Source organism: Cryobacterium sp. MP_3.1 (assembly GCF_035984795.1).
Lineage (GTDB): Bacteria > Actinomycetota > Actinomycetes > Actinomycetales > Microbacteriaceae > Cryobacterium > Cryobacterium zongtaii.
On sequence record NZ_JAXCHV010000027.1, the window covers coordinates 1 to 44,972 of the forward strand.

The following is a 44,972-nucleotide window of genomic DNA, read 5'->3' on the forward strand; positions in this document are numbered from 1 at the left end:
TGTTACTGTGGTAAGTACAATTTTCCCTGATAAGACGGGCATTCTCTGTTTAACGCGCCGCTAGATTCCGATCCCGATCGGTGGATTTAGGCTAATAGAGCGAAATATCCCGGAACATGCTGCGAATGGCCGTTGGCGTTCATCGGAGTCACTTCGATGTGTGCCGGCCCGTCGGCGATCAAGTGCCAGTCCGAGTCCGGGAAGGTGTTGTGCCGTTCCTGCGTGCCAAAATGTCCGGGGCGGGGCAGGTTTTCCAGTGCCCTTTGCAACTGCCGTGGCATGCTTCGCCGGGTGGCGCCCAGCTCTTGCAGGTAGGCGAGACTGCTTCCGGGAAAGTTGGTTTCGGCTAGGAATACCCGGCCGTTGTTCCCGACAACGGTGCGTAGGTTGGTAGCCAGGCTGGCTTGCTGGTCTGGTTTTAGCACATGAAAAACTCCGCGAACAAAAACGTTGGCAGGCCCCACTGACTCCAGCAGGTGCTTTCCAGCACCAGGTTCCGTTGCATCCATAGCCAGGAACTCAACGTTGTGGAGGCCTGCGGCTTCCCGCCTCGCTAGCGCGATGGCTCCGACCGATACATCAATGCCGAAAGCCCTCGGGAAAAGACCAGCAAGCCAGCGGGTATTGGTTCCGTTGCCACATCCAATGTCGATGACGGGAAGAGCCGGATTGAAATGTCCCAGGACGGCGTCGGTGTACTGCTCGAGCTCAGTCTGGGATCCGGAGTCCCACAGTACGTCTCCCGAACGGCCGGTGGTGCGGATTCCGCGCCAGTACCCGTCCCACGCCGCTGACGGGTCCTTCGGTGCCCGGGAGGTGAGGCGCACTACCGATGGAACAAGTAGCATTTGCTCCCAAAGCTTTGACATGCTCTCACTCTACTGACGCTGCGCGAGACTCCTGAGCCTCCCCAGAACCATCTCGGGCGGTAGCGGGCGGTCATAGAAATAGCCTTGTCCGTATAGGCAACCCATCGTCTGCAGCAGAATCGCCTGTTCGGCGGTCTCAATGCCTTCGACGATCGCTTTCAGGCCCGCCGAGTAAATCAGTTGGAGAATGGCAGCAACGAATTTCTGCTGCTGTGGGTCCGATGCCATGTCCTGAATCAGGGAACGGTCGACTTTGACCGTGTCTGCTGGAAGCGTTCGGAGATAGCTGATGGACGAATAGCCGGTGCCGAAGTCATCAATTTGCAGCCCCACACCGAGATCTCGCAGCTCGCCCAAGACCTGTTCTTCCGCCGTTCCCTTCGACATCAAGACGGTCTCGGTGATCTCCAGAACCAATCGCGGCGGAGCCACATGATTCCTAGCGAGCGTCTCCCTGACATCTTCCAGCAGGTCACCGCGCAGCAGTTCGGCGGCGGAAAGATTGATGTGTAGGCAGAAGTCTGTGAGCTCAGGCTCGGTTTCGCTCCAGCGTCGCAACTGGGCGACTCCTTCGTGAAGCACCCAACGTCCTAATTCCAGGATCAGGCCGGTTTCTTCCGCGATGGGAATGAAGCTATCCGGCATGATGAGTCCGCGCACCGGATGGTGCCACCGAAGGAGGGCTTCGAAACCTATGACTGTTCCTGAGGCCAATTCAACCACCGGCTGGTAACGCAGCGCCAGCTCGCCGCCGGCGACGGCGTTACGAAGCTCGGCTGTGATGCGTGAGCGTTCACGGACAGAGTCGAGCATGTCGGGGTGGAACAGCTGGATGTTGTTGCGGCCATGCGCCTTCGCCTGGTACATGGCGATGTCAGCATCCCGAATCAGCGACTCAGCTGGATGGCCCGGCGTGCCGATACGCACCCCGATGCTGGCCATCGCCCAGACGGTTTCGGTTCCAACCTGCACGCTGTCCTGAAGCTGCGCCGACGCCCGGTGCGCAATATTCAGGACTTCCTCTTCCGTCGCTTCGATGATGAGGATGGCGAACTCATCCCCACCCAGACGTGCCACGGTATCTACGGCCCGTACGGCGCACTTGAGGCGCCGGGCAACCTCGATCAGTACTGCGTCACCGGCCCCATGGCCCAGAGCGTCATTGACGGCTTTGAAGGAATCCACGTCCAGCACCAGCACAGCCGGGAGTTTTCCACTGTCCGTGCTGGCCAGGATTGCCTCGTTGATTCGCTCGTTGAGCAGGGTCCTATTCGCAAGGCCCGTCAAGTCGTCAGTCTTTGCCATCTGTTCCAGCTCGGCCTGAGTTTGCCGCAGCATGGCGGTACGGTCAGAAACCTGCTGTTCCAGATTCGAGTAGATGTAACTGAGTTCCTCGGCGAGGAGGTTGACGCCGGTGATCACAGCGTCGATGTCATCCCTCAAGTCAGACGGCTCTATCCGCGCGTCCAGGTCGCCGGCAGCCAACCGGACAACACCCTCCACCAACTGCTGCAAACGAGGGTCATCGGCGTCGTCTCCCGAGCTCATATCACCCCAAGACGCACTCTGCGCAGCGCTTCTGCACGCTTAGACACCGGCAGTAAGCCATTGCATGGCTTCGCTGCGCGAGGTAAAGAATTTGGTCGGACACGGCGGAATGTGCACACCGAGAAAGAAATTCGCCAAGACTCGGTCAACAGGTGATTTGCCCAGAAGAGCAATGCGCGAGGCGCTGCAGGGAATAGACCACACGGACCTGGCCTCTCGGCTCACCGACCCGACCGCTGCCATATCGACGAGCATGCCCCGACGTTCGTTCCCGCACGCGTCGTTAACTTTCGCCATCGCGAGGTGGGCATCTTCGATCTGAATGTGAGCCCCGGGCTGCCAGCGCAGATGGAGAATTCCATCGACCGTTTCGAGAGTCTCTTTTGCGCCGTCTGCAGCGACCGGACCCATTGCAACGTCCTCCCCCGGGCACGCAGCCGAACCGTTCAGCCACTCCTCAAAGCTACTCGTGTTCAGGTGCTTATCAAATCAATCCCCGACCAATATTCACGGCAGTGTCATCGACGGCGACGACAGCTTCGCATCGGGCACCAGCCGAGCCTGGGTCGCGTGCCGCTGAAAGGTATCAGCCACGGGGTTGCGTCGCCGGGCCAGGCTCCCCGACGGCGGCTTCGGTACCTGCCCGGCCGCAGCGGGCCGGCCCCCGCCCAGCTCCATTCAGCAGGTCTAAGGTGCAAGCCATAGCCGGCAGAGAGCGTCCGCCGATCGTGGCCCCACGAACCCCCGAAGAGGCAACCTATGGCAGAGAGCGCCCGCCCGGGGCCATGCGCCCAGGAGCGTTGGCAGCCCTAACCTGCAGGGAGGAGCGTCGGCAGTATCGTCGCGTAACGGAGCAGGAACGCGCGCTCGTCGAGATGCTTGCGCCGGAGCCACCCGGTGACTTCGTTGTTGTGTTTGCTCGCGTTGCAGGACGGGCAGGCGGGAACCACGTTCTCGAGGGTGTACCGGCCGCCCCGAGAAATCGGCATGATGCAGTCACGCTGCAGGGCCGGGCTCTCTGCTTGGCAATATGCACACCCTCCCCAAGCGGCGAGGAGGTCAGCCCACTGTGACGCGGTGAGGTCGTTGTCGACGCGGGCGAGCCGTCGTTGCCGGCGCTTCGCGTAGCGCGCACGCGCTGCGGGGGAAACGGCTGAGAACTTGCGGCGAGGGGGCACGACTAAACGGTACTCCGGCCGCGCGCGGTCATCCGTTCGCTCGTTCGCTTCGGAAGGGTGCGCGACGAACCAGCCAAGCCTTCTTCGGCGCCCCGTACGGTTTCGGAGCCAGCCTTACAACCACTTCCGCCGCTTGAAGATCCCCCACAGCCCCAGCCCCATCACCCCCATCGCCGCCACGGCCACCGGGTACCCGAACTGCCAGTGCAGCTCCGGCATGTTGTCGAAGTTCATCCCGTAGATCGTGCCTACCAGCGTCGGCGCGAACAGGATCGCCGCCCACGAGGAGATCTTCTTCACTTCCTCGTTCTGTGCCAGGCCCACCTCCGACAACCGCCGGGTCTCCTCATTCTGCGCCAGGCCGGCCTCCGAGAGGCGGCGCATCTCGTCGTTCTGCTGCTGCGTCACCAGGGTGGCGTGCACGGTGAGCGCGTTCTCCAGCAGCGCCCGGAATGAGGCGGCGTGCTCGGTGACCCGCAGCACGTGGTCGAGCACGTCCCGGAACGAGCGCTGCAGCTCCACGTCCACCTGGTACTTCTCCGAGCCGCGAAGCAGCGCCTCGAGCATGCCGCGCAGCGGCCCGGTGGCGCGCTGGAAGTCGATGACCTCGCTGAGCAGTTCGTAGATGCGCCGGGACACCGACGGGTCGCCGCCGAAGAGCTGGTTCTCGATCTCGTCGATGTCGTTCTCCAGCCCGGCGACGACGGGGGAGTAGGCGTCGACGACCTCGTCGAGCACGGCGTGCAGTACCGCTTCGGGCCCGAGCGCGAGCAGGGCCGGGTTCTGCTCCATCCGCCGGCGCACGTTGGCCAGGTCGGGGTTTTCGGCGTGCCGCACCGTCACCACGAAGCCCGGCCCGATGAACACGTTCACCTCGCCGAACTCCACTCGCTCCTCGGCGTCGAGGTACCAGGCGGGCCGCAGCACCACGAAGAGGGTGTCGCCGAACCGCTCCAGCTTGGCCCGCTGGTGGCCCTTGAGCGCGTCTTCCACGGCCAGCGGATGCAGCGAGAACTCGTCGGCAACGCTGCGGATCTCGTCCGCATCGGGCCGGTACAAGCCGATCCAGGCCATTCCCTCGCACTCGCGCAACTGGCGGTACGTCTCGTCGAGGCTGTGGGGGCTTGAGGTGCGCTGCCCGGTCACGTAGATGCCGTTGTCGATGAGTGCCATGGTCCTACTCCGTCGTTCGGTCGACGAGAGCACGTGAGCAAGCCGGAGGTGACTAGGCAGACGTCGGGATTCGACGGTGTACCAGAGGTCACCTCGCAATGGAGGTTCAGTTGCGCGCCACTCCCAGCGCGACGCCCGGCCTAGAAGGTCAGAGCGAAAACGACGATCGCCGAGGGAGTGGAGCGCGGACTATCACCAGCCATGGCCGCTCACCTGCCTTCGATCGAAGATTGTCGTGGCCCTGCGTGGGCCTCGGATACCGTAGCACCCCAGGGCATCGAGATTGGAAATCTGACTTGTGAGGAGCGCTTATGGGTAGCGCTGACTCAGCCCCATCAGGGATGCGTTACCCGCCCAGGTAGCGCGGGGCTCGCGTCGGCGACCCGACGCCCCAGGCCTTCCAGCAGCAGCTCCAACCCATAGTCAAACTCGTCCGCGAACGCATAACCGCCCCCGCCGAACAGCTCGGCGCGCGAGCGCGCAATGTGCGGATACAGCTCCGCCGGCGCCGCGACCTTGACAGCGAACGCCTCCTCGGCGCCGTCCCCCGGTTCGAAGGGCAGGCTCGTCTCGGTCAGCGCGAACCCATACACGTAGGCGTCGATCGCGGAGAACGCATGTGTCGCGAGCGCGGCGCTGAAGCCCTCGGTCATGAGCACGCCGAGTAGCCGGTCGTGGTGCTGCAGCAGCGCCGGGCCGGGATTGGGGCGCGATTCCATCATCCCCAGCGCCCACGGATGAGCGGTGAGCACCGACCGTGCCGATCGTGCCCGGGCGGTGATCGCCTCCCGCCAGCTATCGCCGACCTCGGGCAGTTCGATCCTCGCGAACACCCAGTCGGCCAGGTCGTCGAGCAGCGCCTCCTTGCTCGGCACGTGATGGTAAAGCGACATCGCCTCAACGCCGAGAACCTTCGCGACACTGCGCATACTCACGGCGGCGACCCCCGCGCCATCAGCGACGGTGGCGGCGGCGGTGATGATCCGATCCCTGCTGAGCGGTGTGCGCGATGCCATAGATCCATTCTTGTGCACTTACGGACGTAAGGCTAGCATGGCTCTCATCCTTACAACCGTAAGGACAGAAAGTGCCCGCGGTCGTTGTCAGCGATCGTGGACCAACCCATCCTCACCACAACAACGGAGTACCTGATGAAAACACGTCAACAAACCACCACCACGCTGGAAGACCAGCGGATCCCAGTGCAGGCCAAGCTCGCAGCAGCCTGGACCAGCTTCATGTTCCTCGTCATATACATCGACTACTTCCACCTCTACCAGCCCGGCGAAATCGACGAAATCCGGGGCGGCGACATCTTTGCGTTCGAGATCAGCGGGACATTGATTTCAATTTTCTTCGCGCTCATAGCGATCCCGACCCTGATGGTGCTGCTCTCCATGACGCTGCCCGCCCGGGTGAACCGTGCCACGAACCTCGTCGTTGCCGTGCTTTTCATCCCCATCTGCGTGTTCAACGCGGCCGGGGCGTCCTGGGACTGGGCCTTCTACTACGGCTTCACCATCGGAGTCGAGGTGCTGATCCTGGCCTTCATCCTGCGCTCCGCCTGGACCTGGCCCCGCACCGCACCGCCGGCAGACATGGCGATGAGCCCCGAGCTTGGGGTCATTCGCATCAAGCAGCACGATTGAACGGGGTAGGTAGTGCCCGTGCCGCTTGGAACCATCTGCCGCGGTGCCGCGGTGGGGGCTCCGTGGGGTGGCACACCGACTGCTACCGGGCGGTAGGGGCTTCCATGGCCCCTACCGCCCACTCTCCAACTGACTGGTGTCTGGCAACGATCTCTACCAGGGCGCCATCCGCTCTGGCCGAGAGGCAGGCGCGGATTGCGCCGTGAGGCCGGTGCCCGGGACCGGTGCGGGTGTGGGTCTCGATGATGTCGTAGTGAGCGGCGCGGAGTTCGTCGCTCAGGGCGGCTACGGGCCATCGATACGCCGTCGTGATCGCGTGCTCGAACGGTTCGACCACCGGGCCCTCGAAGAAGCCGAGCAGAAGCTCGCCGCCCGGGCGCAGCACACGCGCGAACTCGGAAAGCGCATCCCGGAGTGATTTCGGCTCGTGGTGAATGAGGGAGTACCAGGCGAGGACGCCCGCAACCGTGCCGGGTGGTTCCGGCAGCGCACCGATGTCGCCGATCGCGAAAGACACCTCCGGATAGGCCTGTCGGGCGTGGTCGATGAAGCCCGGCACCAGGTCGACACCTCGAATCCTCACCCCACGCTCGGCGAGATGCCCGGTCCACTGCCCGGGGCCGCAGCCGGCATCGATCAGTGAGCCGTCGAGCCGCTCGGCCCACCCGGTGACAAGCTGCAGGTCCGATGGATGCACCGACGTGATTGAGCCCAGGTGCTCCGCATACTCCGCCGCACGGCGGGCATACGCGGCTCTGATCTCGGGTGGCATACCTCCGAGCCTAGGATGCTCCGCGCCCTCTTCACTCAGCACAGGGCGTGCGCCCGGGGCTCGACCAAGCCGAAGCATCCCGGCTCTTACAGGATTAGAAGCCGATCCAGTCGCCGTTCGAGTCCAGCTCGTAGTCGGCAACGCTCGCCTCGATGATGGTGAGGGTGCCGCTCTTCATGACGGTCATCTCCACAGAGGCGAATGCGTCGATTGTGCCGTCGGTCTCGATGGGGAAGTCGAACTGATCTGAGCTGCCGTCGTCGAGCGGATCGGAGGCGCAAGACTGCACGAACGTCAGGGTCTTGGAATCCTCAGAGACGTACGTGCCCGGCTCGGGGTCGGCGGCGTCGAGATCATCGATGGGAGTCGCGTCCAGCGCCGACCACGCCGGCTTAGCGGAATACGGCGCCTGCTCCAGGTTGGCAACGATCTCTTCCACCTCCGCGGCGCCGCCTGGGGCGCTCGCCTCGGCTTCCTCCACGGTCTCGACGCCGAACTGCCGCATCAACACACTTTCGAGTTCGGCTTCGCCCTCGGCGGCGTATTCCTCTTTCGTCATCGACGGTCGGCTCAGCGCGTCGAGGCCATCTCCGCGATAGTCGATTGCCAGGTCGACAGCGCACGACTTGGACGAGTCCAGTTCGCGGGCTTTCGCCGTCACCTCGCCCACCAGCAGCCCGTCGGCATCGGATCCCGCGGCCTCGACGAGGGACTCAGGAATGCGGATGACCAGCTCGCCTTCGGAGCCGTAGGCGGGGGTCTGAAACTCGAACACCCCGGCCTTGGGGGCTCCGTCAGAACTTGCATTGTTGTCGACGCCATCGCCGGTCGATGCGGTGGAGCACCCCGCAAGCAGCAGAGCTGTCGCTGCCGCCAACGTGGTGGCGGCCAGCATGGATGTCTTGTTCAATGTCTGCATGTATACCCGCGCCCGGATGCCGGACGCGTTCCCCCTTGTATCCCCCGTGGCGATCCGCCGCTCCACCCGGAACGGCCGCCAGAGTCGATCCTATCGAGAGAGAGTGCCCAGCTTGTGGCTGGGCGAACGGCCTCGACTGACCGCCCAGCAGGCCGAGATCAGCGAGACGTCGGTCAGTGTCGGCCGCCGGCAGTGCGGCGGCTCGGCGTGATTCAGCTCTCGCGCTTGGGGAGGCCGTCGAGTCGCAGCGTTGAGGACTCGTCCCGGTGGCTGCCGTCCGAGCCCACATGCTTGTCGGGGACCGCGCCGTCTGCGCCGTTCTTCAGGACGCCGTAGAGCGCCATGGCGTGCCCGCGTCCTACGCCGTAGTCATCACGGAGCCAGGCGACCACCTCGCCGGCCTTCGTTGTCGAATCGAAGCCGCGGGCGCTGGCTTCGTCGAGCAACTCCTGGGGCGTCCTGCCCGTCTTCGTTTCGATCGCGTCGAGGTAGGCCTGGTATGACATTGCTCTTCCCTTCCGAGCCGTCGGTGCCGTTTTGCTAGAACTCTAGCCGCCGATCCGCCGCCGCTCGAGGAGCCGAGCGGCGGTCGAGTCAGCTGTGACCGGGATGCATCAAGTGGAGCGACTGCACCTACCAATCGTTGCCACCAGCACTGGGGAGTGGACAGTGCACGTGGGTAGGGTGTGTCGCCGCAAGCCAGTCTCATCTCGGACACGTCCAATGTGACTCCGGCGACCGCGAACCCCACACCGAAGCCTAAACGCACCGCAACTCCGACCCCCACCCCCACGGCTATCGCCACTGAGGCTGAGGTCCAGGAAGCGACAGCAATACCCTTTGCTGCCGTCACCGTGGACGACGACACCATCGATGTGGGCACCTCCGCCGTAACCGTCGGCGGCGGCAACGGCGAGAAGGTGACCACCTACCTCGTCAAGTACATCGACGGTGTGGAGGTCTCGCGATCAATCGCACGCGAAGAGACCACCGTTCAGCCGGTCGACGGAGTTACCTCAGTCGGCACCCGAGTGCCCGAGCCGGTGGTCGCAGCGGAGCCGGTGCCGGAAAGTAACGGCTGCGACTCCAACTACGCCGACGTCTGCGTGCCGATCGCGTCAGATGTGGACTGCGCCGGCGGCAGCGGTAACGGTCCGGCGTACGTCGACGGTCCTCTCCGCATCGTTGGATCGGATGTCTACGACCTCGACCGTGACGGCGACGGAATCGCCTGCGACGCATAAACGCCGCGAGCGGGGCTCGACTGATCCAGCACGAGTGTGGAGGGTGAGATCGAGCCTCGCCTAGACCAGCGTCGAGATCCGCCACAGAAACCACGCCGTGGACGCGATGCTCACCACGAGTCCGGCGATAGCCGTTCCTCGGCCGGTCAGCTGCCGCCCGGCGCCTTCGAGTTCAGCGGACTTCGCGATGCCAATCGCCGAAAAGACGATTCCCAGCACGCTCGGGATCGCCACCGGATTGATGAGGCACGAGACGAGGGCCAAGACCAGCCCGGTGTACGCCATCGAGTTGTTCCGACGAATCTCTCGGTCCTTCTCCTTGCGCGTTGGCTTCTGTGCATACGACACCGCTGTGCTGTGACTCGCCATTGGTACGTATGCCGGCTTTGCGGTTGCGGGCCCGACTGTGGTTCCGTACACGTAGGCAGGCGGCGGTACCGGCATGGGTTCGGCGGTGCGCCGCTGATCTGACCACTCTGCGCCTGTCCACCAGCGCAGCAGCGCGCCATCTTCAGGGTCTCGGTACCAACCGGCTAAAGGCAGAGTCAAAGGGATTCCCGTCGTGTGGGCGCGCCAACACGACGCAAATTGAAGCGTATGAGCGCACGGGGCGCATCCGCTAACCCCCAGTGTGGGTGCCCACGGCCCTGGTCGAGGTGAGGTATCTGCTGCCGGTGTCAGGCGACGACGTCAGCCGAATCCTCAACCATCGCATCGGGCGCCAGCCGAGCCTGGGTCGCGTGCCGCTGAAAGGTATCAGCCACGGGATTGCGCCGCCGGGCCAGGCTCCCCGACGGTGTTTCCACCAAGTCATGCAGACCCATCGTCAGCAAGTGGTCTGCCCGGGGTGCCTCGGTGTGGCGCCATGTCCATTCGTACATATCGAACAGCGGCCACCAGGTGTACCCCACAACGTTGACGCCGTCGGCCTTGAGCTCGTGGAGCGCGCCGACCGAGGCATCGAGCCATCGACGCCGTTCATCGACCGTGCCGGTCACGCTCGTCTCCGTGAGCATCACGGGTGCGCCATACCGGTCGGCCCAGGTGGTGAGTACGTCTTTCAGGCCCTCCGTACCGGTGTCTTCATAGGGGCGAGGATCGGCGAATCCGCCGCCGTGATGGATGCCCGCCTCGAACACCTCGGTGGAGTGCAGCGGGTAGTAATTGACGCCCATGACATCGGGCCGAACCGGATGCGCCCGGAACCAGTCGAGGAGAGAGTCGTCGGCGCCGCCCCGTTCCAGCTGGCCCAGCAGCGGGTGGTCCGGTCCGACGGCGCCGGTGACGAGATCCTCGACGAGGAATCCCTGGTGCCGAAGCCGCGTGACGGTGTCCGCGTGCTCGGGGGCATCCAGGGCGCCCGAGTACCGGATGCCCGCATCAACGTGCACAAAGGTGGCCCGGTCACCGAGCACCGACGCAATCGCGTGCTGAGTCTTCACGAACCCCTCAGCGAGGGCGGTGGCGATGCTCACCATGCCGGTCGGGCCCGAGAGATAGGGCGGCCAGTACGCGTACTCGCCGGAGAACAGGGCGTGGATGACGGGCTCGTTGACCGGCGTGTAATCGGTGGCGACGTCGCCGTACCGTTCGGCGAACCGCTGGGCGTATTCGGTGACGTGGTCGGGATAGTCCGGGTTGGAGAACTGGCCCTCGAGCCAGAGGGGAGTGCCGTAGTGCAGCAGATCGATCACCGGGCGTAAGCCCAGCTCGGCATACCGTGCCATCACGCCGTCCACCCACGACCAGTCCCATCGGCCCTTTTCGGCGGCCACCCGATGCCACGGCACCCCCCAGCGCACCAACTCAGCGCCCACATCGCTGGCCAGCTGCAGGTCGCCGGCGTACTGCGCGTAGTGCTCGGTGAGCTCGTATTCATCGATGGCGCGCTCGCCCGGGCGGGCCTGCGGCACGAAGGTGTCCTCGATGCCGACCGCGAAGTGCAGTCGGCCGTCGTCAAACCAGGTCATGTTGCTCGATTCGGTGGTGATGGTGGTCAGTGGATGGCGGCGGGCTATTTCAGGCCGCTGCTCGCGACGCTCTCAATGAAGCGCCGCTGAACCAGCAGGAAGAGGATTGCGAGGGGCAGCACGGCGATGAGGGCGCCGGCCATCATCACGCCCTGGGGGATGATGCCGCCGGGGCCGGTCAATAGGGTCAGGCCCGAGGTGATGGTGCCGTGGTCCGATTCGGTGGTGAACACCAACGGCCAGAGCAGGTCGTTCCAGTTGTTGACGAAGGTGAAGATGCCTAGCGTGAGCAGCGCCGGGATGGCGTTGGGGAGCACCACGCTCCAGAACACCCGAAACTCGGAGGCGCCGTCGATCCGGGCGGCATTGTCGAGGTCCCGCGGGAGGGACAGGAAGAACTGCCGGAGGAAGAAGATGCCAAACGCGTCGGCCGCCCGCGGCAGGATCAGCCCAGCAAAGGTGTTCACCCAGCCCAGGTCGGAGACCAGCTGGTAGATCGGGATCAGCGTCGCCTGAAACGGGATCATCAGGCTGGCGATGATGACGATCAACAGCACCTTGCTGCCCCGAAAATCCAGCCGGGCCAACGCGTAGGCGGCTAGCGAGTCGAACACCAGGGCGAACAGGGTGACCCCGCCGGCGAAGACGAAGCTGTTGCCGATCAGCCGCGCGAATGGCAGCTCGGAGAAGATCGCCCGAAAGTTGTCGAGCGTCCACTGGGTCGGGGTGAGCGTGGGTGGGAAGGCGTTGACTTCGGAGGCCGGCTTGAACGCGGTCAACACAATGATGATGACGGGCAGCATGATCGCCGCAGTCACGACCAGGAAGCCGACGAAGTAGAGCGCCCGGGTCAGACTAATCCGTGGTGGGCGTCGGCGAACGGTTCGGGTGGATGCCGGGGTCGGCAGCGCCGCCCGGCTGAGGGTGCTGGTCATGAGCTGGTGTCCTCTCCACGCCGACCGAAGAACAGGAACTGCACGAGGCTGAGGAGCAGAGTTGCCACCAGCAGGACGTAGGACAGCGCGGAGGCGAAGCCGAGTTCGAGGTCCTTGAACCCGGACTGGTAGATCTCCATCACGATCGTCTGGGTGCTCCGGTACGGGCCGCCTCCGGTGAGTACATAGATCTGGTCGAATGCCTGCAGCGCGGCGATCAGCGCGATCACCACCACGAACGCCATCGTGTTGCTGAGCATCGGGAAGGTCACGTTCGTGAACCGGCGCCACCCGTTCGCGCCGTCGAGCGATGCCGCCTCGTACAGGCTCTTAGGGATGTCTTGCAGGCCCGCCAGGAAGATCACCATGTAGAAGCCGAAACTCTTCCACACGGCCACGAGCACCACGGTCGGCATGGCCAGCGCCGGGTCCTCCAGCACGTTGCCGATCCGAATACCGACGGCCTGCAACCAATAGTTCAACAGCCCGATCTGCGGGTCGAGCAGGTACGACCAGGCGAACGCCGCGACGGCCAGCGACACGATGAACGGAAGGAACAGGGTGGTGCGGAAGAATCCGCGGAACGGCAGCTGGGGACTGTTGACTGCGAGGGCGAGCACCAGCGCCACGATCAGGGCGACGGGCGTGAACAACACGGCGTACAACGCGGTGTTCCCGATCGACTGCAGGATGCTCGGATCGGTGAAGACCCGCGCATAATTCTCCAGGCCCACCCAAGTTTCCTGCCCGAATCCGCTGGCGTCGGTGAAGGAGAGACGGAGGGCCGAGCACATCGGCCAGCCCACGAAGGCCGTGAGGATGATCAGGGCCGGGGCCAGGAACCCGACGACGACGGCCCGCCGGCGGAAGCCGTCGTTCAGCGGTCGTCTGCCGCCGAGCTGACCGGGCGGGCGCCACGGTCGGCGTCGTTGGAGAGATGAGGTCGTCATCGGATTCCGGCTCAGTTGTCCAGCGCCTGCTGCACGGACGCCTGTGCGGCGGCGAGCAGCTCGGCGGGGTCACCGCCGGCAAGTGCCTTCTGGGTGGCCTCGTCCACGGCGGTCAGCACATCGGTGCTGTTCACGACGCCGGGCAGGAGCGCCCGGCTGGTGTCGGAGATTTCGGTGAGGGCGGCGACGGTGGCGTTCGCGCTGACGTCTTCCGCGGTCACGTCGGTGCGCAGCGCCGGCCAACCGGAACCGAGTGACCATGCTGTGGCCACATCCTTCTTGTTGAAGTAAGCCAGGAAGTCCTGCGCGGCGGCTTGTTCGGCATCCGTCGCCTGAGCGGTGACGGCCATCGAGACGCCGATCGCCGACGCGGCCTGGGCGTCGGGGCCGGCCGGAATGGCCGCGATGCCGTAGTTGATGCCGGCGTCGGTGGCGAGACCCGTCATCCAGGGGCCGCCGATGTGCATGACAGCCTTGCCCGAGGTGAAGAGGGCGTCGGCGTCGATGCCGTCCAGACCGGTGGGGGAGATCAAATCCTGCTGCACGGCGTCGGCCCAGTAGGTGAGGGTGTCGATGTTGGCGGCCGAGTCCACGGTGGCCTTGGTGCCGTCGTCGTTCGTGATCGAGCCGCCGCCGCCCTCGAAGAGGCTCGCCCAGACGCCGTTGCCGACGGTGCCGTGGTCGGGCAGCGCCATGCCGTACTGTTCGGGCGTGCCGTCGCCATCCGCGTCGATGGTGGTGGCCTTCGCGGCGGCGACCCAGTCGTCCCAGGTGGCCGGGAAGGTCGTGACCCCGGCGGCGGCCAGCTTGTCTTTGTCGTAGAAGACCGACAGCGGCACGAAACCGGTCGGCACGCCGTACTTGGAACCCTCGACGGTCTCCATCGCCACGGCCTCCTCGTTCAGCTCCGCCGTGTTGCTCGTGTCATCCGCGTAGAAGTCATCGAGGTTGACCAGGGCCTTCTTGGATGCGTAGACCGGGAGGCGCTCGGCGGGCATTGCGACGATCTGCGGGCCTTCGCCCGACGACAGGGCCGTCAGGAGGGTGTCGTCGATGACCGCCCAGGTCTTGGTCTGGGGGGTGACCACCACGTCGTCCTGCGACGCGTTGAAGTCCTCCACGATGCCGTTGAGCACATCGCCGTCGGCCTCGGTGTAGCCGTGCCAGAAGGTCAGGGCGACGGGCCCCTCGCTAGCGGCGGGGGTGGCGGCGGCGCAGCCGGACAGACCGGAAACGACGACGGCGGAAGCCGCAAAGGCGGCCAACAGCTTCTTCACTGGGTACCTGCAATCTGCTTCCCACAACGCTGTCGGGAAGTCACTAGAAATGGGTTTCGACGTAATTTACATCGATGTAAATTTGAAGGTACGGCATGATTTGAGCGCTGTCAACACCGCGGTGGAAACGGGCGCATCGGCCGGCTTAGTCGTGGAGCAGGGGCTCCATGGCGGCGGGGACGGGCTATGCGGAGGGGCTAACCGTAGACGCGCGCACCTCGAGCGAGTAGCCGACCTCCACGTGCACCGATTCCGCGGCGTCGCCGCCGGCTTCGATGCGCGCGAGCACCCGGTCGACGGCCAGGCGGGCCAGTTCCTCGCGGCCGGGGGAGATGGTGGTGAGTGCCGGGCTGGAAAAACGCGCGTCTTCGATGTCGTCGAAGCCCACTACGGCGACGTCCTCGGGAACGCGCAGGCCGGCAAGCTGCAATGCGCTCAGGGCGCCGAGGGCGAGGGCGTCGTTGAAACAGACGACCCCGTCGAACTCCGTACCGGCGGCCAGCAACTGCGTGACAGCGGCCGCGCCATCAGCGCGGTGCCAAAGCGGCACATCGGCGACCAGCTCGGGCGAGATCTCGATGCCCCGAGCGGTGAGTGCCTCCGCATAGCCGTTGAACCGGAGGGCGCTGGTGCCGACCGGCCCTTCCGGATGCGCGCCGACGACGGCGATGCGGCGGCGCCCCAGATCGAGCAGGTGTTCGGTGGCGGTGCGGATCGCGGCCGTGTTCGGCAGGGTGATGTGGTCGGCAGGGCTGCCCTCGACCCAGTCGCCCAAGACGACCACGGGGAAGTCCACGGACAGGCCGCTGACGTCGCCGGGGCCCAGCGCGATGGGGCTAAAGATAAGGCCGTCGATGGCGTGGCGGCGCATGGCGGCGACCGTGGCGATCTCGTCATTGTCGGTGCTGGTCTGCTCGATCAGCACGGTGTAGTCGTGAGCCTTCGCGGCCCGGATGACGGCATCCGCAAGTTCGGCGAAGTAAGCCTGGCTGAGTTCGGGAACGGCAAGCCCGATCACCTTAGTGCGCCCCGACCGAAGGTTGCGGGCCGAGATGTTGATCTCGTAGTCCAGCTCGGTCACGGCGCTCATGACCCTGTCGTGCATCCGCGTGCTGACGTGCTCGTAGCCCGAGAGAACGTTGGAGACGGTCTTGACCGAGACCCCAGCGAGGCGGGCGACGTCTTGCATGGTCGCGGGAGAACCGTTGCCTCTCACCGTTGCCCCATTCCCCACGCGCCGTTGTCCGGATCTCACCTTGACGGTACCGCACCGGGACTTCCTCGGTGGGGAGCGATGGCACCCAAGCCTAAGTCCCTGCGGGTGAAAAGAAACTGGCCGAGCCGGGTGGCGAGGACAACCCTGAGCTGCTTCCGGCCCGGGCTGAACGACGCACCCCCTCGACGCAGCTCACCGCACCGAATCGTCAGGCTTCTGCGCGCGGATGGGGCGGGAGGTGACCAGCAGCACCACCCCGAGCCCGAGCCACCACAGCATCGCCAGCGGAATCAATGCCACCGAGCCAAACCAAAAGACCTCAGGCAAGTCGATACTTGCCGCCATCAGGATTGGACCAGCGAGGACCACCACCAGTCGGAGGCCGGTGACGATCCCCAGGACGCACAGCCAGATAGGCAGGGCACGAGAGCGTGCCCCGGCGACACTGATACCCACGGTCCAGACACCCAGCGAGAGGAGGCTCGCTTGGGCGAAGCCGTGGATTCCTAACGTCTGAATGGTGAGGTAGGCGGACTCACCCCAGCTGCTGTTCATTCCGTCGATGTAGAGCAGCGGCCCCACCGACAAGCGCAAGACCCCGTGCATGAAGAGAAACGCCGCCGACAGGACTCCGAGCGCGCTCAGGCTGCGGCGAGTGATGCTGCTGGCGCGGGGTGCCAGCGCATCCGAGACGGCGACACTCGCCACCACGAACGCGAGAGCCATGGCGACAAGCACGACCCCGGCAAGGGCGTAAAACTGCGGATACCGGCGCAGATAGTCGAGGCTCACTGCGGGGTTGTCGGTGTCATCGAAACCGAGAACCGGTGGCAGCAGCTCGAGGGTGAACCAGGCAATGCCGCCCAGCCCGGCAATGACCACCGCGATTCCACCGGCACGCAACGCTGCCCGATTGGTGGTCGTGGCCGGGATCTCCGCCGACCCGGTCCTGTCGTTGTCTTCGCTGGATGCACGCACGGTGCGCTCCTCTGGGGTCGCTCCCGTGCTGGCAGTCAGGGCGAGCCGGTCACGGTTGAGCGATGCCCGGAATAGTACTCGCAAGGGCGGCCGAGCGGAACGCACTCACCTGTCGTCCACCGGCGCGGTGGCCCGAGGTCCCAGGCCCCAACCGTTCCGCCGCTTGAAAATCCCCTACAGCCCCAGCCCCGTTACGCTCATCGCCGCTACCGCCACCGGGTACCTGACCCGTCAGTGCGGTTCCGAAACGGTGTCGAGTTTCGTCCCGTAGATCGTGCCCATCAGGGTCGGCGCAAACAGGATCGCCGCCCACCACGAGATTTTCTTCACCTCCTCGTTCTGCGCCAGACCCACCTGTTGGCAACGCTTAATCGGCCGGCAAGAGAGTCGGCAGGGCCTTCGAAGAAACTGAGCAACAGTTCACCGTCCGGCCGCAGTAGCCGGGCGAACTCGGCGAGAGTCGCGGCAGAGAATCTCGGGGGATGTCGCGGTTGTGCGGGGAGATGAGCCTCTCCGAGCGAATCGGTGCTTCGCGCTATCGCTTGCCGTACTTCCGGTGGACTGCCTGCTTGCTCACGCCGAGCCCTTGGGCGATAGCTTCCCAGGACAGTCCGGCGCTGCGAGCACTGCGTACGAGGCCTGCTTCTGTGCGAGCTAACTCTTGACGAAGCTCAGCAACGACTTGCAGGGCGTCGGCGGGCCCCTTGCCATCCATCGATCCAACGAGGGTTTTCATCCGCTCGGTTTCCATTCGTCAATGCTAGTTGACCGCGCGGGGGAGGTTACGCGAATGCTCCCGATCAGGTACCGGGCCCGCCAATGGCAACGCGCGAGGGAGACACTGTTCCGGGTCCGAACTCCGTGACGAGCCGAAAGCCCTGTCTGTCGACAGGGCCGTGGGTAGCTGAGAGCACAACGACTCCCGTGCCGGCGTCTCGGTCGAGACCTATCCAGCTGCTAAAGCCACCGGTGCTGCCGTTATGCCACGTGATGTCGCGGCCCTTGTATTTGAGTCTGATCCATCCCGCGCCGATACCGACGCGGGGAGTGAACTGCGCGACCGGGTCAAGCGCGGAGAGACCCCGAGCTGTCCCGTCTAGGACCGACCGAAGAAAACCCCGCATCGACGTGATGCTGGCACGGATACCTCCCGCCGGCGCGACCGCCTCACCCACCCAGGCCCGCATCGGGCGCCCGAATCGACTGGATCCCTCCAGATCATTTCGCCCAAGATCCTCCGCTCTTGCGGGAGTGGTGAACCCGGTGCCGAGGACCTCGAGAAGAAGTTGTTCGTAGCTACTTCCCGCTGCTTCCGCCACGGCGTGGCCGAGCAACTGAAAACCCAGGTTCGAGTACCTGGGCCGGGGAGCGCCCAAGCGAATATTGCGCGTTTGCTCGAGTAGGTCGGCTAGCGAATCACCGTACGGGTTATGGCCGCGGGTCAGAAACGCGAGGTATCGCCGAAGCGGATGCATTCCGGGAGGCAAACTGGGAAGACCGGAGCAGTGAATGGCTAAGGAACTGAGCGTCACCGAGCCGACATCTCCATGATCCTCAAGCGGAAGCAGGTCGCTGAGGATCGTTGTCTGCGACACGAGACCTCGCTCTGATACGTCTCGATACAGCATGCCGGTGAGCGCTTTCGAGATTGACCCGATCTCGAAAGAAGACTGAGGGTCAGCGCCCCTCATCGCTGTCATCTCAAGATGAGGGGTGATCACAGCCACTGCACATGGCGATGTTGAGCGAAACGCGTGGCCCACCGCGCGCACAAGCTCAGAGTCTCCGGTCCAATTTGCCATCACGATGAATCTTCCTCTCCAGTACCTGACAACCGCGATGAGGGGCAGATCCGCTCTCGGCCACGGGCTACGTCAACACATATTGACGCCTCCGTTTGTCGACGTTAGTTGATGCGCCGAGAAGTGTCAACTTTTGTTGACCAGGGTTGTGGCTGCTGGCCTTGAATCGGTGGGGGTCGGTCCTCGAGGACGTGTTGCTAAAGCCGCTGGTGAGCCAGTGGAGGGTGGCGGCGAGGCAGAGGCCGGCGCGATGATTGCGGGCAGATTTATCCGAGCGCATCGCGATCCCGCACTCACCTGTCGTCTCTCGCCGCGGTGGGCCGAGGTCTCAGCCCTGCAGGATTGCCGCCCACAACGATATTTTCTTCACCTCCTCGTTCTGCGCCAGGCCCACCTGTTCGCAACGCCTACTCGGCCGGCAAGAGAGTCGGCAGGATTGTCGCGTAGCGGAACAGGAACGCGCGCTCGTCGAGCTGCTTGCGGCGCAGCCACCCCGTGACTTCGTTGTTGTGTTTGCTCGCGTTGCACGACGGGCAGGCGGGAACCACATTCTCGAGGGTGTACCGGCCGCCGCGCGAGATCGGCAGGATGCAGTCCCGCTGGAGAGCCGCGCTCGGTGCTTGGCAGTACGCGCATCCGCCCCAGGCCGTGACGAGGTCGGCCCACTGTGCTGCGGTGAGGTCGTTGTCGACGCGGGCGAGTCGCCCTTTCCGGCGCTTCGCATACCGCGCACGCGCGGCCGGTGAAGCGGCGGAGAACTTGCGGCGAGGGGGCACGGCCCAACGGTACTCCCGACCGCGCACGGTCATCGGTCTCACCAGGTTTCGACAGGCTCAAGTAGCGAAGCGGCCCGGTTCGTGTTTTGACTCACCGGGTTTCGACAGGCTCAACCGGCGAAGCCGCCGCAGTCATCTGCTCAGGCGGAAACCCGGGCCAGGATCGCGCCGTGCGGCCGGTGCCCCGGCCCCGTGCGGGTGTGGGTCTCGATGACGTCGAAGTGAGCGGCCCGCAGCTCGGCGCTCAGCGCATCAACGGGCCAGCGAAAGGCGGTCGCGATGGCATGCTCAAACGGTTCGAGCACCGGCCCCTCGAAGAAACCGAGCAACAGTTCGCCGCCTGGCCGCAGCACCCGGGCGAACTCTGCAAGAGCGTGGCGGAGGGCGCCCGGCTCATGGTGAATGAGCGAGTACCAGGCAAGAATCCCCGCAACCGTGCCGGCCGGCTCCGGCAGTGCGCCGACGTCGCCGACCGCGAAAGACACGTTGGGATACGTGCGTCGGGCGTGCTCGATGAAACCCGAAACCAGGTCGACACCCCGAATGCTCACTCCACGCTCGGCGAGATACCCGGTCCAGTGCCCCGGCCCGCAGCCGGCATCGATCACCGGGCCGCCCTGCCGACCGGCCCACCCGGTGAGCAACTGCCGATCCAGCGGATGCACCGACGCCATCGACCCCAGCTGCTCGGCGTACTCCCCGGCACGCCGGGAATACGCGGTTGTGCTCTCGAAGGCCATGCGTTTGAGCCTAGGAGGCCTCGCGCCCGGGAACCGTCGACACCGCCGTGGGCTTCGTGAAACCGTCCGGACTGCAGATCATCGCAATCTGATTCGGCGAACCCGTGCCCGCCCCACACTCCACCCCACCCGCGGAGGCCATGGACTGACAGTGCCGGAGAACCGCCAAACCCACTGCCAGATATGCAACCTCGGGGAGAGCAACAGGTTCGTCGGCCGAACACGGAGGACGAGAAGGTTGTGCGGCTCCGCCCTACCTCGACGATGAGCGCGCGCGAGCTTGCGCGGTCTCTAGTTGGGAACCGCAGTTCCCGACTCGAACCGGCTCCACGTAAGTGACGCATGGGATCCGGCCACTTTCGCGAGGCCGTCCAACATCGGTTCCGTGCTGGTCCCGCCAAATCGGGGGGTAACCCAGGTGATTCCATCCTCGATGATGTCGAGGTCGAACCAGAGATGAGCCGGGGTGCGGGACGGGTACTTACGGATGAATGCCGCCTCGACTGATTCGTGCGGTTCAGGCTGGACAGGAAGCCAGCGCCCAGGTTGAGTGACCGACTGAAGTTCTTGAAGGTCTACTCCAGCGCCGTGAAGCTTCTGCAAGGCGAGCTTGACTGCGGCTTGCTTGCTCAAATTGGGGAAGCTCGTTCCCGCCAGCTGAAGGCTATATCGCGTGAAATCTCGGCCGGCGGAGATTCCGGCCGTTACCGCGGCACCCTTCTGACGCTGCTGAATCTGGAAGTCCTTTGCTTCTGGGAGGGGGATGATTTGCTGCACATCGAGCAGAACGTCTTTCTCCAGTCGATATGCGACCAGGCGGAAGCAGGAGATATCAGTGCTGTAGTTCTCGTTTAGCCACAGGACGGTACTAGTGACCTCGGTGCTGAAGTCCGCAGCAACCAGGATAATTCGAACATGGTTGGGCAGCTCTTCGACTGGTTCATCAAGCCAATTGAGAATCGTATTTCTGGCCTCGGCTACCGGGAGGCTGCGGAAATCAGCAAGTGTCTCTACGAGGTGGTCCAGGGTCACAGTGGAGACCATGGCTGCATATCGCAGCGCTTGGAGCTCCATATGCCCTCCATCTTCCGTTCGCTTCAACTCAATGACGACCAAAGTGCCAGTGCGATCAATGGCGAGAATATCAATCCGACGGCGGGAGTCTTTGAATAAGTTGTACTCCTCGGCGATGACGAGAAGGTCACCGCTGATGATGCTCATCCGCTCAATCAGAAGCCGCTGCAGGTCGTCGCGCTCTCGAATGTGCTCAGCCGCCAGGGTCGTGCGTACTAGAGGTTCGATCTTGGAAGTTGAATAGCGGTACAGGGGCATGGGCTCAGTCTGGCGGACTCGGGTGACAACCGGGTGCATCGTTTTGTTGGGTGGCACAGAAACGTGTCTCACGGACTCCCGCCGAGGTGCGTTGGTGGTCCTTCTTGTGGGGCAACGGAATCCATTGATGCCCCAACTGCTAGGTTCGCCGAATGGTCGATCAGACAGTCAGGCAGGAGATCGCAGCTTTCGTGGCGGAGCGCGACTGGGCACAGTTTCACACCCCAGAGAACCTCGCAAAGAGCATCTCTATCGAGGCAAGCGAGCTTCTCGAGTGCTTTCAGTGGAATGCCGATGCCGACATGGATCGAGTGCGCGAAGAACTCGCCGATGTCCTCACTTACTGCATCATGCTCGCCGACCGCATCGGGGCTGATCCGGATCAGATCGTTCGGGACAAGCTTGTGACCACGAGAGCGAAATACCCTGCCGACAAAGCGCGGGGGCGCAGCACCAAATATGACGCCCTTTAAGATCGAGCATCTGAAATTCACTAGCGAATCAATCTCCACTTGGGCCCCCGGCGACCACCGCAACACGAACTGGCCTGTGGTTTACGTCCTGGACGATGCCACTGCCAGTCGCCCGGCCATGCGAGGCGGTCGACTCAACGATGTGTATGTGGGCGAGTCCAGAAATGCCGTCGCGCGGATGCGCCAGCATCTGGTCGCCCTGGACAAGAGGCACCTCAGTACCGTCAGGGTCATTGTTGACGAGTCCTTCAATAAATCGGTTTGCCTCGACCTCGAGTCCTACCTAATTCGGATGCTTGCCGGGGATGGTTCGTACCGCGTCCTGAACCGGAACGATGGAATCACCGAATCGGATTACTTCGATCGAGATCGCTATCAGGCCTCGTTTTTGGAAGTGTTTGATCAGCTCAGGCGAGATGGGGTCTTCACGCGGAGCATCCCGGAGATCGAGAACAGCGATCTTTTCAAGCTGTCGCCCTTCAAGGCGCTGACCTTGGACCAGGCAGTCGCGGTTGAGGGCATCCTCGAGGGTCTATTCGAGGACCTGGGTTCGGGTGCCGCGAGCACAACAGTCGTGCAGGGTGAACCCGGCACTGGCAAGACGGTTGTCGCCATTTACATGCTGAAGCTGCTCATGGACATCGCGAATTCTGTTCCGACTGAAGATCTTGATAGCGATTCCCTCTTCTCCGAGTTCTTCGCTGGCGAATACAAGAATCGCCTTTCCGGAATCCGAATCGGTCTTGTGGTTCCGCAACAGTCGTTGCGGAACTCGATCAAGAAGGTGTTCAAAAAGACGCCGGGATTGAAACCCGACATGGTGATGACGGCGTTCGAGGTGGGGGAGTCGGAGGAGCACTTTGACCTGCTGATCGTCGACGAATCGCATCGGCTAAACCAGCGAGCCAATCAACCGTCAGGCGTGCAGAACAAGAAGTTCCAGGTGATCACCGAGAAGCTGTTCGGCGCCGATGACACTACGAAGACCCAATTGGATTGGATCCGGGCCAAGAGCACACACCAGATTCTCCTGCTTGACGCCGCACAGAGCGTTCGGCCCGCGGACCTTCCTCCCGAAGTCCTCTCGCAGCTTGTAGAACGTGCGCGCGCGGCCAACCGCAACTACCCCCTCGCGACCCAAATGCGGGTGCGCGCCGGCGCGGACTACGTCGGGTACATCCGACGGATACTCAGCCCTAGCGCCGGGCGAGTCTCGCTACCAATGCGCCCTGAGACTTTTGAAGGATACGACCTTCGCATGTTCGACAATGTTGCCGATATGCACGCTGAAATTCGTCGCCTGGATGCCGAGGTCGGCCTCTCGCGGCTGTTGGCCGGATTTGCTTGGGCTTGGACGACTAAGACCGACAAGAACGCCTATGACATCGAAATTCCTGGCGTTCAGCTTCGTTGGAACGGCACTCAGACCGACTGGATTGCCTCCGATACATCGCTTGAAGAGGTCGGGTCTATCCACACTGTGCAGGGGTACGACCTCAACTACGCCGGCGTCATCATCGGACCTGACCTCCGATACGACGCCATCGAGGGCCGACTCTTGGTCGACCGGGCACAGTATTTCGATGTGAAGGGCAAAGAGAACAACAAGGTTCTTGGCAAGATCTACACCGATGACGACCTACTGCGTTTCATCACCAATATTTACGCGGTCCTTCTGACGCGCGGCATCCGAGGCACCTTCGTTTACGTGTGCGATCCCGGTCTGCGGGAACACCTTCAGAAGTTCATCCCGCCGAACAGCTCGGAAGGCAACGGCCGTCCAGCCACTCCCGCCGCCTGAAGTTCTGCGAGCGCATGCCCACCAAGACCCTCTTGCAGAACGGCGCAGTGCAGCTCGGGCGGGATGACCGGGTTAGGCCGCGAACTTCTCCCAGCGCAGCGCCAGTCCGTCGCGGGATGGCCGGTCCCTCACCCTGGCTGGCAGCACGAGCGATTTACCGTGCATGTCCTGCAGCCCGTGTCGCAGCATTGGGCCGTCGACCTCATCTAGCAGGGCGCCGTTGATTCGTACCTCGTAGTCGGGGGTGATGCCCATCAAGTTGCGGTCGTATGCAGCGTGGTGAATCTTGCAGAGCGCCATCCCATTGGTCACGACTGCGAGTCCCGCGAGATTCGAGTCCTCAACGATGTGGGCCGCGTCGAGAAGTTCTGCGTGTTTGAGCTGGCACACTGCGCAGGTGCTCGCGTAGGCGTGCATAATTCGTGCGCGGAAGGCTGGCTGGTGCAGGCGTTGACGCACCGCACGTTCGGCGTAGCGTCGCTCGTCGCCGGTCATATGTAGAGGGTCACCAAAAAAGCGCATGGACTCTTCCAACGCGATGAGGAATGTCCGATTCACCTCATCGTCAGCGACGACGTAGGCCGGATAATGCGCGACAAACACACCGGGGCGAACTCCCTCGAAGTAAACAAGCGGGACCCTCTGCTCGAGCGCCCGCTTGAGCTTGACGTTGTCTCCGCCATCTCGCGCTTGGTAGGCGTAGTGCACGAATCCATCGGCGCTGGTGACGTCGTCATAGACCCCTTTGACGCCAGTCATGATCGTCAGGGTGGCATCAAAGTCGCGGGGATTCCGGATGCCACGGCCACGGTCAAGTAGCGGGATGGGGATGTCGCCGAAGTGATACCCGATTAGCTCGTCTCGAGTGAGCTCGTAGGCTCCCTTCCCGACCATGTTGTCGAGCCAACGAAACACGTCTTCGCGGATGACCTGCTGTTCCTCGTGGGAGTACATGGCTCATGTTTAGCAGCTTGATCGCGGCAGTGAAGACCAGTGCTGGACCTGCTCTCGCCCCGCCGATACAAAGCAAGTTTCGCGACCTCCTAAAGGTCTCGACCGGTGCCGGCGGCAATTCAATGCCAGAAGAACCTCGCCTCGGGGAGCAATAGGTGCCCTCGGGCTTGTTCGGTAAAGAGACTGCCTCGCCCCTGACCGCCGCCGTCGTCGCCTGCGTCCACACGCTCAATAAACGGTCGCCCGAATGGGCTCAAGGGCTGGGCGATCCAATTGCCCCCTAGTACTGGGGCCACGTTGGCGTGTCGGTGCCGCGCCCCTGCCCTGGCCGATAGATTTCGCACTGTTAGTAAGGCCTCAGTTGGGGGCCATTGAGGGAGATTACAGTGGCGCAGTTTGGTGCAGCAAAGGGCATAAAAGAACGAGAGAGGTCAATCAACTTCTTCGAGATCGTTAAGTACAAGAGCCCAACGGTCAATGACCGGATGGACCACATCGATTGGCAGGGCGTTCTCAAGCTCGTACAAGGCGTTCCGCTCAAGGAACGAGTTTTTGTAGGCAGCAAGACTCTCATCGGCGAAGCACTAGAGGTCGACGGGCGTCTTCACCTGAAACTCATGTTGGTGCGAGATGAGGAATCCTGGCTGGAGGTTTACGACGAGCAGCAAGACTCTGTCGAGAACCTCAACCTGGGGGCGAACGGTCACCTCGTTGAGACCACAATTGTTGCGTTTCTCGATTTCGGCAACGTCATCGGCTTGATCCAGGGCTCAACCACCGCGCCGACTCCGAGCGCTCTTGAGAACTGGATCAACGGTCTTGAACTCCTGGGCAGTGGAGTCATCATCGATACGCAGGTCATGGTCGCGCACGAGGTTCTCCAGCGACTCCGTGAGTCGTCAGAAGCATCCCAAATCACCGTTAAAGCTCATACGAATAAGGCCGATGCACTTGAAGCCAGAGGCTCACACCTGTCTGGGCTCCTCCGAAGCGTCAGCGCGGACTACGGACCCATGACGGTCACGATCATTCTTCAGGCTTCGAAGGCGAAGGACCAGACCGAGGGTCGGAAGGCCATCTTGAAGGAGGCACACACCATCGCTGAGGCTTCCGGCGCCCATGAGGTTGCGAAAGCTAAGGCCAAGTTGGTCTACATCGCGGCCGACGACACGTCCAAGACAACAGAGATTGACTTTGCTAAGCAGAGAATTACGGCGAAACGCAGCATTCCGACCACCAGCGAAGACGGCAGTCCCATCAGAAACGAATCAGCCGTCCGCGCAATTCTCGACGTTGCAGCTAAGCACGACGATGAACTCAGGAAGATCGCCGCTCAACCGTCATAATGTCGCCGGTGTGGCGCATACTGTGAGCACGCGCGATTCAGAAATCGTTGGGAGGGGAAATGAAGAAAGCAAAAGCCTTTTCCGGTGTAGTTCGCGACTTCTGGATTGATCACCTGTGGGTTGATTCTGCAGTTGCTCTCGGTCTCGTTGCTCTGCACGCCGCGTTGGTGACTTTCTATCCAGTTACCGACGTTTTCGGCAACGCACAGCCCGCTGATCGTCGCGCCGTCTACTCATCTGCGGCAATCGTTGTCTCCCTTCTCGGCTCTTTCAGCGGTGTCGCAATTGGGCAATTGGGAAGTGCCAAAGGTGCAAGAACAACAGCACTGAAGAAACAGGGAGGACAGATACTCGCGAGGAATTGGCAGAGCATATTCCGCACGGCGATGCTTGCCGCGTTGGTCGCATTGATGGCGCTGCTCATAGACCCGTCGGTTCCGTCGGCCGGCTGGGGATTCGTTCTGGTTCGCTGGGTATTCGAGTTCGCCCTATTGCTCGCCATTCTGAAGTTTGTGAGGCTGAGTTCCCTCTTTTTCGAGGTCATTAATCTCACGACGCAAGAGGCGGCCGAGGCAGAGGAGAAACTTGCGGAAGCCCCGAGACCAAATCCTAACTGGGGAAATCGACGCGCATCCTGAAGGCCGGCACGGCGTCATAATGAGATACACCGCAAACCGGGCATCTCCAATAGACGGTGTCTCGCGCGCAACAGGGTTCCATGCGCACGAGGCACCGTTCACAGTTGGGAACGTGAAGGTCGCCGTCCATGTGGCGGCCGTATACTCTTTCTCCAGCGTCTTACGCGCAATTTAGTGGCACGCACGAGCAGGATGCCGTCATGGCCGCGCACAGTGATGCGGCCAGAGGGCGCTCACCGAGTCACTGCGACGGCTCGAGCGCAACGGCGTAATCCAGCGCGTGGTTGCTGCGGTCGAGCTTGCCGCTGAGGAAGCCGCAAACGACGGCGACCCCGCGGTCGGCGCCAGCGGGGATGGTTAGCGGCGGGATAGGGGGGGAACGCAGACCGAATAGGGGCCGAGCTTGATGGCCTCGGAAGGAAGGTCAGGCGTTGATGGCCATAGTGAAGCCGCGCAGACCCGCGGCTTCAAGCGGTAAGTAGATCGTTCTAGGACCAAGGTTCAAGGCCAGAAGAGTGCCCCAACGGTGAACTACGAAGCCAAGAGACCTATAGACAGCATCGAGATATTCCGGGCCTGAAGCGATTCCAAAGAGCAAGTTGACCTCCTCTTCGCGGCTTTTGGATACAGCCCGCTCAATCCGAGCACGACCTCGCACCGCGCCTCTGGCGTCTTTACGAACAGCAAGGTTGTGGATCATACGTGTTTCGGACAGGAGGTTAGATGCCTCCCGGTCTTCCTACATGGCGGTAAAATTCATGTCCTCGAACGGAAATCCGAACTGCACTGCTGAGACTTGGCCGAGAAAATCGTATTCCGCCCAGATAAGAGTCTCATAGCCGTCCTCGCGCTCAAGACCGAGCGTGCGGACGTGGACTGGCCTTTGGAACGAATCTCCCCCTCAAAAAACACGGACCTCAGCGCGTTTGGTGTCACCAAAAACATATAGCCACGTCCTGGGGTTACGGTATGCATGCCCGCTTCTGTCATGTGTGAGTATTCGCGGGTTTGGGGGCCAGCGAATATTGCCTTCGGGGTCACCGGTATTGCCTGTGGGCGCCACACAGTCGCGCGGTCGGGGGCCAGCGCCGCCCAACCGCGAGATTGCCTGTGCCGCGCCCTGGAGGCGGTGTGTTCGCTCATATTGTGGCCGTCGGTTTCGACCCAGATGGCGCAGGCGACGATTCGGTCGATGATCGCTTTGACGTGGACCTCGGCGCTGCGGCGCCGGCGCGTATCCCGTCGTGCGTATTGAGCTCAAAACACCGTTGATGGTCGGCCGTGACGCGGGTTGAGGATTCCAGCAGCAAGCCCCTGTTGCTTTCGTCGGGCTCGTTCAGGAGCAACTCGTCGATCACCAACAGCGACAACGCGGCGTTCTCGGTCAAGAGCTTCGTGGCCCCAGAGGGTTTGCTGCGGGTTAGCTGCCAGGCCCTCCGAGCTCTGGATGGAAGGACGTTGGCAGATGGCCCCCAATGCAAATATTCGGTGGCTCCCGCTCGCGCTACTGGCCAAACCGCTCGGTGGCCCCCAGAGCCAATATCAGTGGCCCCCAGAAGCACTAATACTCAATGTGAGCGCATTGCCCCTCCTCATCCGCCAGGTCGGTCTTGAACGGGGACGGTAGCCTCTGGTTCGGAGAACCCGAACCCACAGCAACCTGCGGGCATCGTGGAAGGCCGTTTTGGCGATGTCGGGCACGGGGACGCCCAACAACCAGAGCGACCATGGAACATTGCGTCAACGCACCTCGGGTATCGCCGATGGATCCGCCGAAGTGCTGGACCTGCAGGACAGCGTTACCACCACCCTCCCCACATTCAGGGTTCCGAGTCTGCGACGCTGGCCGCGGCCATGGTGACCTTCGATGAGGCCATCTGCTGAGATCGCCTGCGCGGCGCCTCGGCCACGGACACACGCATGCGCGCTAGTCAGACGGCGGCCCGGACCTGGTCGACCAGGTGCCCGTCGACCATGTGCACGACCGCGTGCATCCGCGGCAGGTGCACGAGGTCGTGGGTGACGAGCAGTGTGGAGGTGTCGAGTTGGTCGGTGAGGTGAAGGATGAGGTCGATGATGCTCGCGCCTCGTTCCTGGTCGAGAGCGCTGGTGGGTTCGTCGACGAGAAGCACGCTGGGGTTGTTCATCAACGCACGCGCAATGTTGACGCGCTGACGTTGACCGCCGGAGAGCTGATGTGGTCGTTTGTTGCCGTGATCGGTGAGGCCGACCGCGTCGAGCAACTCGCCCGCGCGGATGGCCATACTGGCTCGCTGACGGCGGCCGTGACGGGCGCCGAGTTCGTTCATCACTTCGAGCTGTTCGAGTGCGGTGAGCGAGGGAATCAGGTTGGGCTGCTGAAAAACGATCCCGATCTTGTCGCGGCGGAAGTCGCTCGCGTCCGCGGCACTCAGCCGCGTGACGTCGACGTCGTCGATGTGTACCTGGCCGGAGTCAGGACCGATCAGGGTCGCGGCGACGGCGAGGAGGCTGGACTTCCCCGAACCGCTAGGGCCGGTGATGCCGGTCACCGTGCCCGGGCGGGCGGTGAGGGAGACGTGGTCGACGGCGGTGACGCGGGTGTCGCCGTCTTCGAAGGTGAGGGTGATGTTGTTCAGGCGGATCATCGGTTGCTCCCGAGGGCGGTGAGTGGGTCGGCGGAGGTGACGGAGCGAAGAGCGAAGGCGGCTCCCGCGAGTCCGAGGACGATCATGATGGCCCCCGGCAGGAGCGTGGTGAGCGGGTTGAGCATGAACGGCAGGGCGTTGCCGGCCAGAGCACCGAGGATGGCCACCAGGCCGATACCGAGTCCGATCCCGAGCACGAGCACAATCAGTGCCTGCCCCAGCGCGTCATACACGAGCGAACGGGTGCTCGCGCCCAGGGCCTTCAGCACCGCGATGTCGCCCGAGCGTTGCATGGTCCACACCGTGAAGAACGCCCCGATCACGAGGGCGGAAATACCAAACAGCATGGCCACGATCATCAGGAGCGACCCGATCTCGGACTTAAAGGCGCTGAGCGCGGTGAGCGAACCGAGGGTGCTCTCTGCCACGGTGCCGGTGTCGCTGGATACGTTTTCCCAGTCCGGGCTGCCCGAGACCGCGAGAACGGTGGCATAGACGTCGGGGTTTCCGGTGGCTGCTGAGTAGGCCTGCCAGTCGTGCAGGGTCATTTTGACGACCGGAGTGTGGCTGTACCACCAGTCGCCGGCGATGGATTCGACCTCATAGGCGGTGCCGGCGATGGTGACGGTGTCACCGGTTGAGACGCCCAGGTCTGTCGCGGCGGCAGTGGAGAGGCCGAGCGAACCGTTCGTGGTCGGAGAGGAACTATCGAAGCCCCGCTGCACGCCGAAGGCGGCGATCGCCACTCGGGTATCCCCGTTATCGGCTCGTGTCTGGCTGATCCCGATCGGCTGCACGTCGCTCACGTCGCTGGTGGCTTCCCAGGCCTTGGCTTGTATTTCGGTGACCGCGGAGTCGGAGAAACTCACTGCGGTACTCCCGCTGGACGGCGCGGAGAACACCAGCCGGTCGCCGGGGATGGAGAGCACGGCCGAAATATTCTGCGCAGCGAGGCCTCCGGTGAGACCGCTGAGGAATCCGACGAGAACGGTGATGAGGGCGACGACGGAGCCGATGAGGATGAATCGACCGCGGGCGAAGCGCAGGTCGCGTAGGGCGACGAACATGGCGTGTTCCTTTCGTGCCGCCGAACTGGCGACACAATCAACTTTCACGTCGTTCACCGTTCGGGTCATCCGTCACCAGCACAGCGTTCCGCGGCGAAAAGATGGAGACCCCAGTCGTACTTTCGAACGATGAGGACAAGATGCCCGGAGCGTACTGTTGGTTGCCATGGCTCACACTGCGCTCACTCCGATCTTTGTGGGGCTGCGCACGGGATTGCACGGCCTCTTCATCACCCTCGTGGGACTGGTCGTCGTGCGTGCACTTCTGATTCCGTCGTCGAACAGTGTTGCCGTCGTCGTGGTGGCGCTGATTCTTCTGGCCACGTACGCAACCGGCGGCCTGTTCGTGCGCGCCGCGCGCACACGGGGGCGGCTTCCTGGCTTTCTGTGGCTCACGCTGGTGAGCGTGGAATGGCTGGTTTTACTCTCGCTGAGCTCTCTTGCCGCCTACCTAGTCTTCGTGCTGTTCTTCCTCTACCTGCATATCCTCGGGCGCGGGTTTGGCACGGTCATGGTTCTGATCACCACCGGGGTGGCGATCGTCGCCCTGGGCGTGGAGGGCGGCTGGAGCGTCGGCGGGGTGATCGGCCCCCTCGTTGGCGCGGCGGTCGCCGTGATGATTGGGCTGGGCTACCAAGCACTGGCCCGGGAAGCCGCGGAGCGGGAGCGGCTGATGAGCGAACTGCTCGCTACCCGCGATCGGCTTGCCCTGATCGATCACGAATCCGGAGTGTTGGCCGAACGCGCGCGCTTAGCGCGGGAGATTCACGACACCGTCGCACAGGGGCTCTCGAGCATCCAGATGCTGCTTCACGCGGCGGAACGGGCCGACCCGGAGCGCCCCGGCGTGGAACACATCCGCCTCGCCCGCGAAACCGCCGCCTCCAACCTCGCCGATACTCGCCGCTTCATCAGCGAACTCACCCCGCCCAACCTCGATGAGGCCGGGCTCGGTGGCACTCTACGTCGACTGGCCGACACCCAGTGGGTGCCACAGGGCCTGGCCGTCACCGTGAGAATCTCCGACGCGCTCACGCTGCCGATGTACCTCCAGACGGCGCTCCTGCGGATCGCCCAGGGCGCCATCGCGAATGTCATCCAGCACGCCCAGGCCACAAGCGCCACCATCACCCTGGCCGTTGAGCACGATACGGTGCGTTTCACTATCGCCGATGACGGTCGGGGCTTCGACCCCAGCGACTCCTCATCCGATCAACCCGGAAGAAGAACCGACTCCTTCGGGCTTCAAGCCACCCGAGAACGCGTGGATCAACTCGGAGGCGTTCTCACCGTCGATTCGGCACCCGGCCGCGGGAGCGTCGTCACCGTGGACCTGACCCTGAAGGACAGCGCATGATCCGCCTCGTGATCGCCGACGACCACCCCATCGTTCGGGCGGGCCTGCGGGCACTCTTCAGCTCCGAAGACGGCGTCACCGTCGTCGCCGAGGCCGCCACGCCCGACGAAGCCGTCGCGGCAGCGGAGCGCGAAAACCCCGACGTCGTGCTGATGGATTTGCAATTCGGCTCCACAGCGAACAGCACCGGTGCCGACGCGACCAGACGAATCCGAGAGCTGCCGGCACCCCCGTATGTTCTCGTGCTGACCAACTACGATTCCGACGCCGATATTCTCGGAGCAGTCGAAGCGGGAGCCAGCGGCTACCTGTTGAAGGACGCACCACCGCACGAACTCATCGCGGCCGTTCGAGCGGCCGCGGCCGGTGAAAGCGCTCTGGCGCCGGTGATCGCCTCACGACTGCTGAGTAGGATGCGCGCGCCCCAGGTGAGCCTGAGCGCTCGAGAAATGGAAGTCCTCGAAGCCGTGGCCGCTGGTCGGTCCAACACGGAGGTCGCTCGCCAACTCTTCGTGACCGAGACAACCGTCAAATCTCACCTCGCGCACATCTTTTCAAAACTGAACGTGACCTCCCGCACGGCCGCCGTGTCAACGGCCCGCCAGCACGGCATCCTTCGCTAGCTCACGGCCAGCGCACAGATCATTTATCGGGTGCGCCGAGGGCATTGCTCCTGCAATATTCACCGTTGTGGCTAGCGGATGCCCGGAATCACGGGCATCTGCTGGCCCCGACCGAAGCCAGGCACCTCTTCATGGGTTCGCCGGACGTTTCACGCAGATGACCCCTGCGCCGCGATGCAACCGACCCACACCCCGTCGCGGGCACGAGTCACCCCGACGAACAGCTCACGCCGGTCGCGCTCGTCACGTTCAATCTGGGAATCGGTCCACTCCGCGCCGGTGATGCCCGGGGACATCAGGCGCTCGGCGACCCATGGCAGCAGCACCTGCTTGAACTCCAGGCCTTTGGCTCGCTTGATGGTGCCAACCTTCACGGCATCCGTGGTGGAGCCGTTGTAATCGGTGAGTTCGATTACAGGAATGCCAGCCGTGCGGAGCAACATCACCGCGTCCCGCACCTGCCAGGTGGTGGAGCAGAGTACGCCCACGTCGCCCCAGCCCACGCTGACGCTTTGCGTGGCCCGGCGAATCTGCTGGATGAGCTTGCCGTCGTGCTCGGTTCGGGTGCGCGCCCGGGTGAAGAGGGGGCGCTCGCCGTGGCGTGGGGACGTGATCGCGGAGGCCTTTGCGCTGGCGCCTTCGATGTCGACGTAACTGGCGTCGCCGACCACGTGGGAGGCCAGGGCGAGAATCTCCGCGGTGTTGCGGTAATTGACGTCCATGATCACGCCACGGCCCGCGACAGAGAGACCAGCCTCGGCGAGGGTGTAGCCGCCGGGGTAGATGGTCTGTTGGCCGTCGCCGATCAGGGTGAACGCATCCGCACCGTCACCCGCAACGGAGGCGAGCATGCGGATCATCGCGCAGGACAAATCCTGGGCTTCGTCGACGATGACCGCGGTGTAGCCGGCCATCGGGGTGGCGCGCAGCGCCGCCTCGGCGAGCAGGATCAGGTCGGCGAAGTCGTGCACCTCACGGGTGCGCAGGAACGATTCGTAACGCTGGTAGAGCGCCCACATCGAACGGCGTTGTTCGATGGTGAGGCGGCGGCGTCGGCCGATGCGGGCGCAGTCGGCGTACTCGTCGAAGGTGGTGAGCCCGCGGCCCTTGATCACGTGGTCGAGCTCCTCCCGCCAGTAGCGGGAGTTCGTATCGATGGTGACGAGCGGGCCTGAGGTCGCCTTCCAGGCCTCCTCGAAGGCCTGATCGGCCAGCTTGGGCTTCACGTGCACGTCGATGCCGCGCTCGTCGAGAACCTTGCGGGCGAACTGGTGCACACCGGTGAACTCCACCCGGTCCGCGACATCCGGCGCCATGCGCCCAAGCAGATTGCTAAGCACGTCGGGCAGCGTGCGCACGAAGGTGGTCACCAGCACGCGGGCATCCGCTTGCGACCGTGCCAGATAGGCCGCGCGGTGCAGGCCCACGACCGTCTTGCCGGTGCCGGCCGCCCCACGGATGCGGGAGGGGCCGTTGAAGCTGCGGCGCACCAACTTGGCCTGGTCGGGGTGCAGGAAGGTCATCCACTCCTCGATCGGCGGGGCGAGGAGTCCCTCGAGGATGGCGGCTTCGATGTCGCTTTCGGTGGGCAGATGGTCCAGATCGAGGGCGGGTTCCGGGCCGACGATCGGTTCGGGCAGGGTTACGTCGATGGGGGCTGGTGCGCCGATCAGGGGAAAATGCTTGATGGCGGCGGCCAACACCTGCTCAACGGCAGACGCGGTGAGACGCTGCCCGCGGCGGGCGATGTGACGCACGATATCGCCCTCGCCGACGATCTCGACTCCGCCGACCGAAGCGTTGACGCCCTTGTGCCCGGCGAAGACGACCACGGGCCGCACTTCGCCGGGAGCCAGGCCGATCTCGGCCAGCGCCGCCTCAGTCTTCCAGGCGAGGTCGGCCAGACCGTCGAACTCGTCGGTGACATCGGCTTGGCCACGAAACACCCGACCGGCGGCGATGACCGGATCTTTCCAGGCTTTCGTATCCACGATGAACAGGCCGCCCGGCCCGACGACGACCATGTCGACCTGAGCACGACGGCTGCCCGGCCACTGACGATCGGGCAGGAAGTGATATCCGGCTGCAGCCAAGGGAGCGAGAACGTGGGCAATGCGTTTTTCACTGTCGGCCGCGGCGAAGTAATTGGCAGCTTTGGCCCGTGAGGACTCGGCGGCGAGCGCATGGGCGTCTGAGAGCGCCAGCTGGCGCGTCGCTTCGGTCCACGCCGATCCGCCTGCCGACATCAGTCCCCCCAGAACCTAGATATGCGCTGAGCTTATCGTCAGATGAGCGCTAGCTGAGTCCCAGGTGTATGTTGCGTGCAACGATTCGGATGGGAGCTGTGAAGAACTATCAGCGCTCCTCGTCCTGCTGACGCTGGTGGCTTGGATTTCGCGAGTTATGGACGGCACGGCGAACCGTGGTGCCCTCAATCTTCCGAACGGCAGCATCAGCGCGGTGATTGCTCTCCTGCTTCTTCTCCTCTTCGCGTTTTCGTCGATTTACCTGTTCAGCCAGCTCAGCAAGAGCGAATCAAGGGGCGCGGAATCCACTGGAGTTTCGGAAAGCACACTTGCGGGCTTTCCCTCTGAACGTGTCATCAGCGTCAATGTAGCCGAGGCTGGCGCCGCCGACGGGACCGGGCGCACCTACGATGTGGTGCTGGCGCCGGCTTCGGGCGCAAGTACTGACTTCGCGGAGACGATATTCGCCACGCTGTCGACGGTCGTCATCGCAATCGTCGGCTTCTACTTCGGGCAGCGGGCCGCTACCTCGGGGGTTCAGGCGGTCCAAGACCTACAGGCCAACGCCGAGCTGACTCGCTCGAAGATCGAACGAGAGAAGCAGGAACTGAAGACGAAACTGGAGCCGATCGCCGGAGCAAGAGCCAGCGTCGAAGACCCGGGGTCCGGAGCCGTTGTGGACGGCCTGGCCACAGAGCGAGCACCGGCGCCGCCGGACAAGCCAGGAGCATGAATCGCATCTGAAGAGGGATCGACATGACACATGACAGCATCCGTCTACCATCGGCCAGGCGGCCCCGCGCCGAAGTCATCGTGGGAGGCGGCTCTGCTGCCGCGGAGCAGCTGTTGCGACTTACCTCCGCCGTCACGCATCCCACCCCTGAAGTGACAAACCTGCGGGGCATGACGGCGTCTGCATTGATCGAGGACTACTAAGCGGCCTCCCTAGCCGCTGCAATAGCGGCGTTCGACGAGACCCTCTGCTGACCAGATCTGGTTGGTTCGCTGGACGTCGACCAAATGGGCAGGGTCTTGGAGAGTCTGACCGGCGGTCGGCTCAAGCGGACTGGGACAAAGACGGGTTCCAGCGCGAAAGCATGAGCCTGTTTTGTCCGGTGACCAGGACCAAAGGCCCTATCCTTTAGACACGTGTTCTGGGGGGACACACGCGACGTCGGTCCATGCGGCTGTCGGCTCCCAGAGTTGTCACGCTCACCAAGGAGTCACATGTCTACCCCCACCGTCACCAAGGATCCAATCGTGGTCAGCACGCCGGTTCACCCGCAGCGGAGCTTTGTCGCCACCTGGCTGTTCGCCTGGCTCCTGGGCGGCTTCGGCGCCGACCGGTTCTACCTCGGCAAGATCGGCACCGGCGTACTCAAGCTCGTGACCGCCGGCGGCCTCGGTATCTGGTCGCTGATCGACCTGATCATCGTGCTCATCGGTAAGACGAAGGACAAGCAGGGCCAGCCGCTCACCGGGTATGACCAGAAGAAGGTTCTGGCCTGGATCATCACGGGCATCTTCGTTGTGGTTGGTGGCATCGGCGGGGGTGTGGTGGCCGCAACCACCGCAGCGTCGGTGGCAGCGTTCTCGCAGCTCGGCCAGGAACTGGACGATCCGGCCGCAGTACCGGCCGAGGACACGACCGCGGCCAAGCCGACGGACATGGCTGCGTGGGCGGACGAGAAGTACGGCACGTTCGAGACGATCAGCCAGTCCGGTTCCGGTGACTCCGTCGTCGCGCTGCCGGCGGATGCCGTAGCGGCCCTGGTGCGGGCAACCCATCAGGGAACATCGAACTTCTCCGTTCAGGTGCTCGACGCACAGAACCAGCCCACCATGTCGGGCATGCGCCTGAACACCATCGGTGCGTACACCGGCATCGTCGCCTACGGCCTTGCCGGAGTCGAATACGAAGAGCCTGCCGCCGCGCTCAAGATCACCGCAGACGGCCCCTGGACCATCGATGTCGGTCCCATCTCGTTCGCCACGGAGCTCCCGAGCACCGGCTCCGGCGACGACGTGTTCCTCTACAACGGCGACGCGACCAACATGGCGCTCGGCTACGACGGCACCTCCGGCTTCACCGTGCTCGAGTACAACGACGTCGAGTACTCCAACGGCGCCTTCAGCATGGGCCTACTGGTCAACGAGGCCGGACCCTACACGGGCACCGTACCGATCACCGCCGGCCCGTCCGTCATCACCGTCGGCGCCAGCGGCCCCTGGACCATCGCGCAGGGCTAACCCACACGCGCACGTGAACGGCCCCGCAGCGACCATCGCTGCGGGGCCGTTGTGCTGCGATGGGAACCATTCCAGCGGTGGCTGCGTTACCCCTGATATGAAAGCCATTGTGTACAGCCAGACCGGTGATCCGTCCGTGCTTCAGCTCGTGGAGCGGCCGGTGACCGAACCCGGTGCGGGCGAGGTGCGGGTGCGCATCGTGGTCAGCGGGGTGAACCCCACCGACTGGAAGTCCCGCCGCGGCTCGGCACCGGGCGAGAAACTGACCTTCGACGACGTGGTGCCCGGCCAGGACGGGGCGGGCATCGTGGATGCGGTCGGCGCCGACGTGCAGCATGTTGCGGTGGGTGATCGGGTCTGGCTGGCGCTCGCCGCGTACCAGCGGGCGAACAGCGGCTCGGCCCAGGAGTACGCCGTGCTGCCCGCAGAACGTGTCTTCGGGCTGCCGGCGAACGCGAGCTTCGACCAGGGCGCAAGCCTCGGGGTGCCGGCGATCACGGCGCATCGCGCGTTGACGGTGGCCGAAGACGGTCCGCGCCGGCTGCAGCCGGGGGCGCTGGCCGGCACAGTCGTACTCGTGGCCGGCGGGGCCGGGGCGGTCGGGCATGCCGCGATCCAGCTGGCCCGGTGGGCCGGGGCATCCGTCATCACGACCGTGAGCTCGCCGGAGAAGGCGGCACTGGCCGCCGCCGCCGACGCTCAGCACGTGCTCACCTACACCGACCCGGACATCGTCGCCCAGATCCGGGCGATCGCACCGGAGGGGGTGGACCTGATCGTGGAGGTCGCACCCGCCCAGAATGCGAAGCTCGACCTGGCCGTCATCCGAAACCGCGGGTCGATCGCGGTCTACGCCAACAACGGCGGCGACCAGATGACCCTCGATGTGCGCCAGCACTTCAGCCTCAATGTGCGCTACCAGTTCGTGCTGCTCTACACGGTGGGGATGGACGCGATTCTGGCCGCGGCCGAGGACATCACCGCCGCCCTCATCGACGGCGCCCTGACCGTGGGGGAGGAGGCGGGGCTGCCGCTGCACCGCACCGACCTCGCGCACACCGCGGATGCCCATGCGCTGGTGGAGAGCGGCGTGGTGGGGAAGGTGCTGATCGACGTGGCGGCCGGCCAGTAGGCGAGCGCTCAGGGCAGGAATCCCGCAGGATAGAAGGCATGGCCCACCGTCAACGCACCCCCGCCTCTCCCGATGATCGGGCAGACAAGACCTGCGCCTCGTGTGGACGGCGCATCGAGTGGCGCGCCAAGTGGGCTGACAACTGGGATGCAGTGAAGTACTGCTCGGCCGCGTGCCGCTCACACGGCGTCAACTCGACCGACCTCCGGCTGGAGGAGGCCATCGTGACGTTGCTGGATGCGCGGGCGCAGGATGCCACGATCTGTCCGTCGGACGCGGCGCGCGCCATCGGTGGCGAGGAGTGGCGCGACCTCATGGAGCCGGCCCGACGAGCCGCCCGGCGGATGGTCGCCCGCGGAGCACTGCAGATCACGCAGGGTGGTTCCGTGGTGGATCCGTCGACCGCGAAGGGGCCGATCCGGTTGCGGCGACCGCGGTGAGGCTCGACCGACACGGCCACTACGGGTGTGTGGCTGCAGAGTAGCGAGCTGCGCTGATTGTCACGGCCCTCCAACGGGGCCGTCCGCTACCTCACTAGGCGGGGGGAAAAGACGACGCGAGCGTGCGATGGATGTGCTGCGCGCCCTGATCATTCAATTCTCCGGGCTTCAGGAGGTTGTCGACGGCCTTCCTCGGCCACAAGACATGGACACCATCGACGATGAAGGCGCCACCGATCAGAGGCCAGTCAGCGTCAACGAAACAAAGCACTCCATGCACGTGAATCTGCTCGAGGCCGGCGCTTTTGAGTGCGGATCTGACCAGGTCGACCTGCTTGTGTACGCCGTTGACCTGCTTGGTGCAGTCCCGGGATCCGACCATCAGGTTCTCCGTCCTGGGACGAAAAAGGCCTCCCTCGACGCGCAAACTCGGACGTCCCTGATACTTCTTGGCGTCAATGACAAAGACTCCCGCGGCACTCACCGCGATGTGATCGATGTTTGCTGTCGTGCGAGGGATGCGACGGTCGTGAAGAACGTAAATGCCAGGGTGGCTGAGCCTAAGTTTGTCGAGTCGTTGGCCCAGGGCTTCCTCTCCTCGCGCTCCGGTGGCCCACGCCCGAGTGCTCTGCGGCTCGTCGGTCACCGCGAGTATGAGTTTCCCCAGGTATGGGTGTTCGTCCCGGATCCGGCTGTCGCGCCTATCTCTACGACGCTCGTATTCTCGTTTGGCGGAGGCGCCGGCTGTGCCTGTGAAGACCTCAACTGACTCTGCTTGTAATTCCGGACCGGTGGCGTGAGAACCCTCCGGCGGTAGCGCGTGCGACGGACTCGCGACCTCCGGTGCAGCGTGTGGCGGTCGGGTCGGGCACTCCACACACGTCACTGTCTTGGTCTGTCGCTCGTACACCGCCATCGTGCCGGCGGGGATTTCGGACGTGCATGTTCGGCATTGCCCGGCGTATCGAAGTCGCATCCGCTTTGGCGGCACCGCCGCGTCACCGCTCACGTCAGACATTCTGCCCAAACAACGCCACCCTGATTTCCTCGTCGGTCGGGGCCATTTCTATTGTCTCGGCCCGCCTCCTGGCGTCACCCAGAACCAGAGCGATTCCGTCCTCCACGCCAGTCACGTCGGATGTGAGCAGCAGAGCGGAGTCATCCTCCACTCGGAACGCTCCCACTGCGAACAGAAGTCCGAGTGCGAGCCTGATCTGTTCCGCCGGTACATCCGGTAAATCGTCCCCAAGCGCATCGAGGAGGGCGTCGGGTTCCATGGGGGAAAATACAACCGTCAATTCTTCGAGCACGTTGACTAGCGGTGTGAGCCCCGGATAGATGACGGCCGGCTCGACGGCTTCAAATGACAGGCGCAGCGCCTCCAAATCAAGAGCAGCGACCGGGGCAGTTGGCGTAGATACTGGCTCAGTTGCTGTCGGAGCCGACTTGGACACCGGATTCTTCACGCTAATTGGGCGGTAGATTTTGAGTCCGCATTCGTTGTCGACGAAATCACCGAGTGTTTTGAATCCGAAGGTGCTGAAGGACACGCGGGGCCACAGCGTGCGGAGGCTGTTCCCCAGCAGCGCGCCGCTAACTTCGTCACCCCTCATCATCTTGGGGTTCTGCAGAACGATCTCTTTCACGGACTGCACGTACTCGTTGAGCGTGGGAATCCTGTCGGACGGAAGCCGGGCAAAGCTGGATTCGCTGTTGCTCTCAACAGGTGATTTGGTGGCGCTCGAAGCGGTTTCTGCGGATGCCCTTGGCACACCGGCCGCCACCTCGAAATAGTGGTCCGCGTTTGATCGCAACAGCGCGCTCACCCCGCCCGCACCGGCACCGGTGAGCGTAACTCCAATAACGTACTTGCCGAGATACTGAAGGCGACGGACCAAAGGGATGAAATCACCGTCTCCGCTCACGATCACGAATACGTCGACCCACGGAGCCTCTACCGCAACGCTGAGAGCATCGACCACGATTTGAACGTCGGCTGCGTTCTTCCTGCGGCCTTCGTCTGCATTCTTCCCCGTCCCGGTGTAGGAGAAAATCTGAACGGGCTCGACGGCGTTCTCAAGCATTTCTCGGCGGTAGGTTGACATGCCCGCCACCATCCAGTTGGCATACGCCTTAGTTGTAGCCGCGCTCGAGCCAATTTCAAGACCCTCAACGAACTGGCGAATCTCTCGGAGCATGCGCGACAAAGGCACTCCAGAGACGCCGTTGTTGTAGCCACCAAACATGTTTTCCAAGTCGATGAAAACTGCCACGTTCCGCCGATGTGTCCTGCTGTCCATGGCATCCCCCAAGTATTGATGAACTGGCTCACACCCTAGCGTTCAGTGCGATCCACCCCTTTCGTGACTGGCTGATCACGCCTTCGGAAGCCCCGCTATGGGGGTCTGCCGCTGCCCGAGCGCGTGGCCGACGAGCAATAGATTGGCCGTGCCGCATCTCTTTAGACGCGGTGAACCTGACCCAAAGGACTCCCATGGATACCGCTGCAATCACCGCCTGGACTTTTGTCTCCGAGGTTCCGATCCCGGCCGACGTTGAACCCATGCTTGTTCCGGGGGAGAAGGCGGTCGCCGCGTACAAGACGTTCCGGGACAGCGCGGTGTTCACGACCAAGCGTCTTATCGTGCGGGATGCTCAGGGGATCACCGGCAAGAAGATCGAGATGTACTCGCTGCCGTACTCCAGCGTGAACATGTGGTCGTCGGAGAACGCCGGCTCGCTCGACATGAACGGGGAAATCGAGTTGTGGACGCGCGCCGGTCACATCAAGATCAAGGTGGGCAAGGCCGTCGACGTGCGAGCGCTGGACCGCCTCATCACCCACGCCGTGCTCGGCGCCGAGCTGGCGGTCGTCTAGAAACCGGCGCGGTCGTCGCCGGAACCGGCAATCGGCGTACTATCACCGGCATGACCGGCGACGCGTCGACCTCCGAGAGCACCGTCACACCGCGCACCTACCTGTTCGCCCTCACCGACGGCGGTGGCACCGTTCCTCCGGAGCTCGGTGTCGCCCGCCGGCTGGTCGACCGGGGGCACCGGGTCATTGTGCTCGCGGACGAGTCGCTGGCGGACCAGGTGCGCAGCACCGGCGCGATGTTCGTGCCCTGCCGGTGGAGCCCGGCCGAGGCGTTCCGCGACTACGAGCTGCGCACCCCGACGAGCCTCGCGCGGGGGATCGCCGACTACATGTTCACCGGTCCGGCGCCGGCCCAGGCCAGGGACACGACGGCCGCTTTGGACGCCGTGCGGCCGGATCTGCTGGTCACTTCCTCCTTTGCGCTCGGCGCCATGATCGCCGCCGAGGCCCACGGATGCCCGTTCGACGTGCTGCTCCCCAACTCCTACCCGTTGCCGGCCGCGGGCATGCCGCCGTTCGGGTCCGGGCTGTCACCCGTGCACGGACCGCTCGGGCGACTGCGGGATGAGACCATGACCGCCCTGGGCGCCCGGATGATCGACCGGTACGCGCTGGCGAAGATCAACGCGGTACGGGCCGACCACGGTCTCGGCCCGGCCGCGCACATGTGGGACCAGATCCATCACGCCCGACGTCAGCTCGTGCTCACCTCCCGGGCGTTCGACTTTCCGGCGACGCTGCCGCACAACGCCCGCTATGTGGGGCCGATCCTGGACGATCCGGCCTGGGCGACCGAGGAGGAATGGGTCGCGCCGGCCGGTGGCAACCCGCTGGTCCTGGTCGCGATGTCCTCCACATTCCAGAACCAGGTGGACTGCCTGCAACGGGTCGTCGACGCGCTCGGCAGCCTGCCCGTGCGGGGCCTGGTGACCACGGGGCCCACGGTTCCCGCCGACGCGCTCCGGGCACCGGCGAATGTCACGGTGGTGGATTCGGCGCCGCACCGCGAGGTGATGCGCCAGGCCAGCCTCGTCGTCACCCACGGTGGCCACGGCACCGTCATCAAGGCGCTCGCGGCGGGACTGCCCCTGGTGATCCTGCACCACGGCCGCGACCAGGCCGACAACGCCGCCCGGGTCACGGCCCGCGGCGCCGGCGTGGCGGTGTCGCGGCGCGCACCGGCACCGCGCATCGCCCGGGGCGTGAGCACGGTGCTGGGCACCGACGACTACCGACAGGCCGCCGAAGCGCTGGGCCAGGCGATCCGACACGACGCCGCCGGCACTGCCCTGATCGACGAGCTCGAGACCCTGATCCCGGCGACCGGACGGACCAATCCCTCCACGCCGTAACCGAGCCGGTGAACGACCCCGAGGCGACGCCGTTCGGGCTGTGCGACTTCACAGAAACTCGTTTGTGTGTGAAACTTGACGACTTCTCGTGCCCGCTTGCGGCATCCGAGTGCCCGCAGGCCGGGCATCCGAACAAAAGGAACTCCAATGACGGATCAAACTTTTCAGTTGGCGGCGATTGTGCTGTACTTCGCCGGGATGCTCGCAATCGGCTGGTTTGCCTTTCGGCAAACGAAGGATCTGGACGACTACATGCTCGCCGGCCGCGGCCTGAAGCCCGGCACCGCGGCGCTCAGCGCCGGCGCATCCGACATGTCCGGTTGGCTGCTGCTCGGCCTGCCCGGCGCCATTTACGTGTCCGGTCTGGTGGAGGCGTGGATCGCGATCGGCCTCACCATCGGCGCCTGGCTGAACTGGAAGTTCGTGGCCCCGCGGCTGCGCTCGTACACCCACGTGTCCAACAACTCCATCACCATCCCGAGCTTCTTCGAGAACCGGCTCAAGGACACCTCGCGGCTGCTGCGCGTGGTCTCCGGTGTGATCATCCTGGTGTTCTTCACGTTCTACGTGTCCTCCGGCATGGTCGCCGGCGGGGTGTTCTTCGAGAACTCGTTCGGCTCCACCTTCCTGGCCGGGATGCTCATCGTCGCCGGCGTCACCCTGCTCTACACCCTCTTCGGCGGCTTCCTCGGCGCCACCCTCACCGACGTCGCGCAGGGCCTGCTGATGCTCGCCGCACTGATCGTGGTGCCCGTGGTGGCCCTCTCCGCCACCGGCGGAATCGGTGCCACCATCGACTCCATTCGCGAGGTCAACCCCGACCTGCTCTCGCTCACCGCCGGCGGATCCGTGCTCGGCGTCATCTCCGCCGCCGCGTGGGGCCTGGGCTACGTCGGCCAACCGCACATCCTCGTGCGGTTCATGGCGCTGCGCAGCCCGCAGGACGCCAAGGCCGGCCGCCGGATCGGCATCGGCTGGATGATCCTCACCGCCCTCGGCGCCCTGGCCACGGCGCTGATCGGCATCGCCTACTTCCAGCAGAACCCCGACGTGACCCTGGACAACCCGGAAACCGTGTTCCTGCTGCTCTCGCAGATCCTGTTCCACCCGTTCGTCGCCGGTCTGGTGCTCGCGGCGGTACTGGCCGCGATCATGAGCACCATCTCGTCGCAGCTGATCGTCTGCTCCTCGGCCCTGGTCGAGGACCTGTACAAGATCGTGGGCAAGAAGGATGCGACGCCCAAGCAGCTGGTCATGCTCGGCCGTCTGGGTGTGCTGCTGGTGGCCCTCGTCGCCGGGCTGATCGCACTGAACCGGGATTCGACCATCCTGGAACTGGTCGGCTTCGCCTGGGCCGGTTTCGGTGCGGCGTTCGGCCCCGTGGTGCTGCTCTCGCTGTACTGGAAGAAGCTCTCCACCTGGGGTGCCCTGGTGGGCATGGTCACCGGTGCCGTGGTTGTGTTCGTCTGGGGCAACTCCGAGCTGAGCGCCACGATGTATGAGATCGTGCCGGGCTTCCTTGCGAGCCTGCTGGTGACCGTGGTGGTCTCGCTGGCCACCTACAAGCCGTCGATGGAGATTGAGGCGGAGTTCGACGAAGCCGTGGCGCAGGCCCACCACAACTACACGAAGCCGGAAGATGCTCCGGCCGCCGTCTAGTTCTCGGCACTGCTTTCGTTCGCACCCCGCCCCGACCGATCATGGTCGCGGGCGGGGTGCGTTGTAGCGTGGGGGTGTGACCGAAAAGCAGCCGTACGAGAGTGTGCAGAGTTACGACGACTTCGAGGTGCGCCGCTGTCCCGGCCATGTGCTGGCCGAGATCGTGGTCGGTGGGCCGTTCGACGAGGCCGGCAACCGGGCCTTCCGTTCTCTGTTCGCCTACATCAGCGGAGAGAACGTCTCCCGCACCAAGGTGGCGATGACGGCGCCGGTGGTGCAGGATGCCGCCGGATCGCGGATTGCTATGACAGCCCCGGTGGTGCAGCAGCCTGTCGCAAACGAGGATGCCGCGGACGGCGACTACCGGGTGGCGTTCGTTCTGCCGGCGAGCCTCACCATCGACAGCGCCCCGCGCCCGACCAACCCCGAGGTGCACCTGCGTGCCGTGCCTGAGGCACTCGTGGCCGTCATCCGTTACCGCGGACGCTGGACCCAGGATAGCTACACGCGGCACCTCGACGAACTGCGGCAGGCCATCTCGGCCGCCGGGCTCACCCCGGTCGGTCAGCCGCGATTCGCCCGCTACGATCCACCGTTCAAGCCCGCGTTCCTGCGGCGCAACGAGGTGCTGATCAACGTCAATAAATCCTGAGCCGGCCGGCACCTCGAAAAGAGGAAACAGTGACTTCATTAGGACGGAATCGGGTGGGGTGACCCGGTGCTTCCGGACAGTGTTCCTATTTGATTGGATGAAATCATGGGAGCAGTCAGGAAGTCCGGTCCCCGTCGGAGGTTCACGGA

46 protein-coding genes and 1 pseudogene are annotated in these 44,972 nt (G+C 64.0%); 17 read left to right on the top strand and 30 right to left on the bottom strand.

The genetic code is table 11. From position 1 onward, the window contains the following. Nucleotides 1-86: 86 nt before the first annotated feature. The 6 genes from RCH12_RS14555 to RCH12_RS14580 all read right to left on the bottom strand — a co-directional run bounded on the left by RCH12_RS14555 (nt 87) and on the right by RCH12_RS14580 (nt 5,784). The gene (locus RCH12_RS14555) at nt 87-869 is read right to left on the bottom strand and encodes a class I SAM-dependent methyltransferase (protein ID WP_327017327.1); all 783 of its coding nucleotides are present in this window, start codon (nt 867-869) and stop codon (nt 87-89) included. Nucleotides 870-878: 9 nt separating this feature from the next. Continuing rightward, a complete protein-coding gene (locus RCH12_RS14560; RefSeq protein ID WP_327017328.1) occupies nt 879-2,417 on the bottom strand; it encodes a putative bifunctional diguanylate cyclase/phosphodiesterase in 1,539 nt (512 codons plus the stop codon). 39 nt (nt 2,418-2,456) lie between these two features. Next, entirely contained in the window at nt 2,457-2,828 is a 372-nt protein-coding gene (locus RCH12_RS14565; protein WP_103430117.1) for a DUF7793 family protein, read from the bottom strand. A 398-nt stretch (nt 2,829-3,226) separates the two neighbouring features. Then, the gene (locus RCH12_RS14570; RefSeq protein WP_103430116.1) at nt 3,227-3,595 is read right to left on the bottom strand and encodes an HNH endonuclease; all 369 of its coding nucleotides are present in this window, start codon (nt 3,593-3,595) and stop codon (nt 3,227-3,229) included. Nucleotides 3,596-3,709: 114 nt separating this feature from the next. After that, complete coding sequence (locus tag RCH12_RS14575) at nt 3,710-4,768, bottom strand: magnesium and cobalt transport protein CorA (RefSeq protein WP_088456908.1); 1,059 nt, start codon at nt 4,766-4,768, stop codon at nt 3,710-3,712. Nucleotides 4,769-5,103: 335 nt separating this feature from the next. Then, nucleotides 5,104-5,784, bottom strand: coding sequence for a TetR/AcrR family transcriptional regulator (locus tag RCH12_RS14580; RefSeq protein ID WP_327017329.1), 681 nt, complete (start codon nt 5,782-5,784; stop codon nt 5,104-5,106). 135 nt (nt 5,785-5,919) lie between these two features. On the opposite strand from RCH12_RS14580, the gene RCH12_RS14585 reads away from it, so the two are divergent. Further along, nucleotides 5,920-6,417 carry a DUF6326 family protein gene (locus tag RCH12_RS14585; RefSeq protein ID WP_327017330.1) on the top strand — a complete coding sequence of 166 codons (498 nt, stop codon included), beginning with the start codon at nt 5,920-5,922 and terminating at the stop codon, nt 6,415-6,417. Nucleotides 6,418-6,499: 82 nt separating this feature from the next. On the opposite strand, the gene RCH12_RS14590 is transcribed toward RCH12_RS14585, so the two are convergent. The 3 genes from RCH12_RS14590 to RCH12_RS14600 form a co-directional block, all read right to left on the bottom strand. After that, complete coding sequence (locus tag RCH12_RS14590) at nt 6,500-7,189, bottom strand: class I SAM-dependent methyltransferase (RefSeq protein ID WP_327017331.1); 690 nt, start codon at nt 7,187-7,189, stop codon at nt 6,500-6,502. Between the two features lie 94 nt (nt 7,190-7,283). Continuing rightward, the gene (locus RCH12_RS14595; protein ID WP_327017332.1) at nt 7,284-8,084 is read right to left on the bottom strand and encodes a hypothetical protein; all 801 of its coding nucleotides are present in this window, start codon (nt 8,082-8,084) and stop codon (nt 7,284-7,286) included. 236 nt (nt 8,085-8,320) lie between these two features. Further along, the gene (locus RCH12_RS14600) at nt 8,321-8,614 is read right to left on the bottom strand and encodes a DUF4287 domain-containing protein (RefSeq protein ID WP_327017333.1); all 294 of its coding nucleotides are present in this window, start codon (nt 8,612-8,614) and stop codon (nt 8,321-8,323) included. Nucleotides 8,615-8,905: 291 nt separating this feature from the next. On the opposite strand from RCH12_RS14600, the gene RCH12_RS14605 reads away from it, so the two are divergent. Continuing rightward, nucleotides 8,906-9,352 carry a G5 domain-containing protein gene (locus tag RCH12_RS14605; RefSeq protein ID WP_442784580.1) on the top strand — a complete coding sequence of 149 codons (447 nt, stop codon included), beginning with the start codon at nt 8,906-8,908 and terminating at the stop codon, nt 9,350-9,352. A gap of 60 nt (nt 9,353-9,412) precedes the next feature. Here RCH12_RS14605 and RCH12_RS14610 read toward each other — a convergent pair whose 3' ends face one another. From RCH12_RS14610 to RCH12_RS14670, 14 genes and pseudogenes are all read right to left on the bottom strand, one after another. Continuing rightward, complete coding sequence (locus RCH12_RS14610) at nt 9,413-9,637, bottom strand: hypothetical protein (RefSeq protein ID WP_244285986.1); 225 nt, start codon at nt 9,635-9,637, stop codon at nt 9,413-9,415. 165 nt (nt 9,638-9,802) lie between these two features. Then, nucleotides 9,803-9,901: pseudogene (locus RCH12_RS18560) on the bottom strand (DUF2510 domain-containing protein); the annotation flags it as partial. 128 nt (nt 9,902-10,029) lie between these two features. Then, nucleotides 10,030-11,322 carry a family 1 glycosylhydrolase gene (locus RCH12_RS14615; RefSeq protein WP_327017335.1) on the bottom strand — a complete coding sequence of 431 codons (1,293 nt, stop codon included), beginning with the start codon at nt 11,320-11,322 and terminating at the stop codon, nt 10,030-10,032. A 44-nt stretch (nt 11,323-11,366) separates the two neighbouring features. Beyond that, nucleotides 11,367-12,257, bottom strand: a complete 891-nt coding sequence (locus tag RCH12_RS14620) for a carbohydrate ABC transporter permease (RefSeq protein WP_327017336.1) — start codon at nt 12,255-12,257, stop codon at nt 11,367-11,369. After that, nucleotides 12,254-13,207, bottom strand: coding sequence for a carbohydrate ABC transporter permease (locus RCH12_RS14625; protein ID WP_327017337.1), 954 nt, complete (start codon nt 13,205-13,207; stop codon nt 12,254-12,256). The genes RCH12_RS14620 and RCH12_RS14625 overlap by 4 nt, the downstream gene beginning before the upstream one ends. Nucleotides 13,208-13,218: 11 nt before the next feature. Next, complete coding sequence (locus RCH12_RS14630; RefSeq protein ID WP_327017338.1) at nt 13,219-14,484, bottom strand: ABC transporter substrate-binding protein; 1,266 nt, start codon at nt 14,482-14,484, stop codon at nt 13,219-13,221. A gap of 184 nt (nt 14,485-14,668) precedes the next feature. Beyond that, complete coding sequence (locus RCH12_RS14635; RefSeq protein ID WP_327017339.1) at nt 14,669-15,673, bottom strand: LacI family DNA-binding transcriptional regulator; 1,005 nt, start codon at nt 15,671-15,673, stop codon at nt 14,669-14,671. Between the two features lie 219 nt (nt 15,674-15,892). After that, the gene (locus RCH12_RS14640) at nt 15,893-16,678 is read right to left on the bottom strand and encodes a hypothetical protein (protein ID WP_327017340.1); all 786 of its coding nucleotides are present in this window, start codon (nt 16,676-16,678) and stop codon (nt 15,893-15,895) included. 231 nt (nt 16,679-16,909) lie between these two features. Beyond that, on the bottom strand, nt 16,910-17,032 hold the full coding sequence (locus tag RCH12_RS14645) for a hypothetical protein (protein WP_327017341.1): 123 nt from the start codon (nt 17,030-17,032) through the stop codon (nt 16,910-16,912). Between the two features lie 181 nt (nt 17,033-17,213). Next, nucleotides 17,214-17,429, bottom strand: coding sequence for an AsnC family protein (locus tag RCH12_RS14650; protein WP_327017342.1), 216 nt, complete (start codon nt 17,427-17,429; stop codon nt 17,214-17,216). Nucleotides 17,430-17,478: 49 nt separating this feature from the next. Continuing rightward, complete coding sequence (locus RCH12_RS14655; protein WP_327017343.1) at nt 17,479-18,405, bottom strand: serine hydrolase domain-containing protein; 927 nt, start codon at nt 18,403-18,405, stop codon at nt 17,479-17,481. 482 nt (nt 18,406-18,887) lie between these two features. Continuing rightward, nucleotides 18,888-19,256, bottom strand: coding sequence for an HNH endonuclease (locus RCH12_RS14660; RefSeq protein WP_327017344.1), 369 nt, complete (start codon nt 19,254-19,256; stop codon nt 18,888-18,890). Between the two features lie 140 nt (nt 19,257-19,396). After that, nucleotides 19,397-19,996, bottom strand: coding sequence for a class I SAM-dependent methyltransferase (locus RCH12_RS14665; protein WP_327017345.1), 600 nt, complete (start codon nt 19,994-19,996; stop codon nt 19,397-19,399). Between the two features lie 291 nt (nt 19,997-20,287). Continuing rightward, nucleotides 20,288-21,328: a hypothetical protein gene (locus tag RCH12_RS14670; RefSeq protein ID WP_327017346.1), complete on the bottom strand. Its 1,041-nt coding sequence runs from the start codon at nt 21,326-21,328 to the stop codon at nt 20,288-20,290. A gap of 152 nt (nt 21,329-21,480) precedes the next feature. Here RCH12_RS14670 and RCH12_RS14675 point away from each other — a divergent pair, with 152 nt between their 5' ends. Further along, nucleotides 21,481-21,801, top strand: coding sequence for a nucleotide pyrophosphohydrolase (locus RCH12_RS14675; protein ID WP_327017347.1), 321 nt, complete (start codon nt 21,481-21,483; stop codon nt 21,799-21,801). Further along, a complete protein-coding gene (locus RCH12_RS14680) occupies nt 21,788-23,602 on the top strand; it encodes a DNA/RNA helicase domain-containing protein (protein ID WP_327017348.1) in 1,815 nt (604 codons plus the stop codon). The genes RCH12_RS14675 and RCH12_RS14680 overlap by 14 nt, the downstream gene beginning before the upstream one ends. A gap of 72 nt (nt 23,603-23,674) precedes the next feature. Here RCH12_RS14680 and RCH12_RS14685 read toward each other — a convergent pair whose 3' ends face one another. Beyond that, nucleotides 23,675-24,556 (bottom strand): HNH endonuclease, encoded by an 882-nt coding sequence (locus RCH12_RS14685; protein ID WP_327017349.1) that lies wholly within the window; start codon nt 24,554-24,556, stop codon nt 23,675-23,677. Between the two features lie 386 nt (nt 24,557-24,942). Here RCH12_RS14685 and RCH12_RS14690 point away from each other — a divergent pair, with 386 nt between their 5' ends. Further along, complete coding sequence (locus tag RCH12_RS14690) at nt 24,943-25,902, top strand: hypothetical protein (protein WP_327017350.1); 960 nt, start codon at nt 24,943-24,945, stop codon at nt 25,900-25,902. Nucleotides 25,903-25,961: 59 nt separating this feature from the next. Beyond that, complete coding sequence (locus RCH12_RS14695; RefSeq protein ID WP_327017351.1) at nt 25,962-26,540, top strand: hypothetical protein; 579 nt, start codon at nt 25,962-25,964, stop codon at nt 26,538-26,540. A 424-nt stretch (nt 26,541-26,964) separates the two neighbouring features. Here RCH12_RS14695 and RCH12_RS14700 read toward each other — a convergent pair whose 3' ends face one another. The 3 genes from RCH12_RS14700 to RCH12_RS14710 form a co-directional block, all read right to left on the bottom strand. Then, entirely contained in the window at nt 26,965-27,240 is a 276-nt protein-coding gene (locus tag RCH12_RS14700) for a hypothetical protein (RefSeq protein WP_327017352.1), read from the bottom strand. Between the two features lie 1,231 nt (nt 27,241-28,471). Continuing rightward, nucleotides 28,472-29,167, bottom strand: a complete 696-nt coding sequence (locus RCH12_RS14705; RefSeq protein ID WP_327017353.1) for an ABC transporter ATP-binding protein — start codon at nt 29,165-29,167, stop codon at nt 28,472-28,474. Further along, nucleotides 29,164-30,234, bottom strand: coding sequence for an ABC transporter permease (locus RCH12_RS14710; RefSeq protein ID WP_327017354.1), 1,071 nt, complete (start codon nt 30,232-30,234; stop codon nt 29,164-29,166). Before RCH12_RS14710 ends, RCH12_RS14705 begins: the two co-directional genes overlap by 4 nt. Nucleotides 30,235-30,400: 166 nt before the next feature. On the opposite strand from RCH12_RS14710, the gene RCH12_RS14715 reads away from it, so the two are divergent. Together RCH12_RS14715 and RCH12_RS14720 are read left to right on the top strand one after the other, a co-directional pair. After that, nucleotides 30,401-31,591, top strand: a complete 1,191-nt coding sequence (locus RCH12_RS14715; RefSeq protein WP_327017355.1) for a sensor histidine kinase — start codon at nt 30,401-30,403, stop codon at nt 31,589-31,591. Then, on the top strand, nt 31,588-32,214 hold the full coding sequence (locus tag RCH12_RS14720; protein WP_327017356.1) for a response regulator transcription factor: 627 nt from the start codon (nt 31,588-31,590) through the stop codon (nt 32,212-32,214). Before RCH12_RS14715 ends, RCH12_RS14720 begins: the two co-directional genes overlap by 4 nt. Before the next feature lie 149 nt (nt 32,215-32,363). Here the strand turns inward: RCH12_RS14720 and RCH12_RS14725 are convergent, their stop codons facing one another. Then, a complete protein-coding gene (locus RCH12_RS14725) occupies nt 32,364-34,460 on the bottom strand; it encodes a nuclease-related domain-containing DEAD/DEAH box helicase (protein ID WP_327017357.1) in 2,097 nt (698 codons plus the stop codon). Nucleotides 34,461-34,617: 157 nt separating this feature from the next. Between RCH12_RS14725 and RCH12_RS14730 the strand changes: the two genes are divergently transcribed. The 5 genes from RCH12_RS14730 (at nt 34,618) to RCH12_RS14750 (ending at nt 38,282) form a co-directional block, all read left to right on the top strand. Next, nucleotides 34,618-35,193, top strand: coding sequence for a hypothetical protein (locus RCH12_RS14730; RefSeq protein WP_327017358.1), 576 nt, complete (start codon nt 34,618-34,620; stop codon nt 35,191-35,193). A 23-nt stretch (nt 35,194-35,216) separates the two neighbouring features. Beyond that, entirely contained in the window at nt 35,217-35,396 is a 180-nt protein-coding gene (locus RCH12_RS14735) for a hypothetical protein (protein WP_327017359.1), read from the top strand. A 291-nt stretch (nt 35,397-35,687) separates the two neighbouring features. Further along, the gene (locus RCH12_RS14740) at nt 35,688-36,710 is read left to right on the top strand and encodes a TM2 domain-containing protein (RefSeq protein ID WP_327017360.1); all 1,023 of its coding nucleotides are present in this window, start codon (nt 35,688-35,690) and stop codon (nt 36,708-36,710) included. A 97-nt stretch (nt 36,711-36,807) separates the two neighbouring features. Next, nucleotides 36,808-37,842, top strand: coding sequence for an NADPH:quinone reductase (locus tag RCH12_RS14745; protein WP_327017361.1), 1,035 nt, complete (start codon nt 36,808-36,810; stop codon nt 37,840-37,842). A 38-nt stretch (nt 37,843-37,880) separates the two neighbouring features. Further along, nucleotides 37,881-38,282, top strand: coding sequence for a DUF2256 and DUF3253 domain-containing protein (locus RCH12_RS14750; RefSeq protein WP_327017362.1), 402 nt, complete (start codon nt 37,881-37,883; stop codon nt 38,280-38,282). A gap of 94 nt (nt 38,283-38,376) precedes the next feature. On the opposite strand, the gene RCH12_RS14755 is transcribed toward RCH12_RS14750, so the two are convergent. Together RCH12_RS14755 and RCH12_RS14760 are read right to left on the bottom strand one after the other, a co-directional pair. Continuing rightward, the gene (locus RCH12_RS14755; protein ID WP_327017363.1) at nt 38,377-38,928 is read right to left on the bottom strand and encodes a nuclease-related domain-containing protein; all 552 of its coding nucleotides are present in this window, start codon (nt 38,926-38,928) and stop codon (nt 38,377-38,379) included. Nucleotides 38,929-39,292: 364 nt separating this feature from the next. Then, on the bottom strand, nt 39,293-40,555 hold the full coding sequence (locus tag RCH12_RS14760) for an NYN domain-containing protein (protein WP_327017364.1): 1,263 nt from the start codon (nt 40,553-40,555) through the stop codon (nt 39,293-39,295). Nucleotides 40,556-40,776: 221 nt separating this feature from the next. Between RCH12_RS14760 and RCH12_RS14765 the strand changes: the two genes are divergently transcribed. The 4 genes from RCH12_RS14765 (at nt 40,777) to RCH12_RS14780 (ending at nt 44,823) form a co-directional block, all read left to right on the top strand. Next, nucleotides 40,777-41,160, top strand: coding sequence for a PH domain-containing protein (locus RCH12_RS14765; RefSeq protein WP_327017365.1), 384 nt, complete (start codon nt 40,777-40,779; stop codon nt 41,158-41,160). A gap of 50 nt (nt 41,161-41,210) precedes the next feature. Further along, the gene (locus RCH12_RS14770) at nt 41,211-42,512 is read left to right on the top strand and encodes a glycosyltransferase (RefSeq protein WP_327017366.1); all 1,302 of its coding nucleotides are present in this window, start codon (nt 41,211-41,213) and stop codon (nt 42,510-42,512) included. A 147-nt stretch (nt 42,513-42,659) separates the two neighbouring features. Further along, complete coding sequence (putP, locus tag RCH12_RS14775) at nt 42,660-44,171, top strand: sodium/proline symporter PutP (protein WP_327017367.1); 1,512 nt, start codon at nt 42,660-42,662, stop codon at nt 44,169-44,171. A 76-nt stretch (nt 44,172-44,247) separates the two neighbouring features. Further along, nucleotides 44,248-44,823, top strand: coding sequence for an SOUL family heme-binding protein (locus tag RCH12_RS14780; protein WP_327017368.1), 576 nt, complete (start codon nt 44,248-44,250; stop codon nt 44,821-44,823). Nucleotides 44,824-44,972 lie beyond the last annotated feature (149 nt).

Bases quoted from the DNA above. Each gene is read 5' to 3' on its own strand.
- RCH12_RS14590 (WP_327017331.1), bottom strand. From the start codon at position 7,189: ATGCCACCCGAGATCAGAGCCGCGTATGCCCGCCGTGCGGCGGAGTAT.
- RCH12_RS14615 (WP_327017335.1), bottom strand. From the start codon at position 11,322: ATGACCTGGTTTGACGACGGCCGACTGCACTTCGCGGTCGGCATCGAG.
- RCH12_RS14560 (WP_327017328.1), bottom strand. From the start codon at position 2,417: ATGAGCTCGGGAGACGACGCCGATGACCCTCGTTTGCAGCAGTTGGTG.
- RCH12_RS14745 (WP_327017361.1), top strand. From the start codon at position 36,808: ATGAAAGCCATTGTGTACAGCCAGACCGGTGATCCGTCCGTGCTTCAG.
- RCH12_RS14695 (WP_327017351.1), top strand. From the start codon at position 25,962: ATGAAGAAAGCAAAAGCCTTTTCCGGTGTAGTTCGCGACTTCTGGATT.
- RCH12_RS14770 (WP_327017366.1), top strand. From the start codon at position 41,211: ATGACCGGCGACGCGTCGACCTCCGAGAGCACCGTCACACCGCGCACC.
- RCH12_RS14650 (WP_327017342.1), bottom strand. From the start codon at position 17,429: ATGGAAACCGAGCGGATGAAAACCCTCGTTGGATCGATGGATGGCAAG.
- RCH12_RS14685 (WP_327017349.1), bottom strand. From the start codon at position 24,556: ATGTACTCCCACGAGGAACAGCAGGTCATCCGCGAAGACGTGTTTCGT.
- RCH12_RS14720 (WP_327017356.1), top strand. From the start codon at position 31,588: ATGATCCGCCTCGTGATCGCCGACGACCACCCCATCGTTCGGGCGGGC.
- RCH12_RS14700 (WP_327017352.1), bottom strand. From the start codon at position 27,240: ATGATCCACAACCTTGCTGTTCGTAAAGACGCCAGAGGCGCGGTGCGA.
- RCH12_RS14665 (WP_327017345.1), bottom strand. From the start codon at position 19,996: ATGGCCTTCGAGAGCACAACCGCGTATTCCCGGCGTGCCGGGGAGTAC.
- RCH12_RS14625 (WP_327017337.1), bottom strand. From the start codon at position 13,207: ATGACGACCTCATCTCTCCAACGACGCCGACCGTGGCGCCCGCCCGGT.
- RCH12_RS14670 (WP_327017346.1), bottom strand. From the start codon at position 21,328: ATGCCCCTGTACCGCTATTCAACTTCCAAGATCGAACCTCTAGTACGC.
- RCH12_RS14740 (WP_327017360.1), top strand. From the start codon at position 35,688: ATGTCTACCCCCACCGTCACCAAGGATCCAATCGTGGTCAGCACGCCG.
- RCH12_RS14555 (WP_327017327.1), bottom strand. From the start codon at position 869: ATGTCAAAGCTTTGGGAGCAAATGCTACTTGTTCCATCGGTAGTGCGC.
- RCH12_RS14675 (WP_327017347.1), top strand. From the start codon at position 21,481: ATGGTCGATCAGACAGTCAGGCAGGAGATCGCAGCTTTCGTGGCGGAG.
- RCH12_RS14765 (WP_327017365.1), top strand. From the start codon at position 40,777: ATGGATACCGCTGCAATCACCGCCTGGACTTTTGTCTCCGAGGTTCCG.
- RCH12_RS14715 (WP_327017355.1), top strand. From the start codon at position 30,401: ATGGCTCACACTGCGCTCACTCCGATCTTTGTGGGGCTGCGCACGGGA.
- RCH12_RS14705 (WP_327017353.1), bottom strand. From the start codon at position 29,167: ATGATCCGCCTGAACAACATCACCCTCACCTTCGAAGACGGCGACACC.
- RCH12_RS14600 (WP_327017333.1), bottom strand. From the start codon at position 8,614: ATGTCATACCAGGCCTACCTCGACGCGATCGAAACGAAGACGGGCAGG.
- RCH12_RS14635 (WP_327017339.1), bottom strand. From the start codon at position 15,673: ATGCAAGACGTCGCCCGCCTCGCTGGGGTCTCGGTCAAGACCGTCTCC.
- RCH12_RS14750 (WP_327017362.1), top strand. From the start codon at position 37,881: ATGGCCCACCGTCAACGCACCCCCGCCTCTCCCGATGATCGGGCAGAC.
- RCH12_RS14710 (WP_327017354.1), bottom strand. From the start codon at position 30,234: ATGTTCGTCGCCCTACGCGACCTGCGCTTCGCCCGCGGTCGATTCATC.
- putP (WP_327017367.1), top strand. From the start codon at position 42,660: ATGACGGATCAAACTTTTCAGTTGGCGGCGATTGTGCTGTACTTCGCC.
- RCH12_RS14595 (WP_327017332.1), bottom strand. From the start codon at position 8,084: ATGCTGGCCGCCACCACGTTGGCGGCAGCGACAGCTCTGCTGCTTGCG.
- RCH12_RS14725 (WP_327017357.1), bottom strand. From the start codon at position 34,460: ATGTCGGCAGGCGGATCGGCGTGGACCGAAGCGACGCGCCAGCTGGCG.
- RCH12_RS14585 (WP_327017330.1), top strand. From the start codon at position 5,920: ATGAAAACACGTCAACAAACCACCACCACGCTGGAAGACCAGCGGATC.
- RCH12_RS14575 (WP_088456908.1), bottom strand. From the start codon at position 4,768: ATGGCACTCATCGACAACGGCATCTACGTGACCGGGCAGCGCACCTCA.
- RCH12_RS14680 (WP_327017348.1), top strand. From the start codon at position 21,788: ATGACGCCCTTTAAGATCGAGCATCTGAAATTCACTAGCGAATCAATC.
- RCH12_RS14610 (WP_244285986.1), bottom strand. From the start codon at position 9,637: ATGGCGTACACCGGGCTGGTCTTGGCCCTCGTCTCGTGCCTCATCAAT.
- RCH12_RS14620 (WP_327017336.1), bottom strand. From the start codon at position 12,257: ATGACCAGCACCCTCAGCCGGGCGGCGCTGCCGACCCCGGCATCCACC.
- RCH12_RS14735 (WP_327017359.1), top strand. From the start codon at position 35,217: ATGACACATGACAGCATCCGTCTACCATCGGCCAGGCGGCCCCGCGCC.
- RCH12_RS14730 (WP_327017358.1), top strand. From the start codon at position 34,618: ATGGACGGCACGGCGAACCGTGGTGCCCTCAATCTTCCGAACGGCAGC.
- RCH12_RS14580 (WP_327017329.1), bottom strand. From the start codon at position 5,784: ATGGCATCGCGCACACCGCTCAGCAGGGATCGGATCATCACCGCCGCC.
- RCH12_RS14565 (WP_103430117.1), bottom strand. From the start codon at position 2,828: ATGGGTCCGGTCGCTGCAGACGGCGCAAAAGAGACTCTCGAAACGGTC.